This window comes from Macrococcus sp. PK (assembly GCF_022501545.1).
Taxonomy (GTDB): domain Bacteria; phylum Bacillota; class Bacilli; order Staphylococcales; family Staphylococcaceae; genus Macrococcoides; species Macrococcoides epidermidis.
The window spans coordinates 1-40,562 of record NZ_JAEPRF010000012.1; the positions used below are offsets into that span (position 1 = coordinate 1).

The following is a 40,562-nucleotide window of genomic DNA, read 5'->3' on the forward strand; positions in this document are numbered from 1 at the left end:
ATTGTACTTTGAAAACTAGATAAAGTAAGAAGAAATAAAAGATTTTACCAAGCAAAACCGAGTGAGTTCATTTTTGAATTCTTAAAAAAATCGCGCGTCTGCATTTATGCAGACATCACAATTATTAATAACAGATTAAGTTATTAAGGGCGCACGGTGGATGCCTTGGCACTAGAAGCCGAAGAAGGACGTTACTAACGACGATATGCTTTGGGGAGCTGTAAGTAAGCTTTGATCCAGAGATTTCCGAATGGGGAAACCCAGCATGAGTTATGTCATGTTATCCATATATGAATACATAGTATATGAGAAGGCACACCCGGAGAACTGAAACATCTAAGTACCCGGAGGAAGAGAAAGAAAACTCGATTCCCTTAGTAGCGGCGAGCGAAACGGGAAGAGCCCAAACCAGAGAGCTTGCTCTCTGGGGTTGTAGGACACTCAATACGGAGTTACAAAGGAACAGTTTAGACGAATGACTTTGGAAAAGTCAGCCATAGAAGGTAAAGGCCCTGTAGTCGAAAAGTTGTTCTCTCCTGAGTGGATCCTGAGTACGGCGGAACACGTGGAATTCCGTCGGAATCCGGGAGGACCATCTCCCAAGGCTAAATACTCTCTAGTGACCGATAGTGAACCAGTACCGTGAGGGAAAGGTGAAAAGCACCCCGGAAGGGGAGTGAAATAGAACCTGAAACCGTGTGCTTACAAGTAGTCAGAGCCCGTTAATGGGTGATGGCGTGCCTTTTGTAGAATGAACCGGCGAGTTACGATTTGATGCAAGGTTAAGCAGTATATGTGGAGCCGTAGCGAAAGCGAGTCTGAATAGGGCGAATGAGTATCAGGTCGTAGACCCGAAACCAGGTGATCTACCCATGTCCAGGTTGAAGTTCAGGTAACACTGAATGGAGGACCGAACCGACTTACGTTGAAAAGTGAGCGGATGAGGTGTGGGTAGCGGAGAAATTCCAATCGAACCTGGAGATAGCTGGTTCTCTCCGAAATAGCTTTAGGGCTAGCCTCGTGTGATGATTATTGGAGGTAGAGCACTGTTTGGACTAGGGGCCCCCCTCGGGTTACCGAATTCAGACAAACTCCGAATGCCAAATAATTTAACACGGGAGTCAGACTGCGGGTGATAAGGTCCGTAGTCGAGAGGGAAACAGCCCAGACCACCAGCTAAGGTCCCAAAATATATGTTAAGTGGAAAAGGATGTGGCGTTGCCCAGACAACTAGGATGTTGGCTTAGAAGCAGCCATCATTTAAAGAGTGCGTAATAGCTCACTAGTCGAGTGACGCTGCGCCGAAAATGTACCGGGGCTAAACATATTACCGAAGCTGTGGATTGTCCAATGGACAATGGTAGGAGAGCGTTCTAAGCAGCGTCGAAGCATGATCGCAAGGACATGTGGAGCGCTTAGAAGTGAGAATGCCGGTGTGAGTAGCGAAAGACGGGTGAGAATCCCGTCCACCGATTGACTAAGGTTTCCAGAGGAAGGCTCGTCCGCTCTGGGTTAGTCGGGACCTAAGCCGAGGCCGAATGGCGTAGGCGATGGATAACAGGTAGATATTCCTGTACCACCTAAGATTGTTTGAACGATGGGGGGACGCAGTAGGATAGGCGAAGCGTACTGTTGGTTATGTACGTCCAAGCACTGAGACTGAGTATTAGGCAAATCCGGTACTCTTAAGGTCAAGGTGTGATGGGGAGCGAAATTATAGTAGCGAAGTCGTTGATTTCACACTGCCAAGAAAAGCCTCTAGTTAGAAATTAGGTGCCCGTACCGCAAACCGACACAGGTAGTCAAGATGAGAATTCTAAGGTGAGCGAGCGAACTCTCGTTAAGGAACTCGGCAAAATGACCCCGTAACTTCGGGAGAAGGGGTGCTTTTTAGGGTGCAAGCCTTGAAGAGCCGCAGTGAATAGGCCCAAGCGACTGTTTATCAAAAACACAGGTCTCTGCAAAACCGTAAGGTGACGTATAGGGGCTGACGCCTGCCCGGTGCTGGAAGGTTAAAAGGAGTGGTTAGCATCTCGCGAAGCTACGAATTGAAGCCCCAGTAAACGGCGGCCGTAACTATAACGGTCCTAAGGTAGCGAAATTCCTTGTCGGGTAAGTTCCGACCCGCACGAAAGGCGTAACGATTTGGGCACTGTCTCAACGAGAGACTCGGTGAAATCATAGTACCTGTGAAGATGCAGGTTACCCGCGACAGGACGGAAAGACCCCGTGGAGCTTTACTGCAGCCTGATATTGAAATTCGGCACAGCTTGTACAGGATAGGTAGGAGCCTTTGAAGCGTGAGCGTCAGCTTACGTGGAGGCGTTGGTGGGATACTACCCTGGCTGTGTTGACTTTCTAACCCGCACCACTTATCGTGGTGGGAGACAGTGTCAGGCGGGCAGTTTGACTGGGGCGGTCGCCTCCTAAAGAGTAACGGAGGCGCTCAAAGGTTCCCTCAGAATGGTTGGAAATCATTCGCAGAGTGTAAAGGCACAAGGGAGCTTGACTGCGAGACCTACAAGTCGAGCAGGGTCGAAAGACGGACTTAGTGATCCGGTGGTTCCGCATGGAAGGGCCATCGCTCAACGGATAAAAGCTACCCCGGGGATAACAGGCTTATCTCCCCCAAGAGTTCACATCGACGGGGAGGTTTGGCACCTCGATGTCGGCTCATCGCATCCTGGGGCTGTAGTCGGTCCCAAGGGTTGGGCTGTTCGCCCATTAAAGCGGTACGCGAGCTGGGTTCAGAACGTCGTGAGACAGTTCGGTCCCTATCCGTCGTGGGCGTAGGAAATTTGAGAGGAGCTGTCCTTAGTACGAGAGGACCGGGATGGACATACCTCTGGTGTACCAGTTGTCGCGCCAGCGGCATAGCTGGGTAGCTATGTATGGACGGGATAAGTGCTGAAAGCATCTAAGCATGAAGCCCCCCTCAAGATGAGATTTCCCAACTTCGGTTATAAGATCCCTCAAAGATGATGAGGTTAATAGGTTCGAGGTGGAAGTACAGTAATGTATGGAGCTGACGAATACTAATCGATCGAAGACTTAATCAATTTTATAGATTTTTTGCACGGTGATGTTTGGTACATCATATTTCTTCTTAAGTTTATCTAGTTTTGAAGGTACAATACCTTTAATATACTTTGTCTGGTGACGATGGCAGAGAGGTCACACCTGTTCCCATACCGAACACAGAAGTTAAGCTCTCTAGCGCCGATGGTAGTTGGTCTTACGATCCGCGAGAGTAGGACGTTGCCGGGCAGATTTATAGTAATACCTTAAATGGATGCGATGAGCCGCAAACGAGTGACCTGTTAAGGTCTCTTTTTTTTGCATTTTTTTAAGTGTTTTTATTATTAGATACTTAGTTTTAAAAATGTTGGTACAATAATAGATAGAAGTAATGAAAATGTTTAACATATAGAAATGATTTGTAAAATTAAAGGAGTTCTTTCTATGAAAATGTATAATGCTATGATTGAACATTTTAAACAAATTCCAATTTCACTGCATGTTCCTGGTCACCATTATCAAACGATAGGACATCTTGATAACTTAGAATTAAAATACGATGTTACAGAAATTTCAGGTATGGATGATTATCATCATCCTGATGATATTATAAAGAATAGTCAATTATCGATTGACAAAGAGGGATATGATTCACGTTTTTTAGTAAACGGTACAACTGTCGGTTTACTGGCAGTGATTCTTTCCTTTATAGAGGCTGGTGAAGTTCCGAGTGTTGCTATTATGAGAAATGCGCACAAATCAATTTATAATGCGATTGCATTGGGAAAAGGTAGCGCATATATTTTACCGACAAATGTTTCATATACTACAAAAGAGTATAGTGGAATTGATATAGGAGCTATGGATAAAGATGTGTTGCCTCATATTAAATTAGCGGTATTAACATATCCTAATTATTTTGGTGAAACATATGATATTAAAGCGGCAATTGAGTATTTTCATCGTTATCATATTCCTGTATTAATTGATGAAGCGCATGGCGCGCATTTTAATATTTCAGAGCATTTTCCTGTAAGTTCATTAAAATACGCAGCTGATTTCGTAGTACAGTCTTATCATAAGACATTACCTGCATTTACAATGAGTTCAGTTATTCATATAAATCATGCTATTCCTGAAGATATAAAACACCAGATAAATCATTTACTTTCGATACTACAATCTTCTAGTCCTTCGTATATGCTAATGTTAGGTTTAGAACACGCAGATACCTTTTATAAGCATTATAAAGATAGATTATTTTTTAAGCGTAGAACGACATTACTAAAAGCACTGCGCAAAGTCTTTGATTTTATAGAAGCGGAGGATCCACTGAAGATAATGTTGATGCACGAGCATTATAGTGGTATAGAATTAGCGCATTTATTAGAGAGATACGGTATATTTACTGAGTTGAGTAATGAAAAGTTTGTATTATGTGTATTGCCATTATGGCATGAGAATGATCGTTATTTATTTGAGTTCTTGATTGATAGAATAAATAATATAAAATTAGATAGTAACAGAGTTATAAATGAAGTAAAAAGTGAGATGTTATATAATCAATTAGATGGGATCTATATTGCCCAGACTTCAAATAATATTATTACTATAGATTTAAATGACAGCATAGGTCGTATATGTGCAGAACATATTATTCCTTATCCTCCTGGTATTCCATATATATTAGAGGGAGAAGTGATTTCAGAGGAACATGTTCAACATGTTATTTCATTTATTTCTAATGGTGGAAAAGTACATGGTATCTATGATAATAAAATTCGTGTGTGGGAGTAGGAGTTAATAATGAGTTATTTTATTACAATTGAAGGTCCGGAAGGTTCGGGTAAAAGTACAGTAATTAAAGCATTAGCGAAAGAATTAAGCGACAAGTTCGAAGTCATTACGACAAGAGAACCGGGTGGTATAAAAATTAGTGAAGATATCCGTAATATTATTTTAGATGATGCGAGTGCAATGGATTATCGAACAGAGGCATTATTATTTGCTGCAAGCCGTAGACAGCACCTCGTTGAGAAGGTATTACCTGCACTACACATGGACAAGATCGTATTGTGCGATCGTTTTATTGATAGTTCATTAGCTTACCAAGGCTATGCGCGTGGTATCGGTCTTGACGAAATTCGTGCGATCAATGAATTTGCAATTGAAGGTAAATATCCGGATTTAACGTTATATTTACGTGTTGAACCTGAAATAGGATTATTACGTATTAAAGATAATTCACGTGAAACAAACCGATTGGACAAAGAACAGATTGACTTTCATAAGCGTGTTGTAAAAGGATATGATGAATTATTTCGTTTACATCCTGACAGAATTAAATTGATTGATGCTTCGCAACCTCTTTTGGAGGTAGTTAATGATTGTTTAGATGCAATTAATAAGAGCATTAAATAGTTTGTGATATAATTAATAATAAGAGGTGTTTTAAATGAAAATGATAATTGCAATTGTACAGGACCAGGATAGCCAAAGTCTATCTGATGTACTTACTAAAAATAATTTTAGAACAACAAAACTCGCTTCTACTGGCGGTTTTTTAAGAGCTGGTAATACGACGTTTCTTTGTGGTGTAGAAGACGAACGCGTAAATGAACTATTAACTTTAATCAATAGTACTTGTGGTAATCGAGAACAAGTTGTTACACCAGTAACACCAATGGGTGGGAATGCGGATGCTTATATCCCATATCCTGTAGAAGTCGAAGTTGGTGGCGCAACAGTCTTCGTAATGCCAATTGAACAATTTCATCAGTTCTAACATTAGCTGCCTTGTGCAGCTTTTTGATTATATAAAGGAGTAGATTGAATGCTTAAGCAACTGCAGCATCTTATCGATAATAATAAATTAAGTCATGCATATTTGTTTGATGGACAAAATAGAGGCCAGTTAAAAGATGAAGCAATGCGTTTTGCGGCACAAATACTTTGTAGTAATAATGATATATGTCAAAGTCGCGTTCAGAATTTAAATCACGCGGATTTCATTCTTCTAGAAACAAGTGAAGCCACGATAAAAAAAGAGTTAATAGAAGATTTGTTACATCGTATGAATCAAAAACCGATTGAAGGCACACATAAAGTCTATATTATTATGGATTTCGATAAAGTAACGGTGCAAGGTGAAAATAGTATATTAAAATTTTTAGAGGAACCCCCAGTAAATACTGTAGCAATATTAGTAACAACTGCACCAAAATCCATCTTACCAACCATCCATTCAAGATGTCAGCATATCTTTATACAAGCTAGTGAAGATGACTTGACCAAGCATGGTGATCTGGATATTCCAAAATCTGTTCTGGCGACGATGAATGCTCTTAACTTAAGTAAAGAAGAAGCAGTGGAATGGTATGAGACACAACAATTTAATGATTTAAAGGGTGTAATAATTAAGTGGTGCCAAACTTTACTAAACAGTGATACAATGGGATTAATTCAAATTGTCAACATTTTGGATACACTCGATTCGCGAGAGAAACAATTGATGGGAATAGACATGATTCAACTGTATCTACAGGATTTGATGTATGTACTCATTGGAGATAATGTAGTAAGTTATCCTGAAATGGAAGAACATATTCAACAGCAGGCAAATCTACTGACAATTGATAAATGTTTAGCAATGATAGACCATACACTTACAGCGAAACAGCAATTGTTACAATATGTTAATATAACATTAGTGTATGAAGCTTTAGCGATTCAAATGCTCAATGAGGTGAAATAATGATAGAAATAATAGGCGTGAAATTTCAGAAATCAGGTAAGACAGAATATTATCAACCTGGTGATGAACAATTTTCAGTCAATGAATTAGTAGTAATTGATAATAAAAAGCGTGGCGTTGAACTTGCCCGTGTTATTATTCCAAATAAAGAAGTGCCGATTGAAGACGTAGTGATGCCGGTACCAATGATTAGTCGTAAAGCAACGGAAAATGATATTTTAAAGTATGAACAAAATATGTTAGACGCTGACCGTGCATTAGAGCTATGTAAACAACACGTTAAAAATCATGAACTCGATATGCGCTTAGTAAATGCAACTTATACATTAGATAAAGCAAAGATTATTTTTAACTTTACTGCTAATGAGCGTGTGGATTTTCGTGAATTAGTTAAAAGTTTAGCCTATGATCTAAAAACACGCATTGAATTACGTCAAATCGGTGTAAGAGATGAAGCGAAGATTCTAGGCGGCATTGGTCCTTGCGGTCGTAGTTTATGCTGTGCAACTTATTTAGGTGATTTTGAACCCGTATCGATAAAAATGGCAAAAGATCAGAATTTATCATTAAATCCTACTAAAATTTCAGGTGCATGTGGTCGTTTAATGTGTTGTTTGAAATACGAAAATGATTATTACGAAGAAACAAGAAGAAGATTACCTGATATTGGGGAAGAAATTCAAACACCTGAAGGACCTGGTCGTGTTATCGGTTTAAATATATTAGATGTGACGATGCAAGTAAAATTAAAGAGTATGGAAACACCAATCGTTTATCATATCGACGAGGTACAAGTTTAGGAGGTTTATCATGAACCGCGATGAATTATTCAATGCTTTAACTAAGCTGGAGAAACAAATCAATAATATAAATGATAGTTATGAAACATTAAAAGAACTGACAGTTGCTTTAGTCGAAGAAAATGTTGCTTTAAAGTTAGAAAATGATAATTTGCAACGTTTCATTCAGGTACCTAAAGAAGAAGAGGAACCTAAAAAGAATAATAAAGTTCTTCAAAGTAAAGATAATTTAGCGATGCTTTACGCAGAAGGCTTTCATATTTGTCCGACAGATTTATTTGGCAAACACCGTGGTGGTGGCGACTGTATTTTTTGTTTAAGCTTACTATCTGATAAAGAATAAAAAGAGGCGTAAGCCTTTTTTTATTGGAGGAATTATGATGTTATTAGAAAATGAAAGATTTGATCAATTAATTAAAGAAAATTTATCCATCATTCAAAATGATGATGTGTTTTCTTTTTCAACAGATGCACTGCTACTTGCACACCTTACGCCTTTAAAGAAAAAAGACAAAGTGATAGATATTTGTTCAGGGAATGGCATTATTCCTTTATTATTATCTCATCGTACAATCATGCCGATAGAAGCAATCGAAATTCAGTCACAACTTGTGGATATGGCAAGGCGATCTGTTCAATATAACAAACTGGAAGAACAGATTTGTATGCACGAGATGGACATAAAGTGCGTGAAACAAAATTTTATACCCAGTCAATTTGATGTTGTAACATGTAATCCTCCTTACTTTAGAGCAAATCAGGAGTATCAGCATTTAAAGGAAGCTCATCGTATTGCTCGAACTGAAGTGCTTTGTACATTTTTAGATTGCGTCCAGTCTGCAAACCATTTACTGAAGCAAAGAGGAAAAATGATTGTTGTTCAACGTGCTGATCGGTTGATTGATGTACTTTCTGATATGAGATCAGTTGGCATTGAACCTAAAGTTATTTATCCTATCTATTCATCACCTACTAAACCCGATGCCATTACAGTTGTTGTCGTTGGTATAAAAGGTGGTAAACCAGATGTGAAGGTTATGCCGCCGTTTTATATTTATGATACGGATGGTACTTATTCTAAATCGATGAATGAGGTTTATTATGGGTAGTCATTATATTTATATATTAGAATGTAGTGATGGTACACTGTATACAGGCTATACAAATGACCTGGAGAAAAGACTCCATACCCATAACGAAGGCAGAGGTGCAAAGTATACAAGAGTAAGATTACCGGTGAAACGCGTATACGAAGAAAGTTTTGAAACGAAAAGTGCAGCAATGCAAAGAGAGTATGCGATTAAACAATTAACACGTTCACAAAAGATTAAATTAATACAGGGAGGTACCTTATGAGCGGTATCTTATATTTAGTAGGTACACCAATCGGCAATTTAGAAGATATTACATTTAGAGCGGTAAGAATGTTAAAAGAAGCGGATATCATTTTATGTGAAGATACAAGGGTGACTAAAAAACTCGTTATGCATTATGATATTGATACACCATTAAAAAGCTACCATGAGCACAATAAAGAACAGGTGACAGATTATATTATCGATTTATTGTTAGAAGGAAACCGTATCGCATTGGTTTCTGATGCAGGACTTCCCCTTATAAGTGATCCGGGATATGAACTGGTTGTTGTGGCACGTGAGAAAGGTATTAAAGTTGAAACAGTGCCAGGTGCTAATGCCGCACTTACAGCTTTAATGACAAGTGGTATTAGCTCTTATTCATTTTTATTTGATGGTTTTTTACCTCGCAAAGATAATGAAAAGAAAGAGCGACTTGTATCGCTTATGGCTTTACCTCACACCATCATAATCTACGAATCACCGTTTCGTGTGAAACATACATTAGAAATGATTGCAAAAATAGACGGTACACGTAAAATATCCATTGCACGTGAACTGACTAAGAAATTTGAGCAAGTTGAAACGGATTCAGTGTTGTATCTATTAGAACGACTGGACAAAGATATTAATCTTAAAGGTGAGTTTGTTCTTATAATTGAAGGCAGCACAGGCGAAAATAATGTGAACTGGTGGTCAGAAATGACGGTTGAAAATCACGTCAATCACTATGTTAAAGAAGGATTACGAAATAAAGAGGCGATTAAACAAGTTGCTTTAGATAGAGAAATGAAGAAGAACGAAGTGTATCAAATGTATCATGTCGATAAAAAATAAAAAGGTTCGAGTCCATTTGGACTCGAACCTTTTTATTTTTATATCTTATTTATCTTTAGCTTCGATCTCTTTTAAGATTTGTTCTACGCCTTCTTTAGATAATACTAATTTACCACCTGCTAATAAATAGTTATCTTCAGAAACATCACCAGTTACAGCACAAGTCATGCTTGGTTTATATTTTTTTAAGATAATTTTATCTGCATCAGTATAGATTTCTAAAGCGTCTTTTTCAGCGATGTCTAAAATACGACGTAATTCGATTGGAATAACTACACGTCCTAATTCATCAACTTTTCTTACGATACCAGTAGATTTCATAATATATTTCCTCCAAAAATTGTTTTTGTAGTAATTTTAGTAAATTCGACAAAATTAATAAGTGTTTTCGACATTTGTCTTAATAAGAGTGTACTACCGTATTTTTACATTGTCAACGATATATCATCAAAATCTTTATTTGTAATGGTTTAGTAATGTTATGTAATATTCAGAATTTGAGAACTTTACTTGATTTTACAATATATTAATAATTTTACTTGTCGAATTGTAAAGATTAGTCATATTGAAAAATAACGAAAACTTCTGTATATTTAAAGGATAAATAGCACTAGGAGGACGAACATGACGAACGATACTTTTTATATAACAACGCCTATATATTATCCAAGCGGTAAATTACATATTGGACATGCATATTCAACAGTTGCAGGTGACGCTATCGCGCGTTACAAAAGAATGCAAGGTTACGATGTTAAGTATTTAACAGGTACAGATGAACATGGCCAAAAGATTCAGGAGAAAGCACTTGCTGCCGGTAAATCTGAAATAGAATATTTAGATGAAATCATTAAAGACATTCAGGCATTATGGAAAAAGCTTGATATTTCAAACGATGATTTTATTAGAACGACTGAAACGCGTCATAAACTTGTTGTTGAAAAAGTATTCGAAAAATTATTAGCACAAGATGATATTTATTTAGGTGAATATGAAGGATGGTATTCAGTGCCAGACGAAACATTCTACACTGAAACGCAACTTGTTGATCCTATTATGGAAGGCGATAAAATCGTTGGAGGGAAAAGTCCGGATTCAGGACACCCGGTTCAACTTGTGAAAGAAGAAAGTTATTTCTTTAGATTGAGTAAATATGCTGATCGTTTAGTACAATATTATGAAGATCATCCTGATTTCATTCAACCTGTTTCTCGAAAAAATGAAATGTTAAATAACTTTATTAAACCAGGGTTAGAAGATTTAGCTGTTTCTCGTACATCTTTTGACTGGGGGATAAAAGTTCCGTCTAATCCGAAACATGTTGTATATGTTTGGATTGATGCATTAACAAACTATATCTCTGCTTTAGGTTACCTTTCAGAAGATGATACAGAATTTAAGAAATACTGGCCAGCTGATGTCCATATTATGGCGAAAGAAATTGTTCGTTTCCATACAATTATATGGCCAGTTTTACTCATGGCTTTAGATTTACCATTACCGAAGAAAGTATTTGCTCACGGCTGGATCTTGATGAAAGACGGTAAGATGAGTAAGTCTAAAGGGAATGTGGTAGATCCGCATATCCTAATTGATCGTTACGGTTTAGACGCAGTGCGATATTACTTAATGCGTGAGTTACCATTTGGTTCAGATGGAGTGTTTACGCCTGAAGCTTTCGTTGATCGTACAAACTTTGACCTTGCAAATGACTTAGGTAACTTAGTTAACCGTACGATTGCGATGATCAATAAATATTTTGATGGCAATCTTTCTGGCTACAAAGGTCAAATGCATGAAGTAGATGCTGAAATTGAAGCGTTAGCACTTGAAACGAAAGCGAAATACGATGCTGCTATGGAGAACTTACAATATTCAGTAGCGTTACAAGAAGTATGGAAGCTGATTTCAAGAACAAATAAATATATCGATGAAACAACACCGTGGATTTTAATCAAAGATGAAGCACAAAAAGAATTATTAGAAAGCGTAATGTATCACTTAGTTGAAAATATTCGTTTTGCGAGCGTATTGTTACGCCCATTCTTAACAGAAGCACCGACAAAAATCTTTAATCAGTTAAATATTCAGGATCCAACATTATTTGAATTTGCGAGTCTTGATGCATACGGTAAGATTAAAGACTTAAAAGTGGTTGAGAAAGCAACACCAATCTTCCCGCGTTTAGATACAGCAGCTGAAGTAGAATTTATTAAGAGTACGATGCAACCGCCTGCACCAGCAGAAGAGGAAAAAGAAGAAGTACCTGCTAAGCCGGAGATTACAATTGATACATTTAATGAAGTAGAATTAAAAACAGCTACTATCATTGACGCGGATTACGTGAAAAAAGCGAAAAAATTATTAAAAATCCAGGTAGATTTAGGTAATGAACAACGCCAAATCGTATCAGGAATAGCTGAATTCTATAAACCAGAAGACATTATCGGTAAAAAAGTAATTGTTGTGACAAACTTAAAACCGGTAGAATTACGTGGAGAGAAATCAGAAGGAATGATTTTGTCAGCAGAAAAAGATGGTGCATTAACATTAGTCAGCGTACCAAATGCAATTGAGAACGGCTCAATCGTAAAATAAAAACACGAGGAGTGATACTGTGTTAATAGATACACACGTTCATTTAAACGCAGATCAGTACGAAGAAGATTTACAGGAAGTTATAGATAGAGCACGAGAAAACGGAATAGACCGTATGATCGTCGTTGGATTTGATGAAGTAACAATTAAACGCACGATGAAGCTCATTGATCAATATGAATTTGTATTTGGTGTAATCGGCTGGCATCCAGTGGATGCGATTGATTTCACTGATGAATATTATGAATGGATTAAAGAACTTTCTAAACATCCAAAAATTGTTGCTATCGGTGAAATGGGGCTCGATTATCACTGGGATAAATCACCGAAAGATGTCCAAAAAGAAGTGTTTAAACGCCAGATTAAACTGGCTAAAGAAGTAAATTTACCGATTGTAATTCACAACCGAGAAGCAACCGCAGACGTAATTGAAATCTTAAAGTCAGAAAATGCGCATGAAGTTGGAGGCGTGATGCACAGCTTTAGTGGTAGCCCTGAAACATGTGATGAAGTGTTGAAATTAAACTTTATCATCTCTTTAGGTGGACCAGTAACGTTTAAAAATGCAAAGCAACCGAAAGCAGTAGCGCAGCATGTGCCATTAGATAAGTTAATCGTGGAAACAGACGCGCCATATTTAACACCACATCCGTATCGTGGTAAACGTAATGAACCGATGCACGTGAAACTAGTGGCAGAAGAGATTGCTGCACTAAGAGGCATTACTTATGAAGAAGTCGCGGAACAAACCACGAAAAATGCAGAACAGCTGTTTGGTGGATTATGAAAATAAGTAGGGACATTTGTCTCTGCTTATTTTTTACTATAAATAATTCTATCCATTTTTAAAATAACAAGTATAATTGTAATATTGTATATAGATAAGTAAAAAGGAAAGATTGATATGAAAATAAATGAAATGATTGTCGTAGAAGGTAAGGACGATACAACGCGAGTAAAGATGGCAGTTGAGTGCGATACGATTGAAACGAATGGTTCTGCCCTCAATGATGAAACAATTGAAGCGATACAACACGCTGCTGAGGTGCGTGGTGTCATTGTGTTAACGGATCCTGATTACCCGGGAAATAAGATTAGAAAATCCATTGAACAGCGTGTACCAACGGTGAAACATGCGTTTATCGATGCGGATATTGCATGTAATAAGCGTGGTAAAGTTGGTATTGAGCATGCACCGGTTGAAGCAATTCGTGATGCATTATTAAGTGTTTCTTCACCTTTTGAGCATGATTCAGAAACGGTATCAAAAGCTTTGCTTATTGATTTAGGGTTAATAATCGGCCCTCAAGCGGCATCGAAGCGTAAAGACTTGTGCAAAAGTTTAAGAATTGGTTATTGTAATGGTAAGCAATTATTTCATAGATTAAATGCATTTGGCATTACTGAAGCGGACGTGTTAGATGCTATGAATTTAGATAATAAGGAGAATTTCAATGGAAATGAATGATATTGCAACACCAACGCGTACGAGGGAATTGTTAAATAAATATGGCTTTAAATTTAAGAAAAGTTTAGGGCAGAACTTCTTAGTCGATCCAAATGTTATTCGTAATATTATTGATGCTGCAGGGATTGATGAGACGTGTGGTGTTATTGAAATAGGTCCTGGTATGGGTTCTTTAACAGAACAACTTGCGCGAAAGGCTAAACGCGTATTAGCGTTTGAAATTGACCAGCGCCTGATTCCAATTTTAGGGGATACATTAAGTTCATACGACAATGTTACAGTGATTAATGAAGATATATTAAAGGCAAATGTAAAAGCAGCGATTGATGAACATTTATCTGATTGTGACGATATCTTTGTCGTCGCCAACTTACCGTATTATATTACGACGCCTATTTTGATGGGGTTATTAGAACAGCATTTACCGATTAACAGTTACGTTGTGATGATGCAAAAAGAAGTGGGAGAGCGTTTAACAGCAGGACCGTCAACAAAGGCATATGGTTCTTTATCTATTGCGATTCAATATTATACAGATGTGAAACGTGTCATGATTGTTCCTAAAGGAGTATTCATGCCACCACCTAATGTTGATTCACTTGTAGTGAAGTTAACGACATTACCAGAACCACGCGTTAAAGTGGATGACGAAAAGTTGTATTTTAAATTAACAAGAGGTGCATTTGTACAACGTAGAAAGACGATATTAAATAATTATATGAGTCTGTTTCCAAATAGTAAGGAATATAAAGACGACATTATCGCATGGCTAGAAGAGAGTAACATTGCTCCAAGTCGTAGAGGAGAAAGTTTGTCGCTCGAAGAATTTGCACGACTTGCAAATAATATAAAAAATTACCCACAAATAGTGATATAAAATATTGACAAGCGTAATTTAAATTGATAAAATTAAAAATTTTATTGACTATTTATATGCAAAGTGTTATAATTTAAGGCATAGTGAGGTGGGTTTCTATGCCAAAAACATTAGTAGACATCAAAAAAATTCTTGATTGTCAGTTAGGAAATCAGATTGTACTAAGAGCTAATGGAGGACGTAAAAAGTTAATTGAGCGCCGCGGTGTGCTTAAAGAAACTTATCCATCAGTTTTCGTGGTTGAATTAGACCAAGATAAACATAATTTTGAGCGTGTGTCATATACATATACCGACGTATTGACAGAAAACGTACAAGTAACATTTGTAAATGATCAGCAAGAAGAATTTCTTGTTCAATAAAAATTAAAACCTATTCCATATGGAATAGGTTTTAATTTTTTTATTTTGCATTTCATGAAATGGTATAACGTGAGTTGTGATAAAATAATATAATATTAAAAACTATGAGTGAGGAATTATTATGATTTATGAAAATGCATCAGCAAAAATCAATTTGACATTAGACACTTTATATAAACGAGAAGATGGATATCATGAAGTAGAGATGATTATGACAACAGTAGATTTATATGATCGTTTGACTTTAGAGAAACGTAAAGACAAGCAAATCGTATTAAAAGTTGAACACTTATATGTACCGAATGATAACCGTAACTTAGCATATAAAGCAGCAAAGATTATGATGGAGCGCTATAATCTGGATTGCGGGGTGACAATCACATTGGATAAGACGATCCCGATAGCAGCCGGTCTTGCGGGTGGATCAAGCGATGCAGCAGCGACGTTTCGCGGTATGAATAGATTGTTTGAATTAGGATTATCGCTCGATACATTGGCAGAACATGCTGCTGAAATCGGTTCAGATATTTCATTCTGTGTGCATGGAAAGACGAGTCTTTGCACAGGCCGTGGTGAGCAGTTGCAACATTTACTTAAACCGCCTGCTTGCTGGGTCATCTTAGCAAAACCTGATATTAGCGTTTCTACACAAGAGGTGTATACTGCGCTTGATTTAACAAAACCTCACGCAAAAATTGATAGTAAGGCTTGTGCTGAAGCAATTGAGAATGGGGATTATAACGAAATGATTCGTCATTTAGGAAATCGTTTAGAATCCGTCACTATTGAAATGCATCCGATTATCCAGACATTAAAAGACACGATGATGAAAGCTGGCGCAGATATAGCGATGATGAGTGGCAGCGGTCCAACAGTTTACGGATTAGCAGCGAAAGAACGTCAGGCAAAGAGTGTAGTCAATGCGCTTAAAGGTTGTTGTAAAGAAGTATATATGGTGCGCATGTTAGGATGAATATAAATTCCCGAACATTTATGGTATATTTAACGTATAATATGCGTAAAGAGGGATTTTAATGAAGTTTAAAAGAAGTGAAAGAATCGTTTATATGACAAGTTACTTGTTGAGTCATCCTAATGAGCTTGTACCGTTGACGTATTTTGTAGATAAATTCGGTCAGGCAAAGTCTTCAATCAGTGAAGATGTACAAATCATTAAAGATACTTTTATCAAAGAAGAAATCGGAACAATCACTACGACTGCAGGAGCAAGTGGTGGTGTAACGTTTAAGCATAAGATGTTTTATAAAGAAGCCGATCAATTGATTTCTCAGTTGTGTGAAATGCTGCAGGAGAAAGAACGATTGCTGCCAGGTGGCTATCTTTTCATGTCCGATGTTGTAGGGACACCGAGTTTATTAAATCAAGTTGGAAAGCTCATCGCAACGATGTATATGGATGAAGAGTTAGATGCTGTCGTAACGATTGCAACGAAAGGTATTTCATTAGCAAATGCGGTTGCAAGTATACTTAATCTGCCTGTTGTCGTTATTCGAAAAGACAATAAGGTCACAGAAGGATCAACGGTTTCGATAAATTATGTTTCAGGTTCTTCACGAAAAATTGAAACAATGGTATTATCAAAAAGGACATTACCTGAAGGTTCAAAAGTTTTAATTGTAGATGATTTTATGCGTGCGGGTGGATCAATTACAGGTGTTATGAATTTAATGAATGAGTTTAAAGCCACTGTTAAAGGGGTAACAGTCTTAGTAGAATCAAAAGAAGTTAAAAATCGCTTGATTCAAGACTATACCTCTTTAGTGAAATTATCCGACGTAGATGAATATAATCAATCTTTTACAGTTGAAAAAGGTAATTGCTTAGAAAAATTTTCGAAATAAAAAGGAGATATCATCATGAAATCTATTTTCACAAAAAATGCACCGGCAGCAATTGGACCATACAGCCACGCTGTTGTAGTTAACAATATGGTTTATACAAGTGGACAAATTCCACTGACTATAGATGGTGAAGTAATAGGTGATGACGTTGCAGAGCAAACGAAGCAAGTATTAGAAAACTTATCAGCTGTATTAGAAGAAAGCGGATCGAATTTAAATTCAGTAGTAAAAACAATGATTTTTATTAGTGATATGAATGACTTCCCAATCATCAATGAAGTATATGGCGAATATTTCAATGCGCACCTTCCTGCAAGAAGTTGTGTTGAAGTGAGTCGTCTTCCTAAAGATGTGAAAGTTGAGATTGAAGCGGTAGCTCTAAAAGTTAAGTAGATTTTTAACTTACATTTTATATAGGAGGCTATCTAAGATGAAAGTCACAGATGTTAGAATGAGAAAATTAGCTACGGACAGTAGAATGAAAGCATTGGTATCAATTACGCTGGATGAGGCATTTGTTATTCATGATTTACGCGTTATTGAAGGGAACAACGGATTATTCGTGGCAATGCCGAGTAAACGTACTGCAGATGGCGAATTCCGTGACATCGCCCATCCAATTAATAGCGAAATGCGTCAAGAAATTCAGGCTGCAGTCATGAAAGTATATGACGAAACTGAAGCGATTGATCCAAGTGAATTAGGAAAGAATAATCATAACGACGACGTGGATACTGCTGAAGATGCTACAAGTGAAGCAGCACCTAATTTAGTAGAATCTGATTCACAAACGACAGTTGAAGAAGATTTAAAATAATTGAAATGAAATAGTGAATAAGCGTGTCTGATAACAAATTATCAGGCGCGCTTTTTTGTTTATCGAAATATACATAATGTATGTTAAAATAAAAATAACTGAGCAGATTACACATCGCATAGCTTATAAAAAAATGTTTTACTGGGGGATAATATATATGACAAAACAAGCTGTTATTTTAGCTGCAGGAAAAGGGACACGAATGAAGTCAAAACTGCATAAAGTATTACATCCTGTCTGTGGTAAACCAATGGTACAGCATGTAATAGATAATATTAAAGCGGCAGGTGTAACAGATATCGTTACAATCGTTGGATATGGCGCTGAAGATGTAAAGCGAGCCTTGGCAGATCAATCTCAATTTAGTATGCAGACAGAACAGTTAGGAACTGCACATGCCGTTCAAATGGCTGCTGAGCATTTAGCAGATAAAGAAGGTACGACAATTGTAATTTGTGGAGACACACCTTTAATTTCAGAAGAAACAATTCAAGGCTTTGTAGCACATCACGAAACAACTGGTGCAAAAGCAACGATTCTTTCAGCTAAAACGAATACACCGTTCGGATATGGACGTATTATTCGTGACGAACACGGTAGTGTAGAACGTATTGTTGAAGAAAAGGATGCTAACATTGAAGAAAAATTAGTCAATGAAATTAGTTCTGGTACTTTCTGTTTTGATAATAAATTATTATTCGAATTATTAAAGCAAGTTGATAATGATAATGCACAAGGTGAGTATTATTTACCTGATGTGATTAAATTATTACGCGCACAAGGTGAACTTGTAGAAGCGTTTGTTACTGAAGATTTCAGTGAAACGTTAGGTATAAATGATCGCTATAATTTATCGATTGCTGAACAAACGATGCGTTTACGTATTAATAAAATGCACATGATGAATGGTGTGACAATTATTGATCCGCTGACAACGTATATTGATAAAGATGTTGAAATCGGAGCGGATACTGTTATTGAGCCCGGTGTTATGTTAAAAGGGAACACTAAAATTGGTGAAGGCGTAGTAATTACTGCACACACTACGATTGAGAATAGTGAAATAAAAGATAATGTTACTGTAAAACAATCATATATTTCAGAATCATTTGTTGATGAAAGAACAGCAATTGGACCATTTGCACAACTTCGTCCAGGTAGTGATGTCGGTAAAGAAGTTAAGATTGGTAACTTCGTAGAAATTAAAAAATCTAAATTAGAAGATGAAGCGAAAGTTTCACATTTAAGCTATATTGGTGATGCTGAAATCGGTGCACGTACTAACGTTGGTTGTGGTGCGATTACTGTAAATTATGATGGCAAAAATAAGTTTAAAACTGTTGTTGGTAAAGATTCGTTTATCGGATGTAATTCAAATCTTGTAGCGCCAGTTCATATAGGAGATGAATCTTTTGTAGCTGCAGGTTCTACCATTACAGATGATGTGCCAAATAAAAGTCTGGCATTAGGACGTGCAAGACAAACTACAAAAGAAGGCTACTACGATAAAGCATAGTAATGTATAATATTAAGGTCATAGTAAAGTTATTTCATATACAGAAAGCGATAAATAATACGATATCTAAAATGGGGGCATTACAAAATGATGATGAATAATGAATACAGAAATACAACTTTAAAGATTTTTTCTTTAAACGCTAACCAGCCTTTAGCTGAAGAAATTGCTAAAGAGGTAGGGATTCCTTTAGGGAAATCAAGTGTTAAACGTTTCAGTGATGGAGAAGTTCAGATCAACATCGAAGAAAGTATTCGTGGATGTGATGTATTTATCGTTCAACCAACATCTAATCCGGTAAATGAACATTTAATGGAATTATTAATCATGATTGATGCATTAAAACGTGCTTCAGCAGTAACAATTAACGTTGTAATGCCTTATTATGGTTACGCACGTCAAGACCGTAAAGCACGTAGCCGTGAGCCTATCACTGCGAAATTAGTTGCAGATATGATCGAAAAAGCAGGAGCAGACCGCGTTATTGCTTTAGATTTACATGCGCCTCAAATTCAAGGTTTCTTTGATTTACCGATTGACCACTTAATGGGTGTACCTATCCTTTCTGATTATTTTGAAGCGAAAGAAGAAATCGATAAAGATTCATTAGTTATCGTTTCACCTGACCATGGCGGAGTGACACGTGCGCGTAAGATGGCAGACCGCTTAAAAGCACCGATTGCGATTATCGATAAACGTCGCCCGAAACCAAATGTTTCTGAAGTAATGAATATCGTTGGAGACATTAACGGGAAAACTGCAATCATCATTGATGACATCATCGATACAGCAGGTACAATCACATTAGCTGCTCAAGCGTTAATCGACAAAGGTGCAAAAGAAGTATATGCATGTTGTACACATCCTGTATTATCAGGCCCTGCTTATGAGAGAATTGAAAACTCAGCAATTAAAGAATTAGTTGTTACAAACTCTATTTTATTACCTGAAGAAAATAAACCAGCGAAAATTAAACAGTTATCAGTTGGTGAATTATTAGCACAAGCGATTGTTCGAGTATATGAACAAGAATCTGTAAGTATTTTATTTGATTAATAGTGCTTTAGACACAATGTTTATGCGTAGCATTGTGTCTTTTTATAATCTTTAAAAATTTATTTAATAAAAAATGTTTAGAAGAAGTTTAACGGGGTATTAATTAATTATGTGATAAATATTTAAGACAAATAAACACTTTGCAAGCAGGTTACCACAACTGATGGGTAAGGTGTAGGAGCGCAAAGAAGTGCGCACAAAAGGAGTAATAACTATGAGTAAATTAAAAGCAACGATTAGACAAGGTAAACAAACACGTTCAAGTTTAAACAAAGTACGTAACGAAGGTAAGATTCCAGCTGTAGTATACGGTTATGGCGCTAAAAACACTTCAGTTAAAGTTGAAGAAGTTGATTTCATTAAAGTAATCCGTGAAGTTGGACGTAACGGTGTTATCGAACTAGAAGTAGGTTCAAAAACAGTTAAAGTAATGGTATCTGACTACCAAATCAATCCAATTAAAAACAAAATTACACATGTCGACTTTTTAGCAATCAATATGAAAGCAGAATTAACAGTTGATGTAGTAGTAAACTTAGTTGGTGAAGCTGAAGGCGCTAAAGAAGGTGGCGTTGTTCAACAACCATTATTCCAATTATCAGTTACTGCAACACCAGATGATATTCCAGAAAACATCGAAGTTGACGTTACTGAATTAAACATCGGTGATACAATCACTGTTGCTGATTTAAAATCAGATAAAGCTTACACTATCAATAATGAAGACGAAGAAGCAATCGTATCTGTTGTACCACCTACAGTTGAAGAAGAGCCAGAAGAAGATGGCGAAGAAGCTGTTGAAGGTGAAGAAGCAGAAGGAACTGAAGCTGCTGAAGGTGAAGAGAAATCAGAAGAAAAAGCTGAATAATTATTCGAATTCAAGAGACATACATTTGTATGTCTCTTTTTTTATATTATAATAGTGATAATGATTAAGCGGAGGATTTAAATATGAAATGTATCGTTGGGTTAGGTAATATAGGTAAGAAATATGAAGATACACGACATAATGTAGGATTTATGGTCGTAGATGAATTTTTGAAGAAACATAATATAGATTTAGATAAGCAGAAATTTAAAGGAAACTATACGGTAGCAAATATTAATGGTGAGAAAGTACTGATTATTGAACCGATGACGTATATGAACTTATCAGGTGAAGCGGTTCGTCCGTTAATGGATTATTATAAAATAGCTGTAGAGGATTTAGTTGTTCTATATGACGATCTTGATATGCCTCAAGGTCGTATTCGTATTCGTCAGAAAGGTTCTGCTGGTGGACAGAATGGCATGCGCTCAATTATACAACATTTAGGAACACAGGAATTTAAGCGTATTCGTTTAGGCATTGGTCGTCCTGAAGGGCGTAAACCTGTGGTGGATTATGTGTTACAGAAATTTAGTGAGGACGAAATGATAACGATGCAGAAAGTGATTGATCATACAATCGAAGCACTTGAAACATTTATCGGTGGAGAGCGATTCGAAAATGTTATGAATCAATATAATGGTGATGTATGAGACAGATAATAGATAAATTGTTGAAAAGTGATGAACGATTTAACGAGTATAATGATTCACTCGGTAAACAAAATATATTGGTGACGGGTTTAAATCCAAGTGCAAAAGCCGTAATTTTAGCGGAAAGTTATTTAAGCCATAAAAAACAAATGATTGTCGTGACAAGTAACTTGTTTCAGGCAGAAAAATTAGAAAACGATTTAGCACAACTGATTGATGAAGAGGAACTATTTAAGTTTCCGGTACAAGATATTATGATTGAAGAGTTCTCGACAAAAAGTCCGGATTTAATGCGTGAGCGTATTCGTACACTTACCCACTTGGCAAAAGGTCAAGCTGGGTTATTTCTCGTGCCGATTAACGGGCTTCAAAAGCTTGTAAGTCGACCGGAGTTATTTACAGATTATCATCGTGAAATAAAAATTGGAGAAGATATTGATCTCATTCAATTACAACAAGATTTAGTAGATATGGGATACCAGAAAAGTGAGCGCGTAACGACGCTTGGTCAGTTTTCAGTACGTGGTGGATTAATTGATATTTTCCCGATGATTGGTGAGCCGGTCCGCATTGAATTATTCGATACTGAAGTTGATGCTATTCGTTATTTTGATGCGGATAGTCAACGTTCATTAAATAATATCGATTCAGTTGAAATTTCTACAGCAAGTGAATTTATTTTTACGAGTAAAGATATAGAATTACTGGAATCTAATTTATCTGATGCATTTGAGGCAACACGCCAAAAGATTGCGACAAATGTGAGAGATGATTTACGTGATACGTATCAAACTATCAAAATGAATATGGGAGAAATACTTAATCATAATATTTTACGTCGCGTTGTAAAATTTGCTTATAATAAAGAGACGACGATTATTGATTACTTTGATAAAGAAGCAATTGTAATTGTCGATGAAATTAATCGTGTAAATGAAGCGATAGAATCAAGTATTCGAGAAACAAGTGAATTTCACCAATCTTTAATTGAATCGGGTCGTGGATTTGTCGGACAGACATTCATTAAAGAAGATAGCTTTGAAACACTGATGAATCAATTTAATGTAGCATACTTTACACTGTTTACTGCTTCTATGCCAGTGAAGTTACAAAATATCTATAAATTCTCTTGTAAACCATTGCAGCAATTTTACGGACAATATGATTTAATGTTTTCAGAGTTTGACCGTTTCAGAAAAAATGACTTCAATATCGTTGTACTGGCAAGTAATGCAACGAGAAAAGATAAGATTAAATCAATGCTAGCTGATATGAAATTACCTGTAACGCTTGATACTAAGGGAAGTAAACCGGGTATTAATACAATTGTCGAAGGTGATTTGTCAGAAGGTTTCGAGTTACCGTTTATGAAACTTGTTGTTGTCACTGAACGCGAGCTATTTAAATTACGTAAAGAAAAACCGAAACGTACGAAGAAGTTATCGAATGCCGAGAAAATTAAATCTTATCAGGAATTAAATGTTGGTGACTACATTGTCCATGTGCATCATGGCGTAGGACGTTATATGGGTGTTGAGACATTACTCGTCAATAAGATGCATAAAGACTATATTAAAATTCAATATAAAGGGACTGATCAACTGTTTGTGCCAGTCGATCAAATGAATTATGTTCAAAAGTTTGTCGGTTCAGAAGATAAAGAGCCGAAGCTAAACAAACTCGGCGGCACAGAATGGAAAAAGACAAAAGCGCGCGTTCAACAAAGCGTTGAAGATATCGCTGAAGAATTATTGAAGTTATATCAGGAGCGAGAGCGCGTTGAAGGATATCAGTTCGGACCTGATACTGAGGCACAGGAAACGTTTGAAATGGACTTTCCGTATGAACCAACTGCAGACCAGGTACAAAGTCTCGTTGAAATTAAACAAGATATGGAAAAGCGTAAACCGATGGATCGTCTGCTTTGTGGAGATGTTGGTTACGGTAAAACTGAAGTCGCTGTTCGTGCAGCGTTCAAAGCGGTACTTGATGGTAAACAAGTTGCATTTTTAGTGCCGACGACAATACTCGCACAACAACATTATGAGACGTTAATTGAGCGTATGCAGGATTATCCAGTTGAAATACAGATGATGAGCCGTTTCAGATCAAAGAAAGAAATAGATGAAACGAAAAAAGGATTAAAGTCTGGATTTGTTGATATTGTAGTTGGCACACATAAACTACTGAGCAAAGATATTGTGTATAAAGATTTAGGCTTGCTTATCGTCGATGAGGAGCAACGATTTGGTGTTACACATAAAGAGAAAATTAAAGCGTTGAAGACAAATGTCGATGTATTAACGCTTACAGCAACACCAATTCCAAGAACACTGCATATGAGTTTACTGGGTGTACGTGACTTATCGGTCATTGAAACACCACCGGAAAATAGATTTCCGGTACAGACGTATGTACTAGAATATCAACATAACTTTATTAAAGAAGCAATGGAACGTGAATTAGCACGTAACGGACAAGTATTTTATCTATACAATCGTGTAGCGAGCATTTATCAGAAAGCTGAACAGCTAGAGATGATGATGCCGGACGCGCGCATTGCTGTTGCGCATGGTCAATTATCAGAACGTGAACTAGAAGAAACGATGCTTGGGTTTATTAATGGTGAATACGACATTTTAGTGACAACAACAATTATCGAAACGGGTGTCGATGTACCGAATGCCAATACTTTAATAATTGAAGATGCAGACCGATTTGGCTTAAGTCAATTGTATCAGTTACGTGGTCGCGTCGGTCGTAGTAATCGTATTAGTTATGCCTACTTCTTGCATGCACCAAATAAAGTACTCACTGAAGTAGCTGAACAGCGTTTGCAGGCAATAAAAGAATTTACTGAGCTTGGCTCTGGATTTAAAATTGCAATGCGTGATTTAAATATTCGTGGCGCAGGGAATTTATTAGGACGTCAGCAACATGGATTTATTGATTCTGTTGGGTATGATTTGTATTCTGAAATGCTGCAGCAAGCAGTTAATGAAAAACGTGGTATTAAACAAGTCGAAGAAGTGCCTCAACTAGAAATAGAAGTAGAAGTTGATGCATATATTCCAGCTGACTATATTCGTGAAGAACAAGCGAAGATTGAATTTTATAAAAAGCTACGCAGCGTGACGACAGAATCAGAATTAATGGATATTCAGGATGAAATGACCGATCGATATGGTGAATATCCAGAAGCGGTTGATCAGTTAATGAAGATCGTTGAAATCAGAATAAATGCTTTAGCGTTTGGTATTGTGAATGTGAAAGATACCGGAAAGGCAGTTGTGCTTGAGTCAAGTATAGCTACGACGAATAAAATTAACGGTGAACGTTTATTTAAAGCGACAGAAGATTTCGGTCGAGACTTAAAGATAGAATATAAAGACAATAAAATGACATTTACGCTGAAGAAAAATGCAAACTGGCTTGCTGCATTAGTACAACTCACGCGTCAAATACAAGAAGGAATCGAGTTTGATGGAGAATAAGAACCCGGCATTTAACAGCGTGATTATACTGACAATAACGATGTTAATCGTGAAAATTTTAAGTGCGATATATCGCGTACCCTATCAAAATATTTTAGGTGATACAGGTCTCTATGCCTATCAGCAAGTATATCCAATCATTGCGATAGTTTCCGTACTGTCGTTAAATGCAATTCCCTCAGTTATTAGTCAATCTCATTATGAAAAGTCATTTATAGGAAAACTATATAAACATATTACCTGGATAAGTATATTGGTATTAGTGGTCATATTAATTTGTAGCGATATCATTGCAAATTTAATGGGCGACCCAATGTTAAGTACAATGTTACGTGCCTCCAGTTTAGTATTGCTTCCTTTTCCGGCAGTTGCGATGATTCGTGGGAAACTACAGATGAATCATGCAATGAAAGAAATTGCTTATTCTCAGGTGATTGATCAGGTACTACGCGTATCTATCATACTATTGTCGATTGGATTATTTGTATGGATGGACTTATCAGTCTATCAAAGTGGTGCATTAAGTATTTTTGGTTCATTTGTCGGTTTACTCGGAGCATGTATTTATTTAATGTGGCAAAATAAACGTCAAACAATTGATTACCGAGGAAATAATATAGGATCATATAGAAGTTTTATAACATTGATTGTTTTTTATAGTTTAAGTTATTTAATTATGATTTTATGGCAACTCGTAGATAGCTTTACAGTCATTAATCAATTGAAAACATTAATGTCGCTTGAAGAAGCTAGAGCGCTAAAAGGGATATATGATCGTGGGGCGTCGCTTATTCAAATGGGTCTTATTGTGACCACGTCGTTCTCGCTTGTACTGATTCCATTGCTTTCGGAATGTAAACAAAGACGTGATTTAAGTCAGATGAATAGCTATGCGAATAGTGCGCTTAAGATTACGATCGTGTTTAGTAGCGCTGCTGCCATCGGGTTAATGAATTTAATTCAACCATTTAATATGTTCCTGTTCAAGTCAGTGGCAGGTTATGAAGCGCTGTTTATTTATATGTTAGCTATCATTTTCGTATCACTTATCATTATGTACACTGCTATGCTTCAAATCTTTGAAGACTATCGCATACAACTATGGGGTATTGGTTTAGGATTAGCAGTAAAAATCATACTCAACCTATTACTGATAACTTTCTTTGATATTAAAGGTGCTGCACTCGCATCAGTTACAGGATTATTCGTCTATGCCTACGTATTACATATCGGAGTTGTACGCAGGTACGAAATTGCTTTTCAATCATTTCTGATTAAGTGGGGCATAACACTTTTAGTAATGAGTGTATTGATTCAGATTGAAATGATGATAGATTTTAATACACGCATCGGCGCGCTTTCTGTCGCGCTCATTGGGGTAATTACAGGGGGCATTATTGTATTATATGCTATGATTAAGTGGAAGATTATAACGCAGGAAGAGTGGCACCATTTACCATTCGGTAGTGTGATGAATAAATTAATGAGAGAGTGATTGGATGAATAAAATAACGATTGTAGGTCTAGGGAACTATGGTCTGGATGAGTTACCTTTTGGGATATATCGCTTTTTAAATAAGGCAGACAAAGTTTATGTGAGAACAATGCGACATCCAGTCGTAGAAGATCTGGAAGAGATTGAATGGATGAGCTTCGATGAAGTATATGAAGAAAATGATGATTTCAGCAATGTCTATGAAGAAATTGTAAGTCGCCTGAAAATGCTGGCTGAAACTGAAGATGTTATCTATGCAGTGCCCGGTCATCCGATGGTTGCAGAATCAACAACTGAGTTATTGCTGGCAGATGATACTTTAAATATTGAAATATTAGGCGGAAAAAGTTTTATCGATGACCTGTTCCAGGCAGTGCAGTTTGATCCAAACAATGGCTTTCAGATGCTTGACGGAACGATGTTTGAGGCATCATCAATTAATCCTAGAAATGGTCTCATTGTAACGCAAGTGTATGATCAGTTGATCGCAAGTGATGTCAAAGTTTCGTTGTTAGAAATTTACCCTGCTGAACATAATGTTGCTATCGTTACAGGTGCACGCGGAGAAGATGCAGATGTAATATGGCGACCTTTACATGAAATGGACCATGACTTTGCGTTATCAAATTTAACGTCACTTTTTGTACCGCCATTAAATGATGGGCAATTATCAGGGGACTTTGAATATTTCACAGCAGTGATGGATACGCTTGTAGGTGAAAATGGTTGTCCTTGGGATAAAGAACAAACGCATCAAAGTTTAAAGCGTTATTTATTAGAGGAAACATATGAATTGTTTGAAGCGATTGATAATGATGATATCGATAACATCATCGAAGAGTTAGGCGATATATTATTACAAGTTGTATTTCATAGTGCGATTGCGAAAAAAGATTACATGTTCGATGCGAGAGAAGTAGTAAAGAGCATTACCGATAAAATGATTCGTCGTCATCCACATGTGTTTGGAGATGAATCAATATCAACCGTAGATGAATTACATGATGTCTGGAATGATGCTAAAGCGAAAGAAGGAAAACAAGAACGTACTGTGAAAAAAGAGAAAATTTTTGCAGATATTTTCTTAAAGTTATATGATTTGAATAAAATTCAAAACGTATCTTTAAAAGATGCTTTGAAAGAAATTGAAGGTGGAATAGATGAGACTCGATAAATATTTAAAAGTATCACGTTTAATTAAACGTCGTACGTTAGCAAAAGAAGTGAGTGATCAAGGTAGAATTAAAATCAATGGTAATGTTGCGAAAGCATCAAGCACTGTAGCAGTTGGTGATGAATTAGAAGTACGTTTAGGACAACGCATCATTACGGTGGAAGTCACAGACTTGAAAGAACATGCAACAAAAGATAATGCAAAAGGAATGTTTGAAGTAAAAAAAGAAGAAAAAATTGAACAGCCTTTTGAATAGGAGTGTTACGTATGGCTAAGGAAGTACGTAAAATTGAAAATGAATACACGAAGGAACAGGCGCGTATTAATCGATTGAATCGTAAAAGTAGCATGATTGTAAGAAAGCGTATGACAGTCTTCGGAGGCATTCTTCTCGCTATCTTATTATTTTTGACGTTACTTCTCTTTATGCAAATGAATACCAATAGAGCTTTGAAGCAGGAACAAGCGAAACAAACAGTCGAGCTGGAAAAACTTAAAGATAAAGAAATCGCACTGAAAGAACGCTTAAAACAGCTTAATAGTAAAGAATATATTGAAAAGATTGCACGTAGTGAATATTTCTTAAGTAATGATGGAGAAGTAATCTTTAAGATTCCTGAAAAAGATAAAAAGAAAGATGCAACTGAATAAGTCAGACTTCACAGATAATTTGATTAATCAAGTTGTAAAAAGAGAAAATCAAGCATATAATGATATATTATGAAGAATTAATCGGGAGGATTTATTAAACTTATGGCAATTGAAGTTGGAAACAAATTAAAAGGTAAAGTTACAGGCATTAAAAATTTCGGTGCATTCGTTGAGTTACCTGAAGGCAAAAGCGGATTAGTTCACATTAGTGAAGTTGCAGATAGTTACGTAGAAAATATTGCTGAACATTTAAAAGTTGGCGATGAAGTAGAAGTTAAAGTATTAACAATTGGTGATGATGGAAAGATTAGCCTTTCAATTAAAAAAGCGAAAGAACGCCCAAGAAAACCTGCACCGCCAAAAGTTGAGAAAAAGCCTGAAGACTTTGAAAAAAAATTATCAAATTTCTTAAAAGACAGTGAAGATCGACTAACTTCAATTAAACGTCAAACAGAGTCACGTCGTGGTGGCAGAGGGTCAAAGCGTTAATACGTTTGTTTATCTAAATCAAGAGCTAGGGTCTGACCCTGAGCTCTTCTTTTGTTGAGGTGGTGAGATTTTGGATTGTTTGTGGAATGAATATGACACCGTTGCGGTTGCAGTTTCGGGTGGGGTCGATAGCATGGTATTGCTCGATAAGGTGAACATATTAAATCATCATAAGAAGTTGTATGCATTGCATGTTAATCATCAGTTGCGTGACGTATCAGATGAAGAAGAAAAAATGATTCAAGCATATTGTAAGCAGCATAATATCGAATTAATTACTTATACGATACCTAAAAATTCATTTAACCCGAACAAAAGTATCCAGCGTGAGGCACGAGATATTAGATATCATTTTTTTGAAACACAAATTAATATAAAGCATATTGACTGTTTATTAACGGCGCACCATAAAGATGATCAGCTCGAAACCATATTCTTTAGACTGATGACGAACCGTTATAACTATCAACCGATAAATATTCAGCAAGTGGTAGCACGTGATGGTTATCAACTGATACGTCCTTTAATAAATGTGAGTAAAGCTGAATTAATAGAATATGCACATGAATTTAAAGTTCCGTATATGACAGATGCATCGAATACAGACAGCAAATATTTAAGAAACTTTATTCGTAATGATATATTTAAAGTATTAGATGATTCTTCGATAGATAAGCATCAGTTATTGAATTTAGCTGATTATATGGAAGATGTAGATGATTTAATCGACTTACATGTTGAGCGTTATAAAATAGATATTGAAAATAATGCATTATCACGATATAAGTTGTCTGAAGAAAATCGATTAGTCATTCAAAAAGTACTGCTTTCATTTATTCAGAGATATATTACACAATATACTGTAAGCTTTGGATTTTTAAATGAAGTGATACGTGTACTTCAAAGTGATGCAACACATGCTTCGTTTGCAATCGCTCCAGGTTGGCATATTCAAATTGCTTATGATAAATTGATAGTACGAAATAAAAATGAAAAGATTGATGACAAATTAGAAGTGGTTTCACCCGGGAAATATTACTTTAATGATTATAAAATAGAAATTAAAGATGAAATTCAACCAATCACAATTCGAACAAGAAAAGATGGAGATGTTATCGAAATCAACGGTATGCATCAAAAAGTAGCGCGTATTCTTAAAGATTTAAAAGTGCCTGTTTACGACCGTCCAAAAATACCAATCGTTTGTGTTGAAGATGAAGTAATAGCGATTGGCCATTATAAATCTAACCATCACCCTTTCAATAATAAAATAATAATTACAAAGGAGAACTAAATCATGCATAACGATATTGAATCGATTGTATTAACGAAAGAACAGATTGAAGCAGCTTGTGAGCGTCTTGGAAAAGAAATTACTGCTGATTATGAAGGGAAGCTCCCTTTATGTGTCGGAATTTTAAAAGGATCAATTCTATTTATGGCAGACTTACTTAAACATATTGATACCCATGTTGAGATGGAATTTATGGATGTTTCATCTTATCATGGCGGCACAGAATCAACAGGAGAAGTTAAAATATTAAAAGATTTAGATGTTTCTGTTGAAGGGCGCGATATCATTATTATCGAAGATATTTTAGAAACTGGAACGACGCTTAATGCAATCGTTGATCTATTAAAATATCGCAAAGCGAATTCAATTGAGATCGTAACATTATTAGATAAGCCTATGCGCCGTAAAGTAGATATTGAAGCGAAATATGTAGGCGAGAAGATTCCTGATGATTTCGTTGTAGGTTATGGGTTAGATTATCAGGAAAAATATCGTAATCTGCCATACATTGGATTATTAAAAGAAGAAGTTTATACTAAATAGTGAAGCATTGCACTGAAAAGAAAATAAAATTTGTAAAAATTGTGTAAGTTTAATTAGTAGATTGAACAACATTTATTATGTTAAAATCTTTGTTAGCTTTACAAATAGGTAGGAGGACAACGTGAATGCAAAAAGCCTTTCGTAGTATATTGATGGTAACACTAATAGGTATCGTCTTATTCGGTGTGTTTTCAATGATTAATGGCACGGGTTCGATGCCAAAACAGATGACATACACGAAATTAATGTCTCAGCTGGAAAAAGGTAATGTTAAAGAAATGACGATCCAGCCTGGACAAGATGTATATTTAGTCAAAGGGAAATTAAAAGGTGCTGAACCAAATGAAACATTTACTTCGGTACTGATGTATAATAACCAAAAAGATTTAGATAAAATCACTAAAATTGCTGAAGAGCAAGATGGTGATTTGAAATTTGATATAAAGCCAGCTGATAAAGAAAATGTATTTTTAGGTATGTTAAGTACTTTAATTCCATTATTATTATTAGCATTTGTCTTTATTTTCTTCCTATCTCAATCACAAGGCGGCGGCGGTGGCGGCCGTGTTATGAATTTCGGTAAGTCTAAAGCAAAACTTTATGATGATAAAAAGAAAAAAGTACGCTTTAAAGATGTAGCTGGAGCAGATGAAGAGAAAGCAGAATTAATTGAAATTGTAGATTTCTTAAAAGATAATCGTAAATTTGTGAAGATGGGCGCACGTATCCCTAAAGGTGTGCTTTTAGTAGGACCTCCTGGTACAGGTAAAACGTTAATCGCGCGTGCAGTTGCTGGTGAAGCAGGCGTTCCATTCTTCTCAATCAGTGGTTCTGACTTCGTTGAAATGTTCGTCGGTGTCGGTGCCAGTCGTGTACGTGACCTGTTCGAAAATGCTAAGAAAAATGCACCATGTATCATTTTCATCGATGAGATTGATGCAGTAGGACGTCAGCGTGGTGCTGGTGTTGGTGGTGGTCACGATGAGCGTGAACAAACACTGAACCAATTATTAGTTGAGATGGATGGTTTCGGTGAGAACGAAGGCATCATTATGATTGCTGCAACAAACAGACCTGACATTTTAGATCCAGCGTTATTACGTCCTGGACGTTTTGACCGTCAGATTCAAGTAGGGGCACCAGATGTTAAAGGTCGTGAAGCAGTACTTAAAGTACATGCGCGTAATAAACCTCTTGATGAAACAGTAGATTTAAAAGCTTTAAGTCAACGTACACCTGGTTTCTCTGGTGCAGACTTAGAGAACTTATTAAACGAAGCAGCACTTGTTGCAGCACGTCAAGGTAAGACGAAGATAGATATGCGTGATATTGATGAGGCAACAGACCGTGTTATTGCAGGTCCAGCGAAGAAATCACGTGTTATTTCTGAGAAAGAAAGAAATATCGTTGCGTGGCATGAAGCAGGACACACGATTATCGGTTGTGTATTAGATGAAGCAGAAATGGTTCATAAAGTTACAATCGTACCGCGTGGTCAAGCTGGTGGATATGCGATGATGTTACCGAAACAAGATCGTTACTTTATGACTAAACCTGAATTATTAGATAAGATTGTCGGATTATTAGGCGGTCGTGTTGCTGAAGAAATCACATTTGGTGAAGTTTCTACAGGTGCACATAATGACTTCCAGCGTGCAACAGGTATCGCACGTAAGATGGTCACTGAATATGGTATGAGTGATAAACTTGGACCATTACAATTTGGGCAAACGCAAGGTGAAGTATTCTTAGGTCGTGACATGGGTCACGAACCGAACTACTCAGATCAGATTGCGTATGAAATTGATCTGGAAGTTCAACGTATTATTAAAGAAAGTTACGCGAGATGTAAAGAAATTCTTCTGAAACATCAGGATAAACTTGATTTAATTGCGAAGACTTTATTAACAGAAGAAACATTGGTAGCAAACCAAATCAATAGCTTATTCGTTGACGGTACTTTACCAGAAGTAAGCTATGATGATTCACATCTATATCACATGAAAGAAAAAGAAGTTGTAGTAGATAAAACTGATGATTCTAAAGTGACGGTTAAAGATGTTGACGGTAATGATTCAGAAGATGCAGGTTCTTCGTATGAAGAAGTAAAGGAACAATTAAAAAATCCTGATGCACCAATCGATGAATCTAAAAATGAACCAGAACCAAAAGTTGATAAATTAGACAAAGATAAATTCTAAAATAGGAGGCGGAGAAGAAGCATTGCTTCGATTCCGCCTCTTTTTAAAAGGAGAAAAACAATGACAAAAGATTATTTAGTAAGAGCATTAGCATTTAATGATGAAGTGCGTGCATTTAGTGTAAGAACAACAAATTTAGTGGAAACTACAAGAGAAAAACATGATACGTGGCGTGTTGGCACAGCTGCGCTTGGACGTACATTAACAGTAGGTTCAATGATGGGCGCAATGCTTAAGAATGAAGAGAAATTAACAATAACAATTAACGGTGGCGGACCCCTTGGTCAGATTGTTGTTGACGCAAATGCAAAAGGTGAAGTACGTGGTTATGTACAAAACCCTCATGTACAGGTGGAATCGATTAGACCAGGTAAAATGGATGTTGGTGAAGCGGTAGGACGCAGTGGTTATATCAATGTTGTTAAAGATATCGGTATGCGAGATTATTTTACTGGGTCAACGGAAATTCATAACGGAGAAATCGCAGAAGATTTTGCATACTATTTTGCGACAAGTGAACAGGTACCCGCAGCAGTTGGCTTAGGCGTGTTATGTACACCTGAAGAATTAACACAGGCAGCCGGTGGATTTATTATTCAGTTATTGCCATTTGCCAGCGAAGAAACGATTTCTTTTTTAGAAGAACGCATTAACAATATGGAACCTATCTCTAATCTGATTGATAAAGGTTTATCACCTGAACAAATTTTAGAAGAGATATTGGGTGAAGATAATATTCGTATTATCGATACGATGCCAATCGAGTTTAAATGTAACTGTGGTAAAGAAAAGTTCTTAACTGCAATTAAAGGTTTAGGTGAAGCAGAAGTTGAATCCATGATCGAAGAAGATGGTGGCGCAGAAGTTGAATGTCATTTCTGTCGTGAGAAATATCACTTTACACCTGAAGAGTTACGCAGCATCATCGCGTAAACGGATTATTTTTATTTAAATGTTAATTTTGATATACTTATTCCGATGAAAAAAGTAAGAATAATTTTACAATTTGGAGGGGAATATGATGTCATTAAGAGTAGAACGCGTTACTGATTTAATTGGAAATACGCCATTAGTGAAATTAAATAATGTTGTACCAGAAGGTGCAGCAGATGTATATGTGAAATTAGAATATCAAAATCCAGGTAGTTCAGTGAAAGATAGAATTGCATTAGCGATGATCGAAGCTGCTGAAAAAGAAGGTATCATTAAACCAGGAGATAACATTGTAGAGCCGACATCAGGTAATACAGGGATTGGTTTAGCGATGGTTGCTGCAGCAAAAGGTTACAAAGCTACTTTAGTGATGCCTGATACGATGAGTCAGGAACGTCGTACATTACTGAAAGCATACGGTGCAACGTTAGTATTAACACCGGGTGCTGAAGGTATGAAAGGTGCGATTGCAAAAGCAAACGAACTAAAAGATGAGCACGGTTACTTTATGCCACAACAATTCGAGAATATGTCGAATCCTGAAGTGCACAGATTAACAACAGGTCCTGAAATTGTTAATGCAATGGAAGGCTTATCGATTGATGCATTTATTTCAGGTGTTGGTACGGGTGGTACTTTGTCAGGAGCCGGTGCTGTATTAAAAGAACATAATCCTGATGTTGAAATTATTGCAGTAGAACCAACTGATTCACCAGTATTAAGTGGAGGACAACCAGGACCGCATAAAATTCAGGGAATTGGTGCAGGATTTGTTCCAAAAACATTAAATACTGATATGTACACAGGTATTATGCAAGTTACAAACGAAGAAGCGATGGAGACAAGTCGTTTAGTAGCACGTAAAGAAGGGATATTAGCTGGTATTTCTTCTGGAGCAGCAATTAAAGCGGCAATAGATAAAGCGGTTGAATTAGGTAGTGGTAAGAATGTCGTAGCAATTTTACCAAGTAACGGAGAGCGTTACTTATCAACACCTTTATTTGCGAACCTTCAGGACTAATTCATATCATTATAGACTGAGACAACAAGTCTCGGTCTTATTTTTATTATAGTAAATTTGTTATAATGAAATGAATATACTGTGGAGGTAAAAATGATGAAGCAGACATTAGTAATGGGAATTCTAAATGTAACACCTGATTCATTTTCTGATGGTGGGCAATATAACGTCGTTGAAAATGCTGTAGCACGCGTGCATGAAATGATAGCGCAAGGTGCTAACATTATTGATATTGGTGGCTACTCAACGCGTCCTGGTTATAGTGAGATTTCTGTAGAAGAAGAATTGAATCGTGTCGTACCGGTATTGAAGGTGATTAAAGATGTCGATGCGCTTATTTCTGTCGATACTTTTAGAAGTGAGGTCGCAGAAGCAGCGCTTCAGCACGGTGCGCATATCATTAATGACCAATGGGCCGGGAAATATGATCCGAACATATTTGAAGTCGTAAAAAAATATAATGCCGAAATAATTTTAATGCATAATGCAAAAGAAGAAGTTGTTGGCGACATTATGGAACATATGGTGACCGATTTATGTACGCAGGCGAATAAAGCGCTAAAGATTGGCATTGAACGTGATAAAATATGGATTGATCCAGGTATCGGATTTGCCAAGTCTCGCGAACAGGAAATCCACGTGATGCATCGTTTAGATGAACTAGTTGCGCTGGATTATAAAGTGCTGCTTGCAACAAGTCGTAAGCGTATGGTGAAAGAGCTGCTAGGTGGAGAAACGACACCGATTGAACGTGACGAAGGTACACTGGCGACTACTGCAATTGGAATTAATGCAGGTGTCGATGCTGTTCGCGTTCATAATGTACAAATGAATGCGCGCTTTATTAAAGTGATGGATCAACTTAAAGGAGACTACAATGGATAAAATATTTTTAACGGGTATGCAATTTTATGCATATCATGGTGTGTTTGAAGCGGAGAATCAAATAGGACAAATATTTATCGTTGATGTTGAGCTTGATGTAGATTTAAAAAAAGCAGGCGAAACAGATGAGCTTGAACATACCGTGAACTATGGATTAGTTTATGAAGATATTAAGACGGAAATGTCTATTCAGTCAAAATTATTAGAACATGTAGCTGAACGTATTGCAAAAATACTCTTCAGTCACTATAATCAGATAATGGCCTTAAAAGTCAAAATTACAAAAATGAATCCACCAATACCAGGTGTGTATGATGGTGTAGGTGTAGAAATTCATAGAACGAGGTAGTTATGACGATAGTATATTTAAGCTTTGGCAGTAATATGGGTGATAGAGAACGACAAATTAACGATGCATTGAACTTGTTAAATACACTTCCAGAGACAAAGGTGACGAAGATTTCAAGTTTATATGAAACAGCGCCAGTCGGTGGTGTTGAACAAGATGACTTTTTGAATGGCGTTGTCGCACTAGAAACCAATTTATCACCGATTGAGTTATTGGATGGGATTCAATCAATTGAATTAAAGCTCAATCGTGTCCGTAAGATTCACTGGGGACCGAGAACAATCGATTTAGACATTGTATTGTTTGGTGATTTAGTAATGGATAGTGAGCGATTAAAAGTACCACATCCATTTATGCATGAGAGAAGTTTTGTATTAATTCCTCTGAATGAAATTGCCCCTCAGGCAATTCATCCAGTATTAAATAAAAAGATAAGTGATATTGTAACTTTGGACCCGGATGTAAGAATTTATAAGTGAGGGTAAACATATGTGGAAAATTGGAGATATTGAAATAAACAATAAAGTTGTGCTCGCACCGATGGCTGGTGTGTGTAATGCGGCGTTTAGATTAACAGTAAAAGAATTTGGTGCAGGTTTAGTATGCGCTGAAATGGTAAGTGATAAAGCGATTCTTTTCAATAATGAAAAGACGATGAAAATGCTTTATATTGATGAGAATGAAAGACCGTTATCGTTACAGATATTCGGTGGAGAGAAAGAAACGTTAGTCGAAGCGGCTAAATATGTTGATCAAAATACAACAGCAGATATTATCGATATTAATATGGGATGTCCTGTTTCAAAGATTATTAAATGTGAAGCAGGTGCAAGATGGTTGCTTGACCCACCTAAAATTTATGAAATGGTGTCAGCAGTTGTTGAAGCAGTGAACAAACCAGTTACTGTAAAGATGCGTATTGGTTGGGATGATGAACATATTTATGCTGTAGAAAATGCAAAGATGATTGAAAAAGCTGGGGCATCTGCAATTGCAGTGCACGGTAGAACACGTGTCCAAATGTATGAAGGTCATGCAGACTGGGATGTTATTCGCCAAGTAAAAGAAGCGGTGAGTATTCCTGTTATCGGTAACGGTGATGTAACGAGTCCGGAGCTTGCGAAGAAGATGCTTGATGAAACAGGTGTTGATGCGGTAATGATCGGTCGTGAAGCATTAGGAAATCCTTGGATGATATATCGTACTGTGCATTATCTGGAAACAGGTGAATTAATGCCTGAGCCGCATATTTCAGAGAAGATGAAAGTTGCAACGCTTCATCTAGACCGTTTAATTGAATTAAAAGGTGAAAAAGTAGCTGTAATGGAAATGCGTAAACATGCATCATGGTATTTAAAAGGGATTCGTGGTAATGGTAAAGCACGTAAGTTAATCAATCAAGCTGAGACACGCGACGAATTAGTTGATATACTTAAATCATTCGAGGCATATATCATTGAAGCAGAGAAAAATGAAGAATCTAAAATCGCAGAAGGAGTGTAATAAAATGTCAGAAGAATTAAACGACCAAATGTTGGTACGTCGTCAAAAAATGCAAGATTTATTAGACCAGGGGATTGATCCATTTGGTCAAAAATTCGTAAGAACAGCGACATCTGCTTCGTTAAAAGCAGATTGGGATGCTTTTTCTAAAGAAGAATTGCATGATAAAGAGGAAGAATCAAAAGTTTCTTTCGCTGGTCGTATTATGACAAAACGTGGTAAAGGTAAAGCTGGGTTTGCTCACGTTAAAGATTTAGATGGTCAAATTCAAATTTATGTGCGTAAAGATGCTGTAGGTGATGAACAGTTTGAGTTATGGAACAATGCTGATTTAGGCGATATCGTCGGTATTGAAGGTGTGATGTTCAAAACGAACACTGGAGAACTTTCTGTAAAAGCGAAGTCGTTTACACTGTTATCAAAAGCTCTTCGTCCATTACCTGATAAATTCCACGGATTACAGGACGTTGAACAACGTTATCGTCAACGCTATTTAGACTTAATCACAAGTGAAGAATCAACGCAAACTTTCATTACACGTAGTAAAATCATTCAGGAAATGCGTAGTTACTTAAATGCGAAAGGTTTCTTAGAAGTAGAAACACCTATGATGCATACTATCGCGGGTGGAGCTGCAGCACGTCCATTCGTGACGCATCATAATGCATTAGATATGGAACTTTATATGCGTATTGCAATTGAATTACACTTAAAACGTTTAATCGTTGGTGGATTAGAAAAAGTATATGAAATCGGTCGCGTATTCCGTAATGAAGGTATTTCGACACGACACAACCCTGAGTTTACGATGATTGAACTATACGAAGCGTATGCAGACTATAACGATATTATGGATTTAACAGAAGAAATGGTAGCGCATATTGCTGAGAAAGTTACAGGTTCTACAACTGTTGATTATGCAGGCGAACAAATTAACTTAGCACCAAAATGGCGCAGATGGCATATGGTTGATGCTGTTAAAGAATACACAGGTGTTGATTTCTACGAAGTGAAAACTGATGAAGAAGCACATAGTCTTGCTAAAGAACACGGTGTTGAAGTTAAACCGAATATGAAATACGGTCACATCTTAAATGAATTCTTCGAACAAAAAGTAGAAGAAAACTTAGTACAGCCGACATTTATTTTCGGACATCCTGTAGAAGTGTCACCACTTGCAAAACAAAATCCAGAAGATCCACGTTTTACAGATCGTTTTGAATTATTTATCGTACGTCGTGAGCATGCAAATGCATTTACAGAATTAAACGATCCAATCGATCAAAAACAACGTTTCTTAGCACAAATGGAAGAAAAAGCTGCAGGTAATGATGAAGCACATGAGATGGATGAAGATTACATTGAAGCATTAGAATATGGTATGCCGCCAACAGGTGGATTAGGGATTGGTATTGACCGTTTAGTCATGCTGCTTACAAACAGTGCATCTATTCGTGACGTATTATTATTCCCTTACATGCGACATAAATAATTAAATTCTACTCAAAGGCTCTAAATCCTTATTTATCAAGGATTTAGAGCCTTTTTTATTCTGTAAAAATTATCAGAATTTACTTTCTTTTAAAAAATAGAAAAAAATAAAGAAAAAGCGTTGACTTTGCAATTCAAATTGCGTATTATTAAAAAGTCGCTTACAACGAGTAACATATTAAGAAAGTTAATCAATTGTAAAGTTCATGAACGCAGTGTAAAATTTACTATTGAAATAATCTTCGAAGCTGTTATACTTATATAAGTATTGAAAATTTGTCTGGTGACGATGGCAGAGAGGTCACACCTGTTCCCATACCGAACACAGAAGTTAAGCTCTCTAGCGCCGATGGTAGTTGGTCTTACGATCCGCGAGAGTAGGACGTTGCCGGGCAATATATACCCAGGAGGATTAGCTCAGCTGGGAGAGCATCTGCCTTACAAGCAGAGGGTCGGCGGTTCGAGCCCGTCATCCTCCACCATTATTTATTTATTATTATGCCGGAATAGCTCAACTGGTAGAGCAACTGACTTGTAATCAGTAGGTTGAGGGTTCAAGTCCTTTTTCCGGCACCATTTCTTTGAGCCATTAGCTCAGTTGGTAGAGCATTTGACTTTTAATCAAAGGGTCAGAGGTTCGAATCCTCTATGGCTCACCATTATTTTAATATTAAAACTTAATATGCGAAAGTAGTTCAGTGGTAGAATACAACCTTGCCAAGGTTGGGGTCGCGGGTTCGAATCCCGTCTTTCGCTCCATTAAGAAAATTAAATGCCGGGGTGGCGGAACTGGCAGACGCACAGGACTTAAAATCCTGCGGTAAGTGATTACCGTACCGGTTCGATTCCGGTCCTCGGCACCATTTAATTTTATTTTTTTGCGCCCGTAGCTCAATTGGATAGAGCGTTTGACTACGGATCAAAAGGTTAGGGGTTCGACTCCTCTCGGGCGCGTTTATTAATAACGGGAAGTAGCTCAGCTTGGTAGAGCACTTGGTTTGGGACCAAGGGGTCGCAGGTTCGAATCCTGTCTTCCCGACTTACTTAATAATTTTGGGGGCTTAGCTCAGCTGGGAGAGCGCCTGCTTTGCACGCAGGAGGTCAGCGGTTCGATCCCGCTAGTCTCCACCATAAAATTTTAAGATGAACATTGAAAACTGAATGACAATATGTCAACGTTAATTCCAATAATTTGAGT

At 36.9% G+C, this 40,562-nt stretch carries 39 protein-coding genes, 8 tRNA genes and 3 rRNA genes; 49 read left to right on the plus strand and 1 reads right to left on the minus strand.

Annotated elements, in window-relative coordinates; genetic code table 11:
- Positions 1–133: 133 nt before the first annotated feature.
- From JJJ02_RS08575 to rsmI, 11 genes are all read left to right on the plus strand, one after another.
- Positions 134–3,059, plus strand: a 23S ribosomal RNA gene (locus JJJ02_RS08575).
- Positions 3,060–3,152: 93 nt separating this feature from the next.
- Positions 3,153–3,267 (plus strand): 5S ribosomal RNA (rrf, locus tag JJJ02_RS08580).
- 195 nt (positions 3,268–3,462) lie between these two features.
- The gene (locus tag JJJ02_RS08585) at positions 3,463–4,815 is read left to right on the plus strand and encodes an Orn/Lys/Arg family decarboxylase (RefSeq protein ID WP_240838415.1); all 1,353 of its coding nucleotides are present in this window, start codon (positions 3,463–3,465) and stop codon (positions 4,813–4,815) included.
- Between the two features lie 9 nt (positions 4,816–4,824).
- On the plus strand, positions 4,825–5,439 hold the full coding sequence (gene tmk, locus JJJ02_RS08590) for a dTMP kinase (RefSeq protein ID WP_240838428.1): 615 nt from the start codon (positions 4,825–4,827) through the stop codon (positions 5,437–5,439).
- A gap of 34 nt (positions 5,440–5,473) precedes the next feature.
- Positions 5,474–5,803, plus strand: coding sequence for a cyclic-di-AMP receptor (locus JJJ02_RS08595; protein ID WP_111747034.1), 330 nt, complete (start codon positions 5,474–5,476; stop codon positions 5,801–5,803).
- 48 nt (positions 5,804–5,851) lie between these two features.
- Positions 5,852–6,772, plus strand: a complete 921-nt coding sequence (locus tag JJJ02_RS08600) for a DNA polymerase III subunit delta' (protein WP_240838431.1) — start codon at positions 5,852–5,854, stop codon at positions 6,770–6,772.
- Positions 6,772–7,572: a PSP1 domain-containing protein gene (locus JJJ02_RS08605; RefSeq protein ID WP_111717437.1), complete on the plus strand. Its 801-nt coding sequence runs from the start codon at positions 6,772–6,774 to the stop codon at positions 7,570–7,572. Before JJJ02_RS08600 ends, JJJ02_RS08605 begins: the two co-directional genes overlap by 1 nt.
- A 10-nt stretch (positions 7,573–7,582) precedes the next feature.
- Entirely contained in the window at positions 7,583–7,915 is a 333-nt protein-coding gene (yabA, locus tag JJJ02_RS08610; protein WP_111717435.1) for a DNA replication initiation control protein YabA, read from the plus strand.
- 37 nt (positions 7,916–7,952) lie between these two features.
- Positions 7,953–8,681, plus strand: a complete 729-nt coding sequence (locus JJJ02_RS08615; protein ID WP_240838434.1) for a tRNA1(Val) (adenine(37)-N6)-methyltransferase — start codon at positions 7,953–7,955, stop codon at positions 8,679–8,681.
- Positions 8,674–8,928 carry a GIY-YIG nuclease family protein gene (locus JJJ02_RS08620; RefSeq protein WP_111717432.1) on the plus strand — a complete coding sequence of 85 codons (255 nt, stop codon included), beginning with the start codon at positions 8,674–8,676 and terminating at the stop codon, positions 8,926–8,928. The genes JJJ02_RS08615 and JJJ02_RS08620 overlap by 8 nt, the downstream gene beginning before the upstream one ends.
- Positions 8,925–9,764: a 16S rRNA (cytidine(1402)-2'-O)-methyltransferase gene (rsmI, locus tag JJJ02_RS08625; RefSeq protein ID WP_240838443.1), complete on the plus strand. Its 840-nt coding sequence runs from the start codon at positions 8,925–8,927 to the stop codon at positions 9,762–9,764. The genes JJJ02_RS08620 and rsmI overlap by 4 nt, the downstream gene beginning before the upstream one ends.
- Positions 9,765–9,809: 45 nt before the next feature.
- On the opposite strand, the gene JJJ02_RS08630 is transcribed toward rsmI, so the two are convergent.
- Positions 9,810–10,085, minus strand: a complete 276-nt coding sequence (locus JJJ02_RS08630) for a transition state genes transcriptional regulator AbrB (RefSeq protein WP_099577262.1) — start codon at positions 10,083–10,085, stop codon at positions 9,810–9,812.
- 303 nt (positions 10,086–10,388) lie between these two features.
- Between JJJ02_RS08630 and metG the strand changes: the two genes are divergently transcribed.
- The 38 genes from metG to JJJ02_RS08820 all read left to right on the plus strand — a co-directional run bounded on the left by metG (position 10,389) and on the right by JJJ02_RS08820 (position 40,495).
- The gene (gene metG, locus JJJ02_RS08635; protein WP_111717428.1) at positions 10,389–12,362 is read left to right on the plus strand and encodes a methionine--tRNA ligase; all 1,974 of its coding nucleotides are present in this window, start codon (positions 10,389–10,391) and stop codon (positions 12,360–12,362) included.
- Between the two features lie 19 nt (positions 12,363–12,381).
- Positions 12,382–13,149 (plus strand): TatD family hydrolase, encoded by a 768-nt coding sequence (locus JJJ02_RS08640; protein WP_240838445.1) that lies wholly within the window; start codon positions 12,382–12,384, stop codon positions 13,147–13,149.
- A 117-nt stretch (positions 13,150–13,266) separates the two neighbouring features.
- Positions 13,267–13,830, plus strand: a complete 564-nt coding sequence (gene rnmV, locus JJJ02_RS08645; RefSeq protein ID WP_111717424.1) for a ribonuclease M5 — start codon at positions 13,267–13,269, stop codon at positions 13,828–13,830.
- Positions 13,817–14,707 carry a 16S rRNA (adenine(1518)-N(6)/adenine(1519)-N(6))-dimethyltransferase RsmA gene (gene rsmA / locus JJJ02_RS08650; RefSeq protein WP_302054719.1) on the plus strand — a complete coding sequence of 297 codons (891 nt, stop codon included), beginning with the start codon at positions 13,817–13,819 and terminating at the stop codon, positions 14,705–14,707. Before rnmV ends, rsmA begins: the two co-directional genes overlap by 14 nt.
- 98 nt (positions 14,708–14,805) lie before the next feature.
- Positions 14,806–15,069 carry a biofilm formation stimulator Veg gene (gene veg, locus JJJ02_RS08655; protein WP_096077819.1) on the plus strand — a complete coding sequence of 88 codons (264 nt, stop codon included), beginning with the start codon at positions 14,806–14,808 and terminating at the stop codon, positions 15,067–15,069.
- A gap of 121 nt (positions 15,070–15,190) precedes the next feature.
- Entirely contained in the window at positions 15,191–16,042 is an 852-nt protein-coding gene (gene ispE, locus JJJ02_RS08660; protein ID WP_240838461.1) for a 4-(cytidine 5'-diphospho)-2-C-methyl-D-erythritol kinase, read from the plus strand.
- Positions 16,043–16,103: 61 nt separating this feature from the next.
- Positions 16,104–16,931, plus strand: coding sequence for a pur operon repressor (gene purR, locus JJJ02_RS08665; protein ID WP_096077821.1), 828 nt, complete (start codon positions 16,104–16,106; stop codon positions 16,929–16,931).
- 15 nt (positions 16,932–16,946) lie between these two features.
- Entirely contained in the window at positions 16,947–17,324 is a 378-nt protein-coding gene (locus JJJ02_RS08670) for a RidA family protein (protein ID WP_240838464.1), read from the plus strand.
- Between the two features lie 37 nt (positions 17,325–17,361).
- Complete coding sequence (spoVG, locus tag JJJ02_RS08675) at positions 17,362–17,748, plus strand: septation regulator SpoVG (RefSeq protein ID WP_099577274.1); 387 nt, start codon at positions 17,362–17,364, stop codon at positions 17,746–17,748.
- Between the two features lie 157 nt (positions 17,749–17,905).
- The gene (gene glmU / locus JJJ02_RS08680) at positions 17,906–19,264 is read left to right on the plus strand and encodes a bifunctional UDP-N-acetylglucosamine diphosphorylase/glucosamine-1-phosphate N-acetyltransferase GlmU (RefSeq protein WP_240838467.1); all 1,359 of its coding nucleotides are present in this window, start codon (positions 17,906–17,908) and stop codon (positions 19,262–19,264) included.
- A 90-nt stretch (positions 19,265–19,354) separates the two neighbouring features.
- Positions 19,355–20,320, plus strand: coding sequence for a ribose-phosphate diphosphokinase (locus JJJ02_RS08685; RefSeq protein WP_096078144.1), 966 nt, complete (start codon positions 19,355–19,357; stop codon positions 20,318–20,320).
- A gap of 214 nt (positions 20,321–20,534) precedes the next feature.
- Positions 20,535–21,188 (plus strand): 50S ribosomal protein L25/general stress protein Ctc, encoded by a 654-nt coding sequence (locus tag JJJ02_RS08690; RefSeq protein WP_240838469.1) that lies wholly within the window; start codon positions 20,535–20,537, stop codon positions 21,186–21,188.
- Between the two features lie 83 nt (positions 21,189–21,271).
- Positions 21,272–21,841, plus strand: coding sequence for an aminoacyl-tRNA hydrolase (gene pth, locus JJJ02_RS08695; protein WP_099577279.1), 570 nt, complete (start codon positions 21,272–21,274; stop codon positions 21,839–21,841).
- A complete protein-coding gene (gene mfd / locus JJJ02_RS08700) occupies positions 21,838–25,335 on the plus strand; it encodes a transcription-repair coupling factor (protein WP_240838471.1) in 3,498 nt (1,165 codons plus the stop codon). Before pth ends, mfd begins: the two co-directional genes overlap by 4 nt.
- Positions 25,325–26,830, plus strand: a complete 1,506-nt coding sequence (locus JJJ02_RS08705; protein ID WP_240838485.1) for an oligosaccharide flippase family protein — start codon at positions 25,325–25,327, stop codon at positions 26,828–26,830. Before mfd ends, JJJ02_RS08705 begins: the two co-directional genes overlap by 11 nt.
- Positions 26,831–26,834: 4 nt before the next feature.
- Positions 26,835–28,004, plus strand: a complete 1,170-nt coding sequence (locus JJJ02_RS08710) for a MazG family protein (RefSeq protein WP_240838488.1) — start codon at positions 26,835–26,837, stop codon at positions 28,002–28,004.
- The gene (locus tag JJJ02_RS08715) at positions 27,991–28,260 is read left to right on the plus strand and encodes an RNA-binding S4 domain-containing protein (RefSeq protein WP_096077830.1); all 270 of its coding nucleotides are present in this window, start codon (positions 27,991–27,993) and stop codon (positions 28,258–28,260) included. The genes JJJ02_RS08710 and JJJ02_RS08715 overlap by 14 nt, the downstream gene beginning before the upstream one ends.
- 11 nt (positions 28,261–28,271) lie before the next feature.
- Complete coding sequence (locus tag JJJ02_RS08720) at positions 28,272–28,655, plus strand: FtsB family cell division protein (RefSeq protein WP_099577287.1); 384 nt, start codon at positions 28,272–28,274, stop codon at positions 28,653–28,655.
- A gap of 102 nt (positions 28,656–28,757) precedes the next feature.
- On the plus strand, positions 28,758–29,144 hold the full coding sequence (locus tag JJJ02_RS08725; RefSeq protein WP_099577289.1) for a S1 domain-containing RNA-binding protein: 387 nt from the start codon (positions 28,758–28,760) through the stop codon (positions 29,142–29,144).
- 70 nt (positions 29,145–29,214) lie between these two features.
- Positions 29,215–30,438, plus strand: a complete 1,224-nt coding sequence (gene tilS / locus JJJ02_RS08730) for a tRNA lysidine(34) synthetase TilS (RefSeq protein ID WP_240838501.1) — start codon at positions 29,215–29,217, stop codon at positions 30,436–30,438.
- A 3-nt stretch (positions 30,439–30,441) separates the two neighbouring features.
- Positions 30,442–30,981, plus strand: coding sequence for a hypoxanthine phosphoribosyltransferase (hpt, locus tag JJJ02_RS08735; protein WP_111717406.1), 540 nt, complete (start codon positions 30,442–30,444; stop codon positions 30,979–30,981).
- A 125-nt stretch (positions 30,982–31,106) separates the two neighbouring features.
- Positions 31,107–33,182, plus strand: a complete 2,076-nt coding sequence (ftsH, locus tag JJJ02_RS08740) for an ATP-dependent zinc metalloprotease FtsH (protein ID WP_111717404.1) — start codon at positions 31,107–31,109, stop codon at positions 33,180–33,182.
- 60 nt (positions 33,183–33,242) lie between these two features.
- The gene (gene hslO / locus JJJ02_RS08745; protein WP_240838503.1) at positions 33,243–34,115 is read left to right on the plus strand and encodes an Hsp33 family molecular chaperone HslO; all 873 of its coding nucleotides are present in this window, start codon (positions 33,243–33,245) and stop codon (positions 34,113–34,115) included.
- An 85-nt stretch (positions 34,116–34,200) separates the two neighbouring features.
- Positions 34,201–35,136, plus strand: a complete 936-nt coding sequence (gene cysK / locus JJJ02_RS08750) for a cysteine synthase A (RefSeq protein ID WP_275439906.1) — start codon at positions 34,201–34,203, stop codon at positions 35,134–35,136.
- Positions 35,137–35,232: 96 nt separating this feature from the next.
- Positions 35,233–36,021 (plus strand): dihydropteroate synthase, encoded by a 789-nt coding sequence (gene folP / locus JJJ02_RS08755; RefSeq protein WP_111717444.1) that lies wholly within the window; start codon positions 35,233–35,235, stop codon positions 36,019–36,021.
- Positions 36,014–36,370, plus strand: coding sequence for a dihydroneopterin aldolase (gene folB, locus JJJ02_RS08760; RefSeq protein WP_240838507.1), 357 nt, complete (start codon positions 36,014–36,016; stop codon positions 36,368–36,370). The genes folP and folB overlap by 8 nt, the downstream gene beginning before the upstream one ends.
- 2 nt (positions 36,371–36,372) lie before the next feature.
- On the plus strand, positions 36,373–36,849 hold the full coding sequence (gene folK, locus JJJ02_RS08765) for a 2-amino-4-hydroxy-6-hydroxymethyldihydropteridine diphosphokinase (protein ID WP_111717396.1): 477 nt from the start codon (positions 36,373–36,375) through the stop codon (positions 36,847–36,849).
- Positions 36,850–36,859: 10 nt separating this feature from the next.
- Entirely contained in the window at positions 36,860–37,873 is a 1,014-nt protein-coding gene (gene dusB, locus JJJ02_RS08770) for a tRNA dihydrouridine synthase DusB (RefSeq protein WP_111717395.1), read from the plus strand.
- Between the two features lie 4 nt (positions 37,874–37,877).
- Positions 37,878–39,365: a lysine--tRNA ligase gene (lysS, locus tag JJJ02_RS08775; RefSeq protein ID WP_111717394.1), complete on the plus strand. Its 1,488-nt coding sequence runs from the start codon at positions 37,878–37,880 to the stop codon at positions 39,363–39,365.
- A gap of 278 nt (positions 39,366–39,643) precedes the next feature.
- Positions 39,644–39,758 (plus strand): 5S ribosomal RNA (rrf, locus tag JJJ02_RS08780).
- A 12-nt stretch (positions 39,759–39,770) separates the two neighbouring features.
- A tRNA-Val gene (locus JJJ02_RS08785) sits at positions 39,771–39,846 on the plus strand.
- Positions 39,847–39,864: 18 nt separating this feature from the next.
- A tRNA-Thr gene (locus JJJ02_RS08790) sits at positions 39,865–39,940 on the plus strand.
- Between the two features lie 7 nt (positions 39,941–39,947).
- Positions 39,948–40,023: transfer RNA gene (locus tag JJJ02_RS08795), tRNA-Lys, on the plus strand.
- Between the two features lie 25 nt (positions 40,024–40,048).
- Positions 40,049–40,123 (plus strand) — tRNA-Gly (locus tag JJJ02_RS08800).
- Positions 40,124–40,138: 15 nt separating this feature from the next.
- A tRNA-Leu gene (locus tag JJJ02_RS08805) sits at positions 40,139–40,227 on the plus strand.
- Positions 40,228–40,244: 17 nt separating this feature from the next.
- Positions 40,245–40,318: transfer RNA gene (locus JJJ02_RS08810), tRNA-Arg, on the plus strand.
- An 11-nt stretch (positions 40,319–40,329) separates the two neighbouring features.
- Positions 40,330–40,403 (plus strand) — tRNA-Pro (locus JJJ02_RS08815).
- A 16-nt stretch (positions 40,404–40,419) separates the two neighbouring features.
- A tRNA-Ala gene (locus tag JJJ02_RS08820) sits at positions 40,420–40,495 on the plus strand.
- The last annotated feature ends 67 nt before the right edge of the window (positions 40,496–40,562 follow it).

What these genes read in the sequence shown, in the direction of transcription:
- JJJ02_RS08585 (WP_240838415.1), top strand. Translation starts at nt 3,463, where the DNA reads ATGAAAATGTATAATGCTATGATTGAACATTTTAAACAAATTCCAATT.
- tmk (WP_240838428.1), top strand. Translation starts at nt 4,825, where the DNA reads ATGAGTTATTTTATTACAATTGAAGGTCCGGAAGGTTCGGGTAAAAGT.
- JJJ02_RS08595 (WP_111747034.1), top strand. Translation starts at nt 5,474, where the DNA reads ATGAAAATGATAATTGCAATTGTACAGGACCAGGATAGCCAAAGTCTA.
- JJJ02_RS08600 (WP_240838431.1), top strand. Translation starts at nt 5,852, where the DNA reads ATGCTTAAGCAACTGCAGCATCTTATCGATAATAATAAATTAAGTCAT.
- JJJ02_RS08605 (WP_111717437.1), top strand. Translation starts at nt 6,772, where the DNA reads ATGATAGAAATAATAGGCGTGAAATTTCAGAAATCAGGTAAGACAGAA.
- yabA (WP_111717435.1), top strand. Translation starts at nt 7,583, where the DNA reads ATGAACCGCGATGAATTATTCAATGCTTTAACTAAGCTGGAGAAACAA.
- JJJ02_RS08615 (WP_240838434.1), top strand. Translation starts at nt 7,953, where the DNA reads ATGTTATTAGAAAATGAAAGATTTGATCAATTAATTAAAGAAAATTTA.
- JJJ02_RS08620 (WP_111717432.1), top strand. Translation starts at nt 8,674, where the DNA reads ATGGGTAGTCATTATATTTATATATTAGAATGTAGTGATGGTACACTG.
- rsmI (WP_240838443.1), top strand. Translation starts at nt 8,925, where the DNA reads ATGAGCGGTATCTTATATTTAGTAGGTACACCAATCGGCAATTTAGAA.
- JJJ02_RS08630 (WP_099577262.1), bottom strand. Translation starts at nt 10,085, where the DNA reads ATGAAATCTACTGGTATCGTAAGAAAAGTTGATGAATTAGGACGTGTA.
- metG (WP_111717428.1), top strand. Translation starts at nt 10,389, where the DNA reads ATGACGAACGATACTTTTTATATAACAACGCCTATATATTATCCAAGC.
- rnmV (WP_111717424.1), top strand. Translation starts at nt 13,267, where the DNA reads ATGAAAATAAATGAAATGATTGTCGTAGAAGGTAAGGACGATACAACG.
- rsmA (WP_302054719.1), top strand. Translation starts at nt 13,817, where the DNA reads ATGGAAATGAATGATATTGCAACACCAACGCGTACGAGGGAATTGTTA.
- veg (WP_096077819.1), top strand. Translation starts at nt 14,806, where the DNA reads ATGCCAAAAACATTAGTAGACATCAAAAAAATTCTTGATTGTCAGTTA.
- ispE (WP_240838461.1), top strand. Translation starts at nt 15,191, where the DNA reads ATGATTTATGAAAATGCATCAGCAAAAATCAATTTGACATTAGACACT.
- purR (WP_096077821.1), top strand. Translation starts at nt 16,104, where the DNA reads ATGAAGTTTAAAAGAAGTGAAAGAATCGTTTATATGACAAGTTACTTG.
- JJJ02_RS08670 (WP_240838464.1), top strand. Translation starts at nt 16,947, where the DNA reads ATGAAATCTATTTTCACAAAAAATGCACCGGCAGCAATTGGACCATAC.
- spoVG (WP_099577274.1), top strand. Translation starts at nt 17,362, where the DNA reads ATGAAAGTCACAGATGTTAGAATGAGAAAATTAGCTACGGACAGTAGA.
- glmU (WP_240838467.1), top strand. Translation starts at nt 17,906, where the DNA reads ATGACAAAACAAGCTGTTATTTTAGCTGCAGGAAAAGGGACACGAATG.
- JJJ02_RS08685 (WP_096078144.1), top strand. Translation starts at nt 19,355, where the DNA reads ATGATGAATAATGAATACAGAAATACAACTTTAAAGATTTTTTCTTTA.
- JJJ02_RS08690 (WP_240838469.1), top strand. Translation starts at nt 20,535, where the DNA reads ATGAGTAAATTAAAAGCAACGATTAGACAAGGTAAACAAACACGTTCA.
- pth (WP_099577279.1), top strand. Translation starts at nt 21,272, where the DNA reads ATGAAATGTATCGTTGGGTTAGGTAATATAGGTAAGAAATATGAAGAT.
- mfd (WP_240838471.1), top strand. Translation starts at nt 21,838, where the DNA reads ATGAGACAGATAATAGATAAATTGTTGAAAAGTGATGAACGATTTAAC.
- JJJ02_RS08705 (WP_240838485.1), top strand. Translation starts at nt 25,325, where the DNA reads ATGGAGAATAAGAACCCGGCATTTAACAGCGTGATTATACTGACAATA.
- JJJ02_RS08710 (WP_240838488.1), top strand. Translation starts at nt 26,835, where the DNA reads ATGAATAAAATAACGATTGTAGGTCTAGGGAACTATGGTCTGGATGAG.
- JJJ02_RS08715 (WP_096077830.1), top strand. Translation starts at nt 27,991, where the DNA reads ATGAGACTCGATAAATATTTAAAAGTATCACGTTTAATTAAACGTCGT.
- JJJ02_RS08720 (WP_099577287.1), top strand. Translation starts at nt 28,272, where the DNA reads ATGGCTAAGGAAGTACGTAAAATTGAAAATGAATACACGAAGGAACAG.
- JJJ02_RS08725 (WP_099577289.1), top strand. Translation starts at nt 28,758, where the DNA reads ATGGCAATTGAAGTTGGAAACAAATTAAAAGGTAAAGTTACAGGCATT.
- hpt (WP_111717406.1), top strand. Translation starts at nt 30,442, where the DNA reads ATGCATAACGATATTGAATCGATTGTATTAACGAAAGAACAGATTGAA.
- ftsH (WP_111717404.1), top strand. Translation starts at nt 31,107, where the DNA reads ATGCAAAAAGCCTTTCGTAGTATATTGATGGTAACACTAATAGGTATC.
- hslO (WP_240838503.1), top strand. Translation starts at nt 33,243, where the DNA reads ATGACAAAAGATTATTTAGTAAGAGCATTAGCATTTAATGATGAAGTG.
- cysK (WP_275439906.1), top strand. Translation starts at nt 34,201, where the DNA reads ATGATGTCATTAAGAGTAGAACGCGTTACTGATTTAATTGGAAATACG.
- folP (WP_111717444.1), top strand. Translation starts at nt 35,233, where the DNA reads ATGAAGCAGACATTAGTAATGGGAATTCTAAATGTAACACCTGATTCA.
- folB (WP_240838507.1), top strand. Translation starts at nt 36,014, where the DNA reads ATGGATAAAATATTTTTAACGGGTATGCAATTTTATGCATATCATGGT.
- folK (WP_111717396.1), top strand. Translation starts at nt 36,373, where the DNA reads ATGACGATAGTATATTTAAGCTTTGGCAGTAATATGGGTGATAGAGAA.
- dusB (WP_111717395.1), top strand. Translation starts at nt 36,860, where the DNA reads ATGTGGAAAATTGGAGATATTGAAATAAACAATAAAGTTGTGCTCGCA.
- lysS (WP_111717394.1), top strand. Translation starts at nt 37,878, where the DNA reads ATGTCAGAAGAATTAAACGACCAAATGTTGGTACGTCGTCAAAAAATG.